This is a genomic window from Micromonospora sp. CCTCC AA 2012012 (assembly GCF_040499845.1).
In the GTDB taxonomy this organism is placed as follows: domain Bacteria; phylum Actinomycetota; class Actinomycetes; order Mycobacteriales; family Micromonosporaceae; genus Micromonospora; species Micromonospora mangrovi.
In genome coordinates, this window is sequence record NZ_CP159342.1 from 3,027,313 (window position 1) to 3,084,983 (window position 57,671).

Annotated in this window: 41 protein-coding genes (2 of these 41 only partly in view); 8 read left to right on the forward strand and 33 right to left on the reverse strand. The window is 71.5% G+C overall.

Features of this window, described 5'->3' with window-relative positions; all coding sequences use genetic code 11:
- Both ABUL08_RS13100 and ABUL08_RS13105 read right to left on the reverse strand, forming a co-directional pair.
- Positions 1-450: the 5' end (the start) of an MFS transporter gene (locus tag ABUL08_RS13100; RefSeq protein WP_350937859.1), read on the reverse strand. The gene continues 1,155 nt to the left of window position 1, outside the view; the window shows 450 of its 1,605 coding nt (coding positions 1-450); the start codon lies at positions 448-450; its stop codon lies beyond the left edge, outside the window.
- 125 nt (positions 451-575) lie between these two features.
- Positions 576-1,625 (reverse strand): S1 family peptidase, encoded by a 1,050-nt coding sequence (locus ABUL08_RS13105; RefSeq protein ID WP_350937861.1) that lies wholly within the window; start codon positions 1,623-1,625, stop codon positions 576-578.
- A gap of 247 nt (positions 1,626-1,872) precedes the next feature.
- Between ABUL08_RS13105 and ABUL08_RS13110 the strand changes: the two genes are divergently transcribed.
- Positions 1,873-2,703 (forward strand): SGNH/GDSL hydrolase family protein, encoded by an 831-nt coding sequence (locus ABUL08_RS13110; RefSeq protein ID WP_350937863.1) that lies wholly within the window; start codon positions 1,873-1,875, stop codon positions 2,701-2,703.
- Positions 2,704-2,766: 63 nt separating this feature from the next.
- Here ABUL08_RS13110 and ABUL08_RS13115 read toward each other — a convergent pair whose 3' ends face one another.
- Positions 2,767-3,240: a winged helix-turn-helix transcriptional regulator gene (locus ABUL08_RS13115; protein WP_350937865.1), complete on the reverse strand. Its 474-nt coding sequence runs from the start codon at positions 3,238-3,240 to the stop codon at positions 2,767-2,769.
- Positions 3,241-3,295: 55 nt separating this feature from the next.
- On the opposite strand from ABUL08_RS13115, the gene ABUL08_RS13120 reads away from it, so the two are divergent.
- On the forward strand, positions 3,296-3,802 hold the full coding sequence (locus tag ABUL08_RS13120; protein WP_350937867.1) for a PaaI family thioesterase: 507 nt from the start codon (positions 3,296-3,298) through the stop codon (positions 3,800-3,802).
- A 119-nt stretch (positions 3,803-3,921) separates the two neighbouring features.
- Here ABUL08_RS13120 and ABUL08_RS13125 read toward each other — a convergent pair whose 3' ends face one another.
- The 3 genes from ABUL08_RS13125 to ABUL08_RS13135 form a co-directional block, all read right to left on the reverse strand.
- Complete coding sequence (locus tag ABUL08_RS13125; protein ID WP_350937869.1) at positions 3,922-4,860, reverse strand: acyl-ACP desaturase; 939 nt, start codon at positions 4,858-4,860, stop codon at positions 3,922-3,924.
- A gap of 69 nt (positions 4,861-4,929) precedes the next feature.
- A complete protein-coding gene (gene hisS, locus ABUL08_RS13130) occupies positions 4,930-6,252 on the reverse strand; it encodes a histidine--tRNA ligase (RefSeq protein ID WP_350937872.1) in 1,323 nt (440 codons plus the stop codon).
- 52 nt (positions 6,253-6,304) lie between these two features.
- Positions 6,305-7,021, reverse strand: coding sequence for an MBL fold metallo-hydrolase (locus ABUL08_RS13135; protein WP_350937874.1), 717 nt, complete (start codon positions 7,019-7,021; stop codon positions 6,305-6,307).
- Positions 7,022-7,273: 252 nt separating this feature from the next.
- Between ABUL08_RS13135 and ABUL08_RS13140 the strand changes: the two genes are divergently transcribed.
- The gene (locus ABUL08_RS13140) at positions 7,274-8,131 is read left to right on the forward strand and encodes a peptidylprolyl isomerase (protein WP_350937876.1); all 858 of its coding nucleotides are present in this window, start codon (positions 7,274-7,276) and stop codon (positions 8,129-8,131) included.
- A gap of 57 nt (positions 8,132-8,188) precedes the next feature.
- A complete protein-coding gene (locus tag ABUL08_RS13145) occupies positions 8,189-9,022 on the forward strand; it encodes a peptidylprolyl isomerase (RefSeq protein WP_350937879.1) in 834 nt (277 codons plus the stop codon).
- A gap of 60 nt (positions 9,023-9,082) precedes the next feature.
- On the opposite strand, the gene ABUL08_RS13150 is transcribed toward ABUL08_RS13145, so the two are convergent.
- From ABUL08_RS13150 to ruvC, 8 genes are all read right to left on the reverse strand, one after another.
- Positions 9,083-11,572, reverse strand: coding sequence for a RelA/SpoT family protein (locus tag ABUL08_RS13150; protein ID WP_377521983.1), 2,490 nt, complete (start codon positions 11,570-11,572; stop codon positions 9,083-9,085).
- 193 nt (positions 11,573-11,765) lie between these two features.
- The gene (locus ABUL08_RS13155; RefSeq protein ID WP_350937881.1) at positions 11,766-12,332 is read right to left on the reverse strand and encodes an adenine phosphoribosyltransferase; all 567 of its coding nucleotides are present in this window, start codon (positions 12,330-12,332) and stop codon (positions 11,766-11,768) included.
- A 103-nt stretch (positions 12,333-12,435) separates the two neighbouring features.
- Positions 12,436-13,623 (reverse strand): protein translocase subunit SecF, encoded by a 1,188-nt coding sequence (gene secF, locus ABUL08_RS13160; RefSeq protein ID WP_350937883.1) that lies wholly within the window; start codon positions 13,621-13,623, stop codon positions 12,436-12,438.
- Between the two features lies 1 nt (position 13,624).
- Positions 13,625-15,562 (reverse strand): protein translocase subunit SecD, encoded by a 1,938-nt coding sequence (secD, locus tag ABUL08_RS13165; RefSeq protein ID WP_350937884.1) that lies wholly within the window; start codon positions 15,560-15,562, stop codon positions 13,625-13,627.
- Between the two features lie 222 nt (positions 15,563-15,784).
- Positions 15,785-16,078, reverse strand: coding sequence for a preprotein translocase subunit YajC (gene yajC, locus ABUL08_RS13170; RefSeq protein WP_377521986.1), 294 nt, complete (start codon positions 16,076-16,078; stop codon positions 15,785-15,787).
- 194 nt (positions 16,079-16,272) lie between these two features.
- Positions 16,273-17,337 carry a Holliday junction branch migration DNA helicase RuvB gene (gene ruvB / locus ABUL08_RS13175; RefSeq protein WP_350937886.1) on the reverse strand — a complete coding sequence of 355 codons (1,065 nt, stop codon included), beginning with the start codon at positions 17,335-17,337 and terminating at the stop codon, positions 16,273-16,275.
- On the reverse strand, positions 17,334-17,936 hold the full coding sequence (gene ruvA / locus ABUL08_RS13180; RefSeq protein WP_350937889.1) for a Holliday junction branch migration protein RuvA: 603 nt from the start codon (positions 17,934-17,936) through the stop codon (positions 17,334-17,336). Before ruvA ends, ruvB begins: the two co-directional genes overlap by 4 nt.
- A complete protein-coding gene (ruvC, locus tag ABUL08_RS13185) occupies positions 17,933-18,460 on the reverse strand; it encodes a crossover junction endodeoxyribonuclease RuvC (RefSeq protein WP_350937891.1) in 528 nt (175 codons plus the stop codon). The genes ruvA and ruvC overlap by 4 nt, the downstream gene beginning before the upstream one ends.
- 182 nt (positions 18,461-18,642) lie before the next feature.
- Here ruvC and ABUL08_RS13190 point away from each other — a divergent pair, with 182 nt between their 5' ends.
- Together ABUL08_RS13190 and ABUL08_RS13195 are read left to right on the forward strand one after the other, a co-directional pair.
- A complete protein-coding gene (locus ABUL08_RS13190; RefSeq protein ID WP_350937893.1) occupies positions 18,643-19,425 on the forward strand; it encodes a 3-hydroxybutyrate dehydrogenase in 783 nt (260 codons plus the stop codon).
- Positions 19,426-19,439: 14 nt separating this feature from the next.
- Positions 19,440-21,359, forward strand: coding sequence for a helix-turn-helix domain-containing protein (locus ABUL08_RS13195; protein WP_350938613.1), 1,920 nt, complete (start codon positions 19,440-19,442; stop codon positions 21,357-21,359).
- A gap of 6 nt (positions 21,360-21,365) precedes the next feature.
- Here the strand turns inward: ABUL08_RS13195 and ABUL08_RS13200 are convergent, their stop codons facing one another.
- From ABUL08_RS13200 to ABUL08_RS13240, 9 genes are all read right to left on the reverse strand, one after another.
- Positions 21,366-21,932, reverse strand: a complete 567-nt coding sequence (locus ABUL08_RS13200) for a TetR/AcrR family transcriptional regulator (protein ID WP_458329393.1) — start codon at positions 21,930-21,932, stop codon at positions 21,366-21,368.
- Positions 21,933-21,943: 11 nt separating this feature from the next.
- Entirely contained in the window at positions 21,944-23,512 is a 1,569-nt protein-coding gene (locus ABUL08_RS13205; protein ID WP_350937897.1) for an MFS transporter, read from the reverse strand.
- A 120-nt stretch (positions 23,513-23,632) separates the two neighbouring features.
- Positions 23,633-24,259 (reverse strand): transcriptional regulator, encoded by a 627-nt coding sequence (locus tag ABUL08_RS13210; RefSeq protein ID WP_350937899.1) that lies wholly within the window; start codon positions 24,257-24,259, stop codon positions 23,633-23,635.
- A 78-nt stretch (positions 24,260-24,337) separates the two neighbouring features.
- Positions 24,338-25,348: a branched-chain amino acid ABC transporter permease gene (locus ABUL08_RS13215; RefSeq protein ID WP_350937901.1), complete on the reverse strand. Its 1,011-nt coding sequence runs from the start codon at positions 25,346-25,348 to the stop codon at positions 24,338-24,340.
- Positions 25,345-26,226, reverse strand: a complete 882-nt coding sequence (locus tag ABUL08_RS13220; protein WP_350937903.1) for a branched-chain amino acid ABC transporter permease — start codon at positions 26,224-26,226, stop codon at positions 25,345-25,347. Before ABUL08_RS13220 ends, ABUL08_RS13215 begins: the two co-directional genes overlap by 4 nt.
- 67 nt (positions 26,227-26,293) lie before the next feature.
- A complete protein-coding gene (locus tag ABUL08_RS13225; protein ID WP_350937905.1) occupies positions 26,294-27,550 on the reverse strand; it encodes an ABC transporter substrate-binding protein in 1,257 nt (418 codons plus the stop codon).
- Positions 27,551-27,597: 47 nt separating this feature from the next.
- Positions 27,598-28,290, reverse strand: a complete 693-nt coding sequence (locus ABUL08_RS13230; RefSeq protein WP_350937907.1) for an ABC transporter ATP-binding protein — start codon at positions 28,288-28,290, stop codon at positions 27,598-27,600.
- Positions 28,274-29,038 (reverse strand): ABC transporter ATP-binding protein, encoded by a 765-nt coding sequence (locus ABUL08_RS13235; protein WP_350937909.1) that lies wholly within the window; start codon positions 29,036-29,038, stop codon positions 28,274-28,276. Before ABUL08_RS13235 ends, ABUL08_RS13230 begins: the two co-directional genes overlap by 17 nt.
- A 241-nt stretch (positions 29,039-29,279) precedes the next feature.
- A complete protein-coding gene (locus ABUL08_RS13240; protein WP_350937910.1) occupies positions 29,280-30,479 on the reverse strand; it encodes an FAD-dependent monooxygenase in 1,200 nt (399 codons plus the stop codon).
- 190 nt (positions 30,480-30,669) lie between these two features.
- Between ABUL08_RS13240 and ABUL08_RS13245 the strand changes: the two genes are divergently transcribed.
- Positions 30,670-31,638 carry a TetR/AcrR family transcriptional regulator C-terminal domain-containing protein gene (locus ABUL08_RS13245; protein WP_350937912.1) on the forward strand — a complete coding sequence of 323 codons (969 nt, stop codon included), beginning with the start codon at positions 30,670-30,672 and terminating at the stop codon, positions 31,636-31,638.
- On the opposite strand, the gene ABUL08_RS13250 is transcribed toward ABUL08_RS13245, so the two are convergent.
- Genes ABUL08_RS13250 through ABUL08_RS13260 form a run of 3 tightly spaced genes read right to left on the reverse strand, consistent with a single transcriptional unit; the run spans position 31,622 to position 34,840 of the window.
- Positions 31,622-32,698, reverse strand: coding sequence for a zinc-binding dehydrogenase (locus ABUL08_RS13250; protein WP_350937914.1), 1,077 nt, complete (start codon positions 32,696-32,698; stop codon positions 31,622-31,624). The two genes, ABUL08_RS13245 and ABUL08_RS13250, sit on opposite strands and share 17 nt — an antisense overlap.
- Positions 32,695-34,137 carry an aldehyde dehydrogenase family protein gene (locus ABUL08_RS13255; protein WP_350937915.1) on the reverse strand — a complete coding sequence of 481 codons (1,443 nt, stop codon included), beginning with the start codon at positions 34,135-34,137 and terminating at the stop codon, positions 32,695-32,697. Before ABUL08_RS13255 ends, ABUL08_RS13250 begins: the two co-directional genes overlap by 4 nt.
- A gap of 46 nt (positions 34,138-34,183) precedes the next feature.
- Entirely contained in the window at positions 34,184-34,840 is a 657-nt protein-coding gene (locus ABUL08_RS13260; protein ID WP_350937918.1) for a TetR/AcrR family transcriptional regulator C-terminal domain-containing protein, read from the reverse strand.
- 86 nt (positions 34,841-34,926) lie between these two features.
- Here ABUL08_RS13260 and ABUL08_RS13265 point away from each other — a divergent pair, with 86 nt between their 5' ends.
- A complete protein-coding gene (locus ABUL08_RS13265; RefSeq protein WP_350937920.1) occupies positions 34,927-36,099 on the forward strand; it encodes an acyl-CoA dehydrogenase family protein in 1,173 nt (390 codons plus the stop codon).
- A 46-nt stretch (positions 36,100-36,145) separates the two neighbouring features.
- Here ABUL08_RS13265 and ABUL08_RS13270 read toward each other — a convergent pair whose 3' ends face one another.
- The 7 genes from ABUL08_RS13270 to ABUL08_RS13300 all read right to left on the reverse strand — a co-directional run.
- The gene (locus ABUL08_RS13270; RefSeq protein ID WP_350937922.1) at positions 36,146-37,183 is read right to left on the reverse strand and encodes an aminotransferase class V-fold PLP-dependent enzyme; all 1,038 of its coding nucleotides are present in this window, start codon (positions 37,181-37,183) and stop codon (positions 36,146-36,148) included.
- Positions 37,184-37,260: 77 nt separating this feature from the next.
- A complete protein-coding gene (gene dnaE / locus ABUL08_RS13275) occupies positions 37,261-40,791 on the reverse strand; it encodes a DNA polymerase III subunit alpha (RefSeq protein WP_350937924.1) in 3,531 nt (1,176 codons plus the stop codon).
- 204 nt (positions 40,792-40,995) lie between these two features.
- Positions 40,996-41,256 (reverse strand): DUF7660 family protein, encoded by a 261-nt coding sequence (locus tag ABUL08_RS13280; protein ID WP_350937926.1) that lies wholly within the window; start codon positions 41,254-41,256, stop codon positions 40,996-40,998.
- On the reverse strand, positions 41,240-48,316 hold the full coding sequence (locus ABUL08_RS13285; RefSeq protein WP_350937928.1) for an RHS repeat-associated core domain-containing protein: 7,077 nt from the start codon (positions 48,314-48,316) through the stop codon (positions 41,240-41,242). Before ABUL08_RS13285 ends, ABUL08_RS13280 begins: the two co-directional genes overlap by 17 nt.
- Before the next feature lie 114 nt (positions 48,317-48,430).
- Positions 48,431-51,931 (reverse strand): LamG domain-containing protein, encoded by a 3,501-nt coding sequence (locus ABUL08_RS13290; protein WP_350937930.1) that lies wholly within the window; start codon positions 51,929-51,931, stop codon positions 48,431-48,433.
- 166 nt (positions 51,932-52,097) lie between these two features.
- Positions 52,098-55,625, reverse strand: coding sequence for a LamG domain-containing protein (locus tag ABUL08_RS13295; RefSeq protein WP_350937932.1), 3,528 nt, complete (start codon positions 55,623-55,625; stop codon positions 52,098-52,100).
- An 87-nt stretch (positions 55,626-55,712) separates the two neighbouring features.
- On the reverse strand, positions 55,713-57,671 hold the 3' portion of the coding sequence (locus ABUL08_RS13300; protein WP_350937934.1) for a LamG domain-containing protein. Its footprint extends 1,542 nt past the window's final position; the window shows 1,959 of its 3,501 coding nt (coding positions 1,543-3,501); its start codon lies beyond the right edge, outside the window — the gene reads right to left on this strand; its stop codon occupies positions 55,713-55,715.

A 57,671-nucleotide genomic window follows, 5' to 3' on the forward strand; every position in this document is an offset into this window, starting at 1 on the left:
GACGAGCTGGGCGCGGGGCACCAGCTCCGGGATCACGGCCTGCCAGGCGGGCAGGGTGAGCGCCTGCCCGACGCCGAGGCCGAAGGTGAGGGTGAGCAGCAGGGCGGGCGGCATCCGGTCGGCCGCGGTGAGCGCGGTGAGCAGCACGCCGACCGCGGCCAGGAAGCCCTGCACCCCGATCAGCAGCCGACGCCGGTCGAGGGTGTCCGCGAGGGCCCCGGCCGGCAGCGCCAACAGCAGCACGGGCAGCATGCTGGCGGTCTGCACCAGGGAGACCAGGGTCGGGGCGTTGGGCCGGTCCACCAGCAGCCACTGGGCGCCGACGGTCTGCATCCAGGTGCCGATGTTGCTGGCCAGCACCGCGAGCCAGAGGCTGCGGAACGCGGCGACGCGCAGCGGGGCCCAGGCGGACGCGGGATGCTCGGCGGTCGGTGTCACGGGGGTGCTCACCGGGCGGAACGTACCCCGCCGGGGCCGGGTCAGTCCGGTGATCCACGATCCCGGCCGGCCGGGCGGCGACGCCGCACGCGGAGCGGGCCGCCGGTCACCCGGCGGCCCGCTCGCGAGGGGGTCGATCAGTAGACGCTGACGCCGTAGACGCTCAGCGGCTCGGTGACCGGCTGGAAGTAGGTGGTGCCGCCGGAGGAGCAGTTGCCGCTGCCGCCGGAGGTGAGGCCCAGGGCGGTGGTGCCGGCGAAGAGCGAGCCACCGCTGTCGCCACCCTCGGCGCAGACGTTGGTCCGGATCAGGCCGGAGACGGAGCCCTCGGCGTAGTTCACCGTGGCGCCGGTGGCCTGGACGGAACCGCTGTGCACGCCGGTGGTGCTGCCGCTGCGCTTGACGGCCTGGCCGACGTACGCGTTGCCGGCGCTGGTGATGTCCTGGTAGCTGCCGTTGTAGAGGTAGACGTTGCCGGGCGGCGTGCTGCCGTTGGTGTAGCGCACGATGCCGTAGTCGTTGCCCGGGAAGCTGGTGCCGGCCCGGCTGCCCAGCACGGTGGTCTGGCTGGAGTTGGAGTACCAGGTCGTGCCGAGGTTGGTGCAGTGCCCGGCGGTGAGGAAGTAGTACGTCGTGCCGCTGCGGACGTTGAAGCCGAGCGAGCAGCGGTAGCCACCGGTGTAGATGGCCTGGCCGCCGGAGAGGCGCTTGCTCAGCACGCCGGGCTCGGAGACGACCCGGACCGCGCCGTTGGTCCGCGCGGCGGCGGCCTTGACCTTGTCCAGCTTGGCGCCGGTCACGGTGCTGTCGACGGAGACCACGACCTGGTTGGTGGCCGCGTCGGTCCACCAGGCGGTGCCGGGGATCCTGGCGGACCGCTCCAGCTCGCTGGTGGCGGCCTTGAGGGCGGCGGCGCCCCGGGTGACCAGCTTCGGGGTGGCGCCGGCGGCGCGGACCGTGCGGGCGGCGGCGGCGTCGGTGACGGCGACGACCATCCTGCCGTTGGCGTCGGCGTACGTGCCGGCGGCGCGGTCGCCGAGCCGCTGGGCCAGGCTGGCCGCGGCGTCGGGGGAAGCGGGCGAGGAGGGGGCGGCCTGGGCGGGCGCGCCGAGCAGCGAGCCGGCAACCAGGGTTCCGGCGACGGCGACGGTGACGGCGCGACGGAGCGATGACCTCGTGGGTCGCATGTACAGCCTCCCGGATGGGGGATGGGGGCCCCGCAGGTGGCGGGCCCTGGACCGACCCGGCGGAGCTGGGGGAACCGGCCGGGCTGGACTGAAGTATTCACATATTTAAGATCGTTGACAAGAGTCGGCTACGTCCGAATTCACCCAACGGCCACATGTAACACCGTCGCCACATTGTGGACACCGACTGTCATCTATACGATCCGGTCACCGTCGCATTACCGGCACCCGAGACCCGGAGGCCACGATGACCACCCCCCGACGCCTGCTGGCCACGCTCGCCAGCCTCACCGCCCTCGTCCTGCTCGGCGCCGACCCGGCCGCCGCAGCCACCACCCCGCCGCCCAACTCGATGGCCAGCCTGGGTGACTCGATCACCCGCGGCTTCAACGCCTGCGGCTGGTACGTCGACTGCACCTCGCGGTCGTTCAGCACCGGCGACTACTCCACGGTGAACAGCCAGTACCTGCGCATCCGCGCGGTCAACTCCGCTATCGGTGGCCGCAACTACAACGACGCCCGCAGCGGCGCCAAGTCCGCCGACATGTACGGCCAGGCCGGCACCGCGGTCAGCCAGGGCGTCGACTACGTCACCCTGCTGATCGGCGCGAACGACGCCTGCACCGGCTCGGAGTCGACGATGACGCCGGTGTCGACGTACCGGGCGAACATCGACAGCGCGCTGAACCGGATCAAGGCCGGCCTGCCGGGCGCCCGGGTCGAGGTGATCAGCGTGCCGGACATCTACCGCCTCTGGTACATCGGCAAGGACAGCGGCAGCGCCCGCAGCACCTGGTCGGCCTTCGGCATCTGCCAGTCGATGCTGGCCAACCCGACCTCGACCGCCCAGGCCGACGTGGACCGGCGAGCCCGGGTCCGGCAGCGGGTGATCGACTTCAACACCCAGCTCGCCCAGGCCTGCGCCGCGTACGGCGCGAACTGCGACTTCGACGACAACGCGGTGTTCAACTACCCGTTCGTGCTCGGCCAGGTCTCCACCTGGGACTACTTCCACCCCAACACCAGCGGCCAGGCGGTGCTGGCCAGCATCTCGTACGCCAACGGTTTCGGCTGGTAGCCCTCCCCGGGCGCGGCGCGCGGGCGGCCGGACCGCCCGCGCGCCGGGTCGTGGCCGACCCGGTCAGACCCGGCGGTGTGCCCCCGGCCCGGGCCGGGGCAGCACGTCGCGCGGGTCGGCCACCGCGTGCCCCTCGGCGCAGCGCAGCTCCGCGTGGACCTCGGCGCCGCAGTCGCGGTGCGTCACGCGCAGCGGCGAGCCCTCGGGATCGGCGAGATAGCGGTCGCCCCAGCCGAGGACGGCCACCAGCACCGGCCACAGGTCGAGGCCCTTGTCGGTGAGCCGGTACTCGTGCCGCTCCCGACTGCCCGGCTCCCGGTACGGCTCGCGCCGCAGCACGCCCTGCTCGACCAGCATGGCGAGGCGGTTGGTGAGCACCTGGCGCGGGATGCCGGTGCGCACGCGCATGTCGTCGAAGCGGCGGATGCCGTTGAAGACCTCGCGGAGCACGACGAGCGTCCACCGCTCGCCGAGGATCTCCATCGCGCGGGCGATGGTGCAGTTCTGCACCGACCAGTCCAGTGCCGCGGGTCTCATGCCGACCAGGCTAGGTCTGATTGACAGACTCAGCAACGCGTTGCAGGCTGAGTCCATGACACAGACGCAGGACCGCAGCCGTACCTTCTCCTGGTCCGACCCGGCGGCCGGCGCGGCCCACGTCGGCCGGCGCGGCGGCCTGGACCTGCTCCGCGCCATGATCGCCGGCGAGCTGGCCGCGCCGCCGATCATGCACCTGATCGACATGGCCCGGATGGAGGCCGACGAGGGCCGCGTCGCCGTCGAGCTGGTCCCCCAGGAGTTCCACTACAACCCGCTCGGCACCGTGCACGGCGGTGTCATCTCCACCCTGCTGGACACCGCCGCCGCCTGCGCCGTGCACACCACCCTGCCGGCCGGCGTCGGCTACACCTCGCTCGACCTGAACGTGAAGTTCCTCCGCTCGGTCACCGTGGCCTCCGGCATGCTGCGCTGCGAGGGCACGGTGCTCCAGCGGGGCCGGCGCACCGCGCTGGCCGAGGCCCGGCTCACCGACGGCCGTGACCGGCTGATCGCGCACGCCACGTCCAGCTGCCTCCTCTTCGACCTCCCGCCCACCTGACCCCATCCACGGTCGAGCGCCCGCTTTCCGGGAAAGAGTGGCCTCGGGACGCGGAATGGCCACTCTTTCCGGGAAAGAGCGGCCATTCCTAGGGGCGGGCGCGGAGCGCGCGGCGCGGGTCAGGCGCGGGCGGTGGCGAGGCGGGCGGCGCGGGCGGCGCGCTTCTCCTCGAAGCGGGACGCCTGCTGCTCCAGGGTGTCCAGGTGGGCGGCGATCTCGTCGCGGGCGGTCTCGCCGTCGGCGTCCAGGCCGGTGACGTTGAAGACGTCCCACTGCCGCAGCACGGGCACGACCACCTCGTCGCGGTGCTGGCGCAGGTCGTAGATGCCGGCCAGGGCGATGCTCACCGACTTGCGGGCGAAGCCCTCGATGCCGACGCCGGGCATCTGGAAGTCGGCGAGCACGTCGGCGACCGCCCGCATGGCCTGGCTCGGGGCCAGCTCGAACGCCGCGCCCAGCAGGTTGCGGTAGAAGACCATGTGCAGGTTCTCGTCGGCGGCCACCCGGGCCAGCAGCGCCTCGCACGCCGGGTCGCCGGTCGCCCGACCGGTGTTGCGGTGCGAGATCCGGGTGGCCAGCTCCTGGAAGGAGACGTACGCCAGCGAGTGCAGCACCTCGTCCCCGTGCGCGTTCTGGTAGCCCTCCGACATGTGCACCATCCGGGCCCGTTCCAGGGCCACCGGGTCGACGGCCCGGGTCACGGTCAGATAGTCGCGGATCGCGGTGCCGTGCCGCCCCTCCTCGGCGGTCCACCGGTGCACCCAGGTCCCCCACGCCCCGTCCCGCCCGAAGAGCGTCGCGATCTCGTGGTGGTACGAGGGCAGGTTGTCCTCGGTGAGCAGGTTCACGATCAGCGCGGTACGGGCCACGTCGGGGATGGTCGAGTCGTCCTCCGCCCAGGGCGTACCGCCGAGCGGGCCGTCGAAGGTGCGACCCTCGCTCCACGGGACGTACTCGTGCGGGAACCACTCCTTGGCCATCGTCAGGTGCCGGTCGAGGTTCGTGGCGACGACGGGTTCGAGTTCCAGGAGCAGCGCGGTCTGGCTCAGTGCGGTCACAGGGGCCTCCCTACGGTGGCGTAACTTACGCCACCGTAGGGCCCCGCGGCCGTACGCGCGAGTAATAGCTCAGCTGACCAGCGGCTTCAGGTCCGCCCGGGGCGGCATCCACTCCCCCGCCGCCGCGGCGACCTGCTCCCCGGAGCGGATGTCCTTCACCTGGTCGCCGTCGGTGCCCGGGAACCAGACGTACGGGATGCCGCGCCGCTCGGCGTACCGGATCTGCTTGCCGAACTTCGCGGCGCTCGGCGACACCTCGGTCGGCACCCCCCGGGAGCGCAGCGCCTCCGCGACCCGGTTGCTGGCCGCCCGCTCCTCCTCGGTCGTGACGGCGACCAGCACGCAGGTCGGCACGCTCCGGGAGACCGTCAGCGCCTCGGCGCCGAAGAGCAGACCGAGCAGGCGGGTCACCCCGATCGAGATGCCCACCCCGGGGAACGAGACGGCGCCGGAGCTGGCCAGGTTGTCGTACCGGCCGCCGGAGCAGATCGAGCCGAACCGCTCGTAGCCCACCATCTGCGTCTCGTAGACGGTGCCGGTGTAGTAGTCCAGGCCGCGGGCGATCCGCAGGTCGGCGACGCAGAGCCCGGGCGAGTGCGCGACCGCCGTCTCCATCACCGCCACCAGCTCGGCGAGCCCCTCGTCGAGGAGCGGATCGCTCACCCCGAGGGCGCGTACCGCGTCGGCGAAGGAGGCGTCCGGCGCGGAGATCTCGGCCAACGCCAGGGCCGCCTTGGCCTGCGCCTCGGTCGCCCCGGCGGTCTCGCCGAGCAGCTCGGCCACCTTCGCCGGGCCGATCTTGTCGAGCTTGTCCACCGCGCGCAGCGCCGCCGCCGGGTCGTCGATCCCGACGCCCCGGTAGAAGCCCTCGCAGATCTTGCGGTTGTTCACCTGGATCCGCACCGGCGGGATCGGCAGCGCACGCAGCGCGTCCCCGATCACCAGCGGCATCTCCGCCTCGTAGTGGGCCGGCAGGGTGTCCCGGTCGACGATGTCGATGTCGGCCTGGAGGAACTCCCGGTACCGCCCCTCCTGCGGGCGCTCACCCCGCCAGACCTTCTGGATCTGGTAGCGCCGGAACGGGAACTGGAGCTTGCCGGCGTTCTCCAGCACGTACCGGGCGAACGGCACGGTCAGGTCGAAGTGCAACCCGAGCGCGTCGTCGCCGGCCGGGCCCTCCGCGTCGGCCTGCAACCGGCGCAGCAGGTAGACCTCCTTCGAGGTCTCCCCCTTGCGCAGCAACTGGTCCAGCGGCTCGACCGAGCGGGTCTCCAGGGGGGCGAAACCGTACAGCTCGAAGGTGCCGCGGATCCGGTCGAGGACGAACTGCTCGATCATCCGCTGGGCGGGCGTCCACTCCGGGAAGCCGGAGATGGGCGTGGGCTTGCTCATGGCGTACTCCTTGATCCCGCGCGGTCCGCGCGGGCCGTCGTGGTCGCGGCGGTCAGAGGCCGCGGGTGGGCGCCGGGCGCGCGCCGCCGGTCCCCGCCACCTCACGGAGGTACGGGTTGGTCGCGCGCTCGCGGCCGATGGTGGTCGCGGGGCCGTGGCCGGGCAGGACGACGGTGTCGTCGGCCAGCGGGAGGACCTTCTCCCGCAGGCTGGACAGCATCCGGGGCATGCTGCCGCCCGGCAGGTCGGTGCGGCCGATCGAGCCGGCGAAGAGCACGTCACCGGAGAGGCAGAGCTGCTCGGCCTCCCAGGGCGAGCCGGCGCCGGGCAACCGGAACAGCACCGACCCGCCGGTATGGCCGGGGGCGTGGTCGACGGTGATCTCCAGGCCGGCCAGGGCCAAAGTGGCGCCGTCGGTCAGCTCGGCGACGTCGTCCGGCTCGGTGTAGGGCAGCCGGCCACCGAAGAGCGCGGTGAGGTCCATCGAGAGCGCCTTCGACGGGTCGGCCAGCAGCTCCCGGTCGTCCGGGTGGACGTACGCCGGGATGCCCCGCGCGCCGCAGACCGGCGCCACCGAGAAGGTGTGGTCGAGGTGCCCGTGGGTGAGCAGCACGGCGGCCGGATGCAGGCGGTGTTCGGCGAGCACGGCGTCGAGCCGGTCGAGGACCCCGATGCCGGGGTCGACCACCACGCACTGCTCCCCCGGCGCCGTCGCCACCACGTAACAGTTGGTGCCGAAGGCGTCCGCGGGAAAGCCGGCCACGAGCACGTCCGCCCCCTTCCGTCGAGCCGTCCCGGTCAGCCTAGCCGCCCGGCCGAACGGATTTCGCCGACCCAGCCGTCCCGCCGGCCCCGACAGGCACAGTGACACCGCCCGATAAACCCAGGCCGGACCTCGTACACCACTTTTCCAGCCGGTACCCGTACACTCTGGCGGGCGTGTGGCGTGGCGCACCTGCCGCCCGACGGGCGGAGGACGCCCGACGCCGGCGACGACCAGGGTAGAGGAAGGGGAGCACGGGTGGCTTCCAGCAGGGACCGGGCGCGCAAACTGGCGCGTGCCAAGCTCGACCGGCAGCTCGCCCGGCGGGCCGCGGCGACGAAGCGGCGGCGGCAGATCCAGGCCGGCGTCGGCGCCGCCCTCGTGCTGGCGCTGATCGCGCTCGGCTCCGCGTGGGCGCTCGGCGCGTTCGACGCCGACCCGGAGAAGAAGGCCGCCGAGGACGTCTGCGTGTGGACCCCGCAGGACAGCGGCGCCAACACCAACCTCAAGGACGTCGGCACCCCGGCCACCACCGGCCTGCCCACCTCCGGCACCCGGCCGATGACGATCACCACCGACCAGGGCGCCCCGATCACCGCCACGCTGAACCTCGCCACCGCCCCGTGCGCCGGGGCGAGCATCGCCCACCTGGCCAGCCGCTCGTTCTTCGACAACACCAAGTGCCACGAGATCACCGCCGAGGGCGCGCTGCACTGCGGCGACCCCAGCGGCACCGGCCTCGGCGGCCCCACCTACTCGTTCTACGACGAGAACGTCCCCGTGCCGGTGCCGAGCGGGTCCGGCAAGGTGGCGTACCCGAAGGGCACGGTGGCCATGGTCGCCAACCCGCCGGGCGCCAACGGCAGCCAGTTCCTGCTCTTCTTCAAGGACTTCAACCCGGCCAAGCCGGCCTACCCGGTGATCGGCAAGGTCACGGCCGGCCTGGACGTGCTGGAGAAGATCGGTGCCCTGCCGACCGTGGACAATGGGAGCGGGGCCAAGGTCAAGCCGAAGACCGACGTGGTGATCAAGAGCCTCACCGTCGGCGAGGTGGCCGGCACCCCGGCCGCCGGCAGCGCGTCCACCGCGCCGTCGGCCAGCCCCAGCGCCGGCTGATCCGGCCCACCCACCCACCGCAGCGCCCGCGCGGCGAGACAGTCCAGGAGGAGCGACGTGACGACCACGAGAGAGCGGCAGCGCGCGGCGGCGCGAGCCCGCCTCGAGCGGGAGATGGCCGAACGCGCGGCCAAGGCCCGCAAGCGCCGGCAGACCCAGGCGATCGTCGGGGCCGGCGCGGTCCTGCTGCTCGTGGTCGCCGGCACCGTCTGGCTCGCCACCGCGCTCGGCGGCGACGACAAGAAGCAGAACGCCGCCGGCCCGGACGGGGCCTTCGCGCAGTGCTCCTACACCGAGCTGTCCGCGCAGGGCAAGACCCCGCAGACCAAGGACGTCGGCCTGCCGCCCGGCCAGCAGTCCGACACCGGCACCCAGACGATGACGATCGACACCAACCTGGGCCCGATCACCGCGAAGATCGACCGCAGCAAGGTGCCCTGCACCGCCGGCAGCTTCACCCACCTGGCCAGCAAGGGCTTCTTCGACAACACCAAGTGCCATCGGCTCGTCACCGAGGGCATCAAGGTGCTGCAGTGCGGCGACCCGAGCGTCACCGGTAAGGGCTGGCGGAAGACCGACGGCACCGGCGGCCCGAGCTACCGGATGGCGGAGGAGAACCTGCCCACCGACCAGCGCCCCGCCTATCCGGAGGGCGTGATCGCGATGGCCAAGACGCAGGATCCGGGCACCACCGGCAGCCAGTTCTTCATCGTCTACGGCGACTCGCAGCTCGACCCGAACTACACCGTGCTCGGCAAGATCACCGGCGGCCTGGACCTGGTGAAGCAGGTTGCCGCGGCCGGTAGCGACGACGTGAACCAGAAGGGCGATGGGCACCCGAAGAAGGAGGTCGTCATCAAGAAGCTGACGATGAGCGACATCCAGGGCTGACCCACCCCGTACGACGAAGCGCCCGCCGGCTCAGCCGGCGGGCGCTTCCGTGTCCGTGCCTCAGGCGCCCGAGGTGACCCGGTACGCGTCGAAGACCCCGTCGACCTTGCGGACCGCCGCGAGCAGGTGCCCCAGGTGCTTCGGGTCGGCCATCTCGAAGCTGAACCGGCTCACCGCCACCCGGTCCCGGGTGGTGGTGACGGTGGCGGAGAGGATGTTCACCCGCTCCTCCGACAGCACCCGCGTCACGTCCGCCAGCAGCTTGTGCCGGTCCAGCGCCTCGACCTGGATGGCGACCAGGAACGTCGAGGCCGAGGTGAGCTTCCAGCTGACCTCCACCACCCGCTCGGCCTGGGCCCGCAGGTCCTCGGCGTTGGCGCAGTCGTCCCGGTGCACGCTCACCCCGCCGGAGCGGGTGACGAAGCCGAAGACGCTGTCCGGCGGGACCGGGGTGCAGCAGCGGGCCAGCTTGATCCAGACGTCGCTGACGCCGCGGACCACCACGCCGGGGTCGCTGCTGTTCTGCCGGCTGCGCGGCGGCCGGGTGGCGACGGCGGTCTCGGCGATGTCCTCCGCCGCGCCCTCCTCGCCCCCGTAGGTGGCCATCAGCTTCTGCACCACGGACTGGGCGGACACCTGGCTGTCGCCGACCGCCGCGTAGAGCGAGGCGACGTCGGCCAGGTGCAGGTCCCGGGCGATCGCCATCAGGTTGTCGGAGGTGAGCATCCGCTGCAGGGGCATGCCCTGCTTGCGCATCGCCTTGACGATCGCGTCCTTGCCGGCCTCGATCGCCTCCTCGCGCCGCTCCTTGTTGAAGTACTGACGGATCTTGGTGCGGGCGCGGGGGCTCTTGACGAAGCCCAGCCAGTCCTGCGTCGGGCCGGCCGTGTCGGACTTCGAGGTGAAGATCTCGATCACGTCGCCGTTGGAGAGCGTCGACTCCAGCGGTACCAGCTTGCCGTTGACCCGCGCGCCGATGCACTTGTGCCCGACCTCGGTGTGCACCGCGTACGCGAAGTCCACCGGCGTCGACCCGGTCGGCAGCGGGATGACGTCACCCTTCGGGGTGAAGACGTACACCTCCTGGCTGGACAGGTCGAAGCGCAGCGCGTCGAGGAACTCGCTCGGGTCGGCCGCCTCCCGCTGCCAGTCCAGCAGCTGCCGCAGCCAGGTCATCTCGTCGATGTGCGCGGGCGGCCCGACGATCTGGGTGCCCTTGTGCTCCTTGTACTTCCAGTGCGCGGCGATGCCGAACTCGGCGGTGCGGTGCATCGCGTACGTGCGGATCTGCATCTCCACCGGCTTGCCGGTGGGCCCGATGACCGTCGTGTGCAACGACTGGTACATGTTGAACTTGGGCATCGCGATGTAGTCCTTGAACCGGCCCGGCACCGGCTGCCAGTTGGCGTGGATCACGCCCAGCGCCGCGTAGCAGTCCCGCACCGTGTCGACCAGGATCCGCACCCCGACCAGGTCGTAGATGTCGTTGAAGTCGCGCCCCCGCACGATCATCTTCTGGTAGATCGAGTAGAGGTGCTTCGGCCGGCCGGTGGTCTCCGCCTTGATCTTGGCGGCCTTCAGGTCCGTCGAGACCTTCTGGGTGACCTGGCGCAGCAGCGCCTCCCGCTGCGGCTGGTGCTCCCCGATCAGCCGGTTGATCTCCTCGTACCGCTTGGGGAACAGGGTGCCGAAGGCGAGATCCTCCAGCTCCCACTTGATCGTGTTCATACCCAGGCGGTGCGCGAGGGGCGCGAGGATCTCCAGCGTCTCCTTCGCCTTCTGCTCCTGCTTGGGGCGGGGCAGGAAGGTGAGGGTACGCATGTTGTGCAGCCGGTCGGCCAGCTTGATCACCAGCACCCGGGGGTCCTTGGCCATCGCCACGACCATCTTGCGGATGGTCTCCGCCTTGGCCGCGTCACCGAGCTTGACCTTGTCCAGCTTCGTCACGCCGTCGACCAGGAGGGTCACCTCGGGGCCGAAGTCGGCCCGCATCTGGTCCAGGGTGTATTCGGTGTCCTCGATGGTGTCGTGCAGCAGCGCGGCGACCAGGGTGGTGGTGTCCATGCCCAGGTTGCCCAGGATCGTGGCCACCGCCAGCGGGTGGGTGATGTACGGGTCACCGGACTTGCGGTACTGACCGGAGTGCCAGCGCGCCGCGGTGTCGAACGCCCGCTGCAACAGCTTGGCGTCGGCCTTCGGGTGGTTCTCCCGGTGCGTCGCGATCAGCGGCTCCAGCACCTCGCTGACCTGCGACGTCTGCCACGGGGCGTTGAACCGCGCCAACCGGGCCCGGACGCGCCGGCCGGTGGGCGCGTTGGACAGGGCGAAGCCACCGCTGGGCGAGGGATCCACCGCCGGATCACCGGGGAACGGCACCACGACCTGGTCGTCCGAGGACGACCCGCCGTCCGCCGCCACCTCGGGGGCGACGCCGTCGCCGGCGCCCGTCACCCGGGCCGGCGGGTTGCCGCTCCGCTCGGTCACCGAGCCGTCCGCGTCGCCTGTCGGGTGCACCGTGCCCTCCACCGGAGGGACGACATCGTGGGACACCGGCCTCCTCACCGCTCGCCGGGAACGCGCCGACCGTCTGGCCGACGTTCCGTCCAACCGACCCGGGGGCCGGTGTTGTTCCGCGCCGCCGGGCGGTGGCCGCCCGGTCAGCAAAGGGCAATGCTACCCGTACGCAGGGTGCCCTGCCGCTCCGCCGGACGGTCCCCACCGGGTCCGCTCGACGGGTCCGGTATCAAACGGTCAGCAGGGCATGGACCGGGCGCGGGGCGAGCCGCTTCCGGCCGGAGAGGAAGCCCAGCTCCAGCAGGACGGTGAACCCGGACACCGTGCCGCCGGCCCGCTCCACCAGGTCGAGGGTCGCCTCGGCGGTGCCTCCGGTGGCCAGCACGTCGTCCACCACCAGCACCCGGTGCCCGGCCGTGAACGCGTCCTGGTGCACCTCCAGCGTCGCCTCGCCGTACTCCAGCGCGTAGGAGGCCGAGTACGCCGGGCGGGGCAGCTTGCCGGCCTTGCGCACCGGCACCACGCCGACACCCGTGGCGTACGCGATGGCGGCGGCGATCACGAAGCCCCGGGCCTCGATGCCGACCACCGCGTCGAATGAGTCCCGACCGTGGTGGGCGATGATCCCGTCGATCACCTGACGGAACACCTCGCCGTCGGCGAAGAGCGGCATCAGGTCCTTGAACATGACCCCGGGCTTCGGGAAGTCCGGCACGTCCAGCACCCGGCTCGCCACCAGTTGGGCGACCTCGATGCCACTGTCTCCGCGTACCCCGGTGCTGTGGGTCTCCGTCACGGCGCTTCCGTTCCCCTTCGTACGACGACGGCGTCCTCCATGCTGCTCGCACAGCATGAAGGACGCCGTCACATTGCTCGCGACCGGGTCTGCCCGGTCCTGGTCAGCGCCGCTTCGCGCCGCCCGGGCGGTTTCCGCCACCACTCGGGCGTCCGCCCCGGGTCGCCGTCGGGCGCTTGCCGACCGGCCGGGAACCGACCTTCGGCGCGGCGCCGGCCAGCGCCGCCGCCTCCGGGTCGATGGGCTCGTCGGTGACCGTGGCGGCCCGTGGCGCACCCTTCGGCGTCAGCTCACCGCGGGCGATCGCACCCCGGCGGGCCAGCACCCGCTTGTGGTGCGCGCTGATCCGCGGGTCCTGGTTCTTCAGCAGCACCAGCAGCGGCGTGGCCAGCAGGATGGAGGTCAGGAACGCCACCGCCATACCGACGAAGAGCACCAGGCCGAGGTCCTTCAGGGTGCCCGCGCCGAGCAGACCGGCACCGATGAAGAGCAGACCGCCGACCGGGAGCAGGGCGACCACCGAGGTGTTCAGCGACCGCATCAGGCTCTGGTTCAGCGCCAGGTTGGCCGCCTCGCCGTAGGTGAGGTTGTTGTTCGCGGTGATGCCGCGGGTGTTCTCCTGAACCTTGTCGAAGACCACCACCACGTCATAGAGGGCGAAGCCCAGGATGGTGAGGAAACCGATGATCGTCGACGGGGTGACCTCGAAGCCGACCAGCGAGTAGATGCCGGCGGTGAGGATCAGGTTCATGAAGAGCGAGGTGATCGCGGCGACGGCCATCCGCCACTCGAAGCGCAGGATCAGATAGACCGCCACCACCGCGATGAAGATCAGCAGACCGAGCAGCGCACGCTCGGTCACCTGGCTGCCGAACGACGCGCTGACCTGGTTCCCACCGACCTGGCTGAACGGGATGCCGAACTTGTCGGCGATCGCGGTCTTCACGTCGTTCGCCTGGGTGGGCGTCAGCTCCGGGGTGCGCATCTCGTACGAGTCGCCGTTGGTCCCGCCGACCTTCTGCGCGGTGGCCACCTGCACGCCGCCGCCCTTGGCCGCCAGGATGTCGTTCACCTGCCGCTCGGTGTCGTCGAGGGTGCCGACGCTGGCCGGCACGACGAGCGAGTTGCCACCGGCGAACTCGATGCCGAGGCTGAAGCCCCGGATCGCGAAGCTCAGCACCGCGATCAGGGCCAGCACCCCGGCGACGGCGAACCACAGCTTGCGCCGGCCGACGATGTTGAGATCGGCCTCGCCCCGGTAGAGCCGGGACGCCAGACCACTCTTAGCCATCTCAGGCCTCCTTGACGACGCGCGGGTTGCGAGCGGCGGCCTGCTCGGTCGACCGGGCCGGCAGGGCCCGGCCGAGACCGCTGACCCGTGGGGACAGGAACGCCCGGGTACTGGCGAACATCGTCATGATCGGGTGACGGAAGAGGAAGACGACCACCAGGTCCAGCACCGTCGCCAGGCCGAGCGCGAAGGCGAAGCCCTTCACCGTGCCGACCGAGACGATGTAGAGCACCACGGCGGACATCAGGGTGATCGCGTTCGCCGAGATGATCGTCCGGCGGGCGCGGACCCAGGCGCGCGGCACGGCACTGCGCGGGCTGCGACCCTCGCGGATCTCGTCCTTGAGCCGCTCGAAGTAGATGACGAAGGAGTCCGCCGCGACACCGAGTGAGACGATCATGCCGGCGATGCCGGCGAGGGTGAGGGTGAAGCCGATCGACCGGCCGAGCACCACCAGGGCGCCGAAGACCAGCAGCCCGGAGAGCACCAGGCTCAGGAAGATCACCGAGCCCAGCAGCCGGTAGTAGAAGAACGAGTAGATGATGACCAGCAGCATGCCGATGCCGGCGGCGAGCAGACCGGCCCGCAGCTGGCTGTCGCCCAGCGTCGCCGTCACGTTCTGCTGCTCCTGCTGCACGAAGGTCACCGGCAGGGCGCCGTAGCGCAGCTGGCTGGCCAGCGCGTTGGCGGTCTTGTTGTCGAAGTTGCCGGTGATCTGGGAGTCGCCGGTCAGCACGCCCTGGATCTCCGGCGACGAGACGATCTTGTTGTCCAGCACCACGGCGACCCGGCACTTGCCGTCCTGCCCGAGGGCGCTCTGGTCACAGGCCTGGCCGGTGTTGTTGAACGCCTCCTTGGTCAGGTTGGTCCACTTCTCCTGGCCGTCGCTCTTGAACTGGAGGCTGACCACCCAGGAGCTGGTCTGGTCGAGCTGCGCGGAGGCGTTCTTGACGTCGGTGCCGGCGACCTTGGCCACGTCGAGCAGGTACTTCGCGCCGCTCTCGCAGGCGACCGCCTTCTGCTTCGGGTCCTTGATCGACGCCGCCGGCCGCTTGTCGAGCTGGGCGCAGCTGATCGTCGGGACGTTGAACTGCATCTCCGGCGACAGCACCGCGACCTCCTGCGGGGAGAGGGTGCTGAAGGCCTTGAGCTGCGCGGCCTGCGACGGGTCGGCCGGGGCCTGCAGGGCGCTCGCGGCGGCCCAGGCGGCCGGGCCGACCTTCTGCTGCACGGCCTTGCGCTGCTCCTCGATGCCCTGCGGCACCGGCGCGGCGCTGGTGCTCGGCGACGGCGCGGCGGCGCTCGGCGAGGCCGACGGGGTCGGGGCGGCGGCGCTGGCGCTCGGCGTCGGGGCCATGCCGCCCTGACCACCGGCGCTCGGCGAGGCGGTGACCTTGGCGCCCGTGCTGGCCGACGGCTTCGGGGCCGCGCTGCCCGAGGGCTTCGGGGCCGCACTGCCGGAGGGCTTCGGGGCCGCACTGCCGGACGGGGCCGGGGTGGCGCTGGGGGCGGGGGCCGGCGGGGCGGTCGCGCCGCTGCCGTCGGTCGCCTTCAGCACCTTGCGGAAGCGCAGCTCGGCGGCGCTGCCCACGTCGGTCAGGTCCCGGTTCTCACCGGGCAGGGAGATGACGATGTTCCGGTTGCCCTCGGTGACCACCTCGGCCTCGGCCACGCCGTAGCCGTTGACCCGGCTCTCGATGATCTGACGCGCCTCCTCGAGGTTGGCGGCCGTCGGCGGCTTGCCGTCCAGGCTGTTGGTGGCCTCGAGCGCTACCCGGGTGCCGCCGATCAGGTCCAGGCCGAGCCGCGGCTCCAGCCGGTCCTTCCAGCCACCACTGGCGCCGCCCGAGAAGAACACCAAAAGATAGAGGACGACGAAGATGAACCCGAGCACGGCGAGCTGCCGTCCGGGGCGCATCTGTCCCTGAGGTGGTGCCACGGCTGTCCTGTCTCCCTGTACGGTCGCGCCGCTGCTGCCAGCGGCGACGAATGTCGGGCCGGGGATCTCCGGCCGACTGCTCTGGCGGGTCGACGCCCCGGCCGACACGCCCTCCGGGTCACGACGCGGCGGCGTCGGGGGGAGGTGGCACGTGTCGGCGTCCGGCGCCGACCCAACTATCCACTTGTACGCATCAATCCGCTGCCCCGTCCGGGCCGGCGGTCACTCCTTGACGACCTCGGCGTCCTCGGTGAGCGACTCGGTGGTCTCGGGGCGCTCGGCCTGGTTGACCACCCGGGCGATGGCCGGACGGGCGTACCGGGTCTGCACGCCGGGGGCGACCTCGAGCAGGACGGTGTCGTCGTCCACGCCGGTGACCGTGCCGTACAGGCCGCCGATGGTGACGACCTCGTCACCCGGGGAGAGGGTGGACTGCATCTGCTCGGCCTCGCGGCGGCGCTTCTGCTGAGGGCGGATCATCATGAAGTACATGACGCCGAAGAGCAGAGCGATCATCAGGATCGGCGTCAGGCCGCCGGCTCCTCCGCCACCCGCTGCAAGGTTATGCACGGTTGTCGACCTTCCCATTGGCCTCCGCACCTGACCCGAGGGCACCGGAGCGGAGGCGGATTCTCACGTCCTGTACAGACCGCGGCGAAGTCTAATCCCTGCACCTGAGAAGACCGAATGCGACCCAGATCACGTTCGGATCACGGCTGATCGGGTGGTGCGGAGAACAGATCGGGCACGGAAGGGGCGTCAGTGCCAAATGTACCATTCGGTGGGGTACGCCCCAGATGGCGCCAGGCAGCCTCCGTCGCCACCCGGCCACGCGGCGTCCGGGCGAGCAGCCCCGCCCGGACCAGGAACGGCTCACAGACCTCCTCCACCGTGTCCGGCTGCTCCCCCACCGCCACGGCCAGGGTGGAGAGCCCCACCGGTCCACCCCGGAACGAGTCGACCAGGGCGGTCAGCACCGCCCGGTCCAGCCGGTCCAGGCCGAGGGCGTCGACGTCGTACACGGTGAGGGCGGCGCGGGCGGTCTCCAGGGTGACCACCCCGTCGGCCCGGACCTCGGCGTAGTCGCGGACCCGGCGCAGCAGCCGGTTGGCGATCCGGGGCGTCCCCCGGGAGCGACCGGCGATCTCCACCGCGCCCTCGTCGGTGATCGGCACCCCGAGGATCCGGGCCGAGCGGCGCAGCAGCGCCTCCAGGTCGGCCGGGGCGTAGAAGTCGAGGTGGGCGACGAAGCCGAAGCGGTCGCGCATCGGCCCGGTCAGCAGGCCGGACCGGGTGGTCGCGCCGACCAGGGTGAACGGCTCCACGTCCAACGGGATCGCGGTGGCACCCGGCCCCTTGCCGACGATCACGTCGACCCGGAAGTCCTCCATCGCGCTGTAGAGCAGCTCCTCCGCCGGCTTGGCGATCCGGTGGATCTCGTCAATGAACAGGACGTCGCCCTCGGCGAGACTGGTCAGGATGGCCGCCAGGTCACCGGACCGCTCGATCGCCGGGCCACTGGTCACCCGGATCCCGGACCCCAGCTCGGCCGCCACGATATTGGCCAACGTCGTCTTGCCGAGGCCAGGCGGCCCTGAGAGAAGAATGTGGTCGGGCGGGGAGCCGCGCCGCATCGCGCCCTTGAGCAGCAGGTCGAGCTGGTCGCGGACCCGGTGCTGGGCGATGAACTCCTCGAGCCGCTTGGGGCGGACGCTGGCCTCCGCGTCCAGTTCCGCGTCGTTGACGTACGCCGAGACCAGGTTCTCCCCCGTCATCGGGTGCGGCCCAGGAGGCGGATGGCCTGCTTGAGCAGGACCGGCACGGGCGGGGTCTCGCCGTCGACGGTCTCGGCGACGGCGGCCACCGCCTGCTCCGCCTGGGCGCTCGTCCAGCCGAGCCCGACCAGTGCCTGACGGACCTGTTCCGGCCAGGCGCCGCCGGTCACCCCGGCCGCCCCGTCCGGACCGATCGGCACCGGGCCGATCCGGTCGCGCAGCTCCAGCACCAGGCGTTCCGCGCCCTTCTTGCCGATCCCCGGCACCCGGGTCAGCGCGGCGGTGTCGGCGTTGGCGATGGCCTTGCGGACCGCGTCCGGGGTGTGCACGGCGAGCACCGCCTGGGCCAGCCGGGGGCCGACCCCGCTGGCGGTCTGGAGCAGCTCGAACAGCTGCTTGGCGTCGTCGTCGGCGAAGCCGTAGAGGGTGAGCGAGTCCTCCCGGACGACCAGGCTGGTGGCGAGCCGGGCCGGCTGGCCGACCCGCAGCTCGGCGAGGGTGCCGGGGGCGCACTGCACCGCCAGGCCGATCCCGCCGACCTCCACCACCGCGTGGTCCGGACCGGTCGCGGTCACCGTGCCGCGCACGCTGGCGATCATCGTGCTCCTCCTCGTCGGGCCCGCTCCGCGGCGACGGCCAGCTTGGACCGGGTGCCGCCCCGCCACACGTGGCAGATGGCCAGCGCCAGCGCGTCGGCGGCGTCGGCCGGCTTGGGCGGCTCCGGCAGCCGCAGCAGCCGGGTCACCATGGTCGTCATCTGCTTCTTGTCGGCCTGACCGGAACCGGTCACCGCCGCCTTCACCTCGCTCGGCGTGTACGTCTGCACGGGCAGCCCGGCGCGTGCCCCGGCGAGCACCGCGATGCCGCTGGCCTGGGCGGTGCCCATCACCGTGCGGACGTTGTGCTGGCTGAACACCCGCTCCACGGCGACCGCGTCGGGCCGGTGCTCGGCGACCAGCTCGGTCAGCGAGCGGTCCAGGTGCAGCAGGCGCAGCGGCAGCTCGTCGCCCGGGTCGGTGTAGACGACGTAGTAGGCGATCAGCGTGCAGGGCCGGCCCGGCACGCCCTCGACCACGCCGACCCCGCACCGGGTCAGTCCCGGGTCGACGCCGAGCACGCGCACGCCGCCTCCTCCCCGAGCCGCCAGCAGTACGTGTGTTCGACACCCTACTGGTCCACTCCGACGGAGGCCCCGGCGGACACGCCGACCCTCGCCGGCCGCGACCCGCGCCACACACTCCGGGTGCCGAGTATGTGTCGCCGCCCCATGTGCCGCCGGCCACACAGCTCGTAACTTCTTGCGCCATGACGGCAGAACCCGTGGCGGTCCCCCACGTCGTACGCCTCGACCTCTCCGGTCGTAGCGCCCTGGTGACCGGTGGTGGCAGCGGCATCGGCCGGGCCTGTGCCCTGCGGCTGGCGGCGGCCGGCGCGGCGGTGCTGGTGGTGGACCGGAACACCGAGGCGGCGAAGGCGGTCGCCGCCGAGGCGGGGGGCCGGGCCGAGGGGGTCGACCTGGCCGACCCGGCCGCGGTGGACCGGCTCGACGCCGAGGTGGACATCGTGGTCAACAACGCCGGGCTCCAGCACGTCGCCCCGGTGCAGGACTTTCCGGTGGAGCGCTTCGAGTACATCCAGCGGGTGATGGTGGAGGCGCCGTTCCTGCTCGTGCGGCGGGCGCTGCCGTACATGTACGCGCAGGGCTGGGGCCGCATCGTCAACATCTCCTCGGTGCACGGGCTGCGCGCCTCGCCGTACAAGGCGGCGTACGTGTCGGCCAAGCACGCCTTGGAGGGGCTGTCGAAGGTGGTCGCCCTGGAGGGCGCCGCGCACGGCGTGACCGCCAACTGCATCAATCCGGCGTACGTGCGCACGGCGCTGGTGGAGAGCCAGATCGCCGACCAGGCGGCCAGCCACGGCATCGGCGAGGACGAGGTGGTCGAGAAGATCATGCTGGCTCGGGCGGCGATCAAACGGCTGATCGAGCCGGCGGAGGTGGCGGAACTGGTGGCGTACCTGTGCTCCCCACCGGCGGCCTTCATCACCGGCGCCTCGATCGCCCTCGACGGGGGCTGGACGGCCAACTAGTGGCCGCGCGCACAATGTCGCTCATGTCGTCGCCGGTGGAGTTCCTGGAACTGCTGGCCCGGGAGGCCGCCGCGGTCGAGTTCGAGGGTCCGCTGGTCGCCGCCCGGGCCGCCGGCCTGCCGGCCGAACGCCTGGCCGAGCTGGAGCAGGCGAAGGTGGTGGCGCTACGGGTCCGCGCGCTGCTGGAGCGCCGCCGCCGCCGGGAGACCGAACTGTCCGGCCTCTACGACACGGCCAGCGACCTGGCCGGGCTGCGGGACCTGGACGACGTGCTGCGGGCGATCGTGCACCGGGCCCGCAACCTGCTCGGCACCGACGTGGCGTACATGACGCTCAACGACGAGGAGCGCGGCGACACCTACATGCGGGTCACCGACGGCTCGATCTCGGCCCGGTTCCAGCGGCTGCGGCTGGAGATGGGCGACGGCCTCGGTGGCCTGGTGGCCCAGACCGGCACCCCGTACGTCACCTCGAACTATCAGGAGGACGAGCGGTTCCGGCACACCGGGGAGATCGACGGCGGGGTCGGCGAGGAGGGCCTGGTGGCCATCCTGGGGGTGCCGCTGCGGCTCGGCTCCAGCGTGATCGGCGTGCTCTACGCGGCGAACCGGTCGGCCCGGCCGTTCGCCCGCGAGGAGGTGTCGCTGCTGGTGTCCCTCGCCGCGCACGCGGCGGTGGCGATCGACACCGCGCGGCTGCTGGCCGAGACCCGCTCGGCGCTGGCCGAGCTCTCCGCGGCGAACACCACCATCCGGGCGCATAGCAGCTCGGTGGAGCGGGCCGCCGCGGCGCACGACCGGATGACGGCGCTGGTGCTGCGCGGCGGCGGGGTGGAGGACGTCGCGTCGGCGGTCACCGACGTGCTGGGCGGGGCGCTGCTGGCGTTGGACGCCGAGGGACGCCAGCTGGCCCGGGTCGGGCAGATCGAGGAGCCGGACCGGGCGGACATGGTGGAAGCGGTGGCCGCGTCGCGTACCGAGGGGCGCAGCGTGGCGCGGGGTCCGCTCTGGTACGCGGCGGTGGTCGCCGGGGCGGAGAACCTGGGCGCCCTGGTGCTGCGCCCGGACGGCGAGCTGGTCGACGCCGACCAGCGGATCCTGGAGCGGGCGGCGCTGGTCACCGCGCTGCTGCTGTTGTTCCGCCGGACCGTCGCCGAGGCGGAGGGGCGGGTCCGGGGCGAGCTGCTGGACGACCTGATCGCCCGGCCGCTGCGGGACACCGACGCGCTGCGCAGCCGGGCCCGTCGGCTCGGCGTGGACCTGGACGCCCCGTGCGTGCTGGTGGCGGTCGGCGACGACGCGATCGCGGCGACCGGCTCGGCCCGGCAGCGGGTGCTCTCCTGGGCCACCACGTACGCCTCGACCCGAGGTGGCCTGGCGGCGGCCCGGGACGGCCGGGTGGTGCTGATGCTGCCCGGTCGGGACGCGGGCGGCAGCGCGCGGGCGGTGGCCCGCGACCTGTCCCGGGTGACCGGCCGCCCGGTGACCGCCGGGGCGAGCGGACCGGCGAGCGGTCCGGCGTCGCTGGCGACGACCTTCGTCGAGGCGGAGCGCTGCCTGACCGCGCTGGGTGCGCTGGGCCGTTCCGGGCAGGGGGCGAGCACCGCCGAGCTGGGCTTCGTGGGGCTGCTGCTGGGGGCGGTCGGCGACTCGGGCGACCGGGACGTGGAGCGTTTCCTCACCGCCACGGTGGGGCCGGTGGTCGACTACGACGCCCGGCGGGGCACCGCCCTGGTGAAGACGCTGGAGGCGTACTTCGGGGTGGGTGGCAGCCTGGCGCGGGCGGCGGAGCTGCTGCACGTGCACGTCAACACGGTGACCCAGCGACTGGAGCGGGTCGGCCAGCTGCTCGGCGGGGACTGGCAGAGACCGGAGCGGGCGCTGGAGGTCCAGCTCGCGCTGCGGCTGCACCGGCTGCGGACGCCCCCGGCCTGACCGGCGTCAGGGGGCGCGGACGCCGTCCAGGATGGTGTCCACGATCCGCTCGGGCAGCACCCGGTCGTCCAGCTCGGGGTGCCAGCGCAGCATCCGCTGGATCAGCATCGGGCTGGTCAGCATCGCCATGACCAGCTCGATGTCGAGGTCGGCGCGCAGCTCGCCGGTGGTGACGCCGCGCTGGAGCACCTCGCGCATCAGCTTCCGCCGGGGCGCGATGATGTTCTGATAGAGCTGGAAGTGGTCCGGGCTGCGGTTCACCTCGGGCACCAGGCACGGCATGATCTTGGCGGCGCGCGGGTCGATGTTGTGCCCCACCGCACCGACCAGCAGGACCAGGTCGTCGCGGACGGAGTGACCGGCCGGCTGCGGCATGACGCCCTTGAGCCGGCGCAGCGCGTCCAGCAGCAGCGCGTCCTTGCCCGACCAGCGTCGGTAAATGGTGGCCTTGCCCACGCCGGCCCGGGCGGCGATCGCCTCGATGGAGAGCGCCTCGATGGTGCTGCCCTCGGCGAGCAGGTCCAGGGTGGCCTGCACGATCGCCTCGTCCGCGGTGGAAGTCATGTCAGACATTGTCACCGAACCTAGGCGGTCCCGGCCAACTCCGGCTCGACCTCCGGTCGCGCCGGTGCCGGCGCGGCCGTCGGACGGCCCGGCATCCAGCGCAGCACGATGAGGATGCCGAGCGTGGCCACCACCGCGCTGAGCGCCGCCGCCCAGTGCATCGCCGAGACGAACGAGTCGTTGGCCGCCGCGATCAGCTTCGGGCCGGCCGGTCCCAGCCGGGCCGCCGCCGCGTACGCGCCGGAGAGGGACTCGTCGGCCGCCTCGCGGGCCGGGGCGGGCAGGCCGGCGAGCGCCGAGGCGACGTCGTTGCGGTAGACCGCGGAGAGCACCGAGCCGAGCACCGCGACGCCGAGCGCACCGGCGACCTGGCGGACGGTGTTGCTGACCGCCGAGCCGACGCCGGCCTTCTCCCGGGGCAGCGCCGACATGATCGATTCGGTGGCCGGCGGCATGATGTTGGCCATCCCGGCGCCCTGGAGGAAGAAGAACACCAGCACCACCCAGATCGGGGTGGACGCGTCGATGAAGGCGAACGCGCCCAGCGCCGCCACGGTCAGCGCCAGCCCGACCGCCGCGACCGCCCGGCCGCCGTACCGGCGGACCATCGCCGCGCTGCGCGGCGCGAAGATCAGCTGGGCGGCGGCGAAGGGGAGGAAGAGCAGGCCGGTCTCCAGCGGACGGTAGCCCCGGACCAGTTGCAGGTAGAACGAGCTGAAGAACATCACGCCCATCGCGGCGAAGAAGACCAGGCCGACCAGCGCCACCGGCGCGGCGAACCGGGGCATCCGGAACAGCCGGACGTCCAGCGAGGGGTGGTCGCTGCGCAGTTCGTGGCGGACGAACCAGCCGAGGACCGCGAGGCCGCCGAGGATCGCCAGCCAGACGACCGGCCGGTCGAAGCCGTGCTCGCCGCCGTCGATGATGCCGTAGGTGAGCGCCACCAGGCCGACCACCGAGAGCAGCACGCCGAGCAGGTCGACCCGTCCCGGCTGCGGGTCGCGGGACTCCGGCACCAGCAGGGCGACCAGCACCACGCCGACCACCACCACCGGCACGTTGATCAGGAAGACCGAGCCCCACCAGTAGTGCTCCAGCAGGGCGCCGCCGAGGATCGGGCCGATCGCCACGGCGAGGCCGACGGCCCCGGCCCAGACGCCGATCGCCCGGCCGCGCTCGCGCGGGTCGAAGACGTTGGAGATGATCGAGAGGGTGACCGGCATGATGGCCGCGCCGCCGATGCCCATCAGGGCGCGCGCGCCGACCAGCTGCGCCGGGCTCTGGGCGTACGCGGACAGCAGTGACGCCAGCCCGAAGAGGACCAGGCCGATCACCAGGAAGCGCTTGCGGCCGGCCCGGTCACCGAGCACGCCGAAGGTGAACAGCAGCCCGGCGAAGACCAGCGTGTAGGAGTTGATCGCCCACTCCAGCTCGCCCTGGCTGGCCCCGAGGCCGTGCACCGGGTCGGCGAGGGTCCGCAGGGCGACGTTGAGGATGGTGTTGTCGAGGACGACCACGAGGAGGCTGATCACCAGCACCCCGAGGATCGCCCACCTCCTCGGATGTCCGGTGTTCTCGTGTGGCTCCATGTCCGGTGCTCCCCCCGGCTCACCCGCCTCGAAATACGAAACGGGGCAGACTCGTAACGGGGCTGAGCCTAGGTGAAAGGTTTTCGATACGGAACCGATCCGTATCGTTTGTGTGCCAGCTCACTCCCCCCGGTCCAGCAGGGCGGTGAGGGCGGCGGACATCGAGGTCAGCCGGACCGACGGCGGCGGCAGCGGTTCGATCCAGCCGGGGCCGGCGCCGTGCACGCGTACCCCCGGGAAGTCCCGGCGGAAGCGGGCCAGCCGGTGCGCGCGGCCGGTGACCGGGGTCTGCGACCAGACCACCACGCTGTGCGGGCCGGTCCGCGTCACCGCGCTGGCCAGCGCGGCCCAGGGCAGCGCCGGACCGAGGTGCAGGCAGCCCCGGCCCCGCTCCCGCAGCGCGGCGGCCAGGGCGTGCAGGCCCAGACAGTGCTGCTCGTGCTCGGCGCCGGCGATCAGGACGCCCCCGGTGGGCAGCTGCCGACCGGGCTCCCGGTGCAGCACGTCCAGCCCCACCCGGACCCCCTCGGCCAGGGCGTGCTCGACGGCGATCTCACCGGGGGTACGCCCCGGCAGGGCGGCCAGCAGCGGGACGCAGACCCGCTCCCAGACCGGCACCACGCCCAGCTCATGGGCGGACTGCACGACCTGCGCGGCGACTCGGCTGCCGTCCAGGTCCTCGGCGGCGGTGACGAGCCGCTTACGGGCCGTCTCCACGGCCCCGGCCCGCATCGGTTCGGTCAACACCAGACGTACCCCCGGGTAGACGATCACTACCAGGGGGTTCGTCGGGACGGCGGCGTCCGGATGCGCCGCCGACGCAGTTCATCTGCGGCGGGCGGCTCCCCAGCGCAGCGCGAGGGCGGCCACCGTGCCCCAGACGCCCCGGCGGAACAACAGGACGACCAGGACGAAGATACCGCCGGTGACCAGGCCGACGGCCTCGAATCCGGAGAACGACAGCCAGTCCTCCAGCCGCACCACCAGCGCCGCCCCGAGCACCCCGCCCCAGAGGGTGCCGATGCCGCCGAGCACCACGACGACGACCGCCTTGCCGGAGGTGGTCCAGTGCAGCACGTCGAGCGAGACGAAGCGGTGACCGACGGCGAAGAGGCCGCCGCCGAGCCCGGCGATGAAGCCGGAGAGCACGAACGCGGTCAGCTTGTAGCGGTGCACCGGATAGCCGAGCGCCCGGGCCCGGGCCGGGTTGTCGCGGATGCCGACCAGCACCCGACCGAACGGCGAGTGCACGATCCGCCAGGCGGCGGCCAGGCCGAGCAGCACGACCGGCAGGATCGCGTAGTAGAAGTAGTAGTCGTCGGTGAGGTCCAGCCCGAAGAACTCCCGGGGCACACCCTGCAGGCCGTTCTCGCCCCGGGTGACCGAACGCCACTCGTTGGCCACGTAGTAGACCAGCTGGGCGAAGGCCAGCGTGACCATCGCGAAGTAGATGCCGGTCCGCTTCACCGCCAGGTAGCCGATCGGCAGCGCCAACAGCGCCGCGGCGAGCGCGCCGGCCAGCACGGCCGCCGGGAAGGGCAGGCCCGCGTGGATCGCGACCAGGCCCGTCACGTACGCCGAGGTGCCCCAGAAGGCGGCGTGCCCGAAGGACATCAGCCCGGTGAAGCCGAGCAGCAGGTCCACCGAGACGGCGAAGAGCGCCCAGCAGAGGATGTCCACCGCGACCGCCGGATAGAGGCCGTTCGGCAGCCAGAGCGCCACCAGCAGGCCGACCGCCAGCAGGGCGTACCGGACCCAGCCGGGTGCCCGCGCGACGGTGAGCAGCCCCGACCCGCCGGCCTTCACCTCGACGGGACTGTCGACGGCGCTGGTCATGCCGGTGCCTCCTCACGTCCGAACAGGCCCGCCGGGCGCCAGAGCAGCACGACGGCCATCACCACGAAGACGATCGTCTGGGAGACGATCGGGAAGTCCGACAGGTACGCCTCGCCCCACGCCTGGACCAGGCCGATGCCGAAGCCGGCGGCGACCGAGCCGAAGATCGAGCCGAGGCCGCCGATCACCACCACCGCGAAGACCACGATGATCAGGTCGGCGCCCATCAGCGGGTTCACCGCCCGCATCGGCGCGGCGAGCACCCCGGCCAGCCCGGCCAGGCCGATGCCGAACCCGAAGACCGGGGTCACCCACCGCCCCACGTCGATGCCGAAGGCGCGGGTCAGCTCGGGCCGCTCGGTGGCGGCCCGGACCACCATGCCGATCCGGGTCCGGACCAGCACCCACCACACCGCCACGCACAGCAGCACGGTGAAGCCGAGGATGAAGACCCGGTACGTCGGGAAGTCGAAGAGCCCGAAGTCGACCGAGCCGCGCAGCGCGGACGGCGTGGCGTACGGGCTGGACTGGCTGCCGTACCGGGACTTCACCAGGTCCTGGAGGATCAGGGTCAGCCCGAAGGTGAGCAGGAAGTTGTAGAGCGGGTCGAGCCGGGTGAGCCGGTGGATGACGGCCCGTTCCAGCGCCATGCCGAGCACCGCGAGGGCGACCGGCATGATCACCAGCGCCGCCCAGAACGGCACACCCGCCTCGCTGAGCAGCACGTACGCCCCGAACGCGCCGAGCATGTAGAACGCGCCGTGGGCGAAGTTCACCACCCGCAGCATGCCGAAGATGACCGCGAGCCCGAGGGCGAGCAGGGCGTAGAACGCCCCGCTCACCAACCCGTTGAAGGTGTTCTGGAGAAAGCTCGACATCAGCCGGTCACCTCGCTGATCTTCGTTCGCGACTGCGGGGCTCGCAGACCCGGCTCGCTCCTCGCGCTCACAACTTGCAGTCCGGCGAGGGGGCGCGGAACGCCTCCGCGGCCGGGATGGTCTTGAGCACCTTGACGTAGTCCCACGGCTCGGTCACCTCGGCCTGCGGCTTCACCTGGGCCAGGTACGCGTCGTGGATGACCCGGTGGTCCTCGGCGCGGATCTTGCCGTTCCGCAGGAAGACGTCGTTGACCTCCTTGCCCTCCAGCTGCTTGACCACGGCGTCCGCGTCGTCGGTGCCGGCGGACTGCACCGCCTCCAGGTACTGCATCGCCGCCGAGTAGTTGGCCGCGTGGGCGAAGGAGGGCCGGGTTCCCGTCTCCTTCTGGAACCGGTCCGCCCACTGGCGGTTCTGCTGGTCGAAGTTCCAGTACCAGGCGTCGGTGTAGGTGGTGCCGGCCAGCGCCGCCGGGGTGAGCGAGTGGATGTCGGAGATGAACATCAGGCCGACGGCCAGCCCGATGCCCTTCTCCCGGAGCTTGAACTCGTTGTACTGCTTCACCACGTTGACCAGCTCGGCGCCGGCCTGCATGGTGCCCAGCACCTGCGGCTTCGGGTTCATCGACGCGGCCTTGAGCAGGAACGACGAGTAGTCGCCGCTGGTGTTCGGGAACGGCGCGCCGTCCTTGCCGATCACCGTCCCGCCGGCCTGCGTGATCGCGGCGGAGAAGTTCTTCTCCATGTCCTGACCGAAGGCGTAGTTCGGGTAGAGGATGTACCAGCTCTTGCCGACCTGCTCGGTGGTGGTCTTCCCGGTGCCGTTGGCCAGCATGTACGTGTCGTACGCGTAGTGGAAGGTGTACTTGTTGCAGCTCTTGCCGGTCAGGTCGGTGGTCGCCGCGCCGATGTTGAAATAGAGCTTCTTCTTCTCCTTGGCCACGTCGGCGACCTTGAGCGCGGCCGAGGAGGTCGGCACGTCGAGGATGATGTCGACGCCCTTGCGGTCGTACATCTCGGCGGCCTTGCTGTTGGCGACGTCGGGCTTGTTCTGGTGGTCGGCGGTCTCCACGCTGATGTTCTTCGTGACGGCCTTGTCGCCGTACTTCGCCTTGAAGTCGGCGATGGCCATCTCCACGGCCTTCACCGAGTTCTTTCCGGACAGCTCCGAGTAGGCCCCGGACTGGTCGTTCAGCACGCCGAGCACGATCTTGTCGCCGGTCAGCTTCTGGTCGCCGCCGGAGGCCGGACCACCGCCGCCACAGCCGGCGACCAGCACCACCGCCGCCGAGGCGGCGGCCACACCCACGCTCCTACGCATGTCCATCCCTTTCGTACCGCGCGGTCCGCGCGGGTCAGCCGGCCAGAGAAAATTCAGATCCCGAGGTACGCCAGCAGCTCGCGCTCCCGCGAGCGCACCTCGGAGTTCGCCATCGCCTCCGCGATCCGTCCCTCGGCCAGCAGGTAGTGCCGGTCGGCGACGCCGGTGGCGAAGTGCAGGTTCTGCTCGACCAGCAGCACGGTCACCCCGTGCTGCTTGGCCTCCCGCAGCAGGTCACCGACCTGCTGCACGAGAAGCGGCGAGAGGCCCTCGGTGGGCTCGTCGCAGAGCAGCAGCCGGGCGCCCATCCGCAGCACCCGGGCCAGGGCGAGCATCTGCTGCTCGCCGCCGGAGAGCATGGTGGCCGCCGAGTCGCGCCGGGTCCACAGGGCGGGGAACGCCTCGTAGACCCGCTCCAGGGACCACGGGTCGGGGCCTACCCGTGGCGGCAGGGTCAGGTTCTCGGTGACGGTGAGGGTGGCGTACGCGCCCCGGTCGTCGGGCACCCAGCCGAGCCCGAGCCGCGCCCGCCTGTACGCCGGCAGCCGGGTCAGGTCCCGCCCGTCCAGGCTGACGGTGCCCCGCTGGCCGGGGTGCAGCCCCATCACGCAGCGCAGCAGGGTGGATTTGCCGGCGCCGTTGCGGCCGACCAGGGTGACCACCTCGCCGGCGGCCACCTCCAGGCTCACCTCCCGCAGCACCTGCGCCTCGCCGTAGAAGGCGGAGAGGTTATCGATGCGCAGCATCAGCGGCTCCCAGGTAGGCGGTGATGACCCGCTCGTCGGCGCGGACCTGCTCGTACGCCCCCTCGACCAGGACCTTGCCGGCCTGGAGCACGGTGACGGTGTCGGCGAGCCGGCCGACGACGCTCATGTTGTGCTCGACCATCACCACGGTGCGGCCCCGCCGGACCGTGGAGATCAGGTCGACGGTGCGGTCGACGTCCTCCAGCCCCATCCCGGCGGTGGGCTCGTCGAGCAGCAGCACCTTCGGGTCCAGGGCGAGGGCGATGGCCAGCTCCAGGGCTCGCTTCCGCCCGTACGCCAGCGCCTCGGCGGGGGCCTCGGCCAGCTCGGCGAGGCCGACCATGGCGAGCAGCTCCTCGGCCCGCCCCCGGTAGCGGTGCATCAGCTTCGCCGAGCGCCAGAACCGCCAGCCCAGCCCGCTGGACGACTGCAACGCCAACTCGACGTGCTCGCGGGCGCCCAGCTGCGGGAAGAGACTGGTGATCTGGAACGAGCGGGCCACCCCGAGCCGGGCGACCCGCTCCGGGGGCAGGCCGGTGACGTCCCGACCGGCCAGCTCGATCCGCCCGGCGGTGGGCGGCAGGAAGCCGGTGAGCAGGTTGAACAGGGTGGTCTTGCCGGCGCCGTTCGGCCCGACGAGCGCGTGCACCGTCTCCGGGGCCACGTCCAGGTCGACGCCGTCGACCGCCCGGAAGCCCCGGAAGTCCCGGGTCAGCCCCCGGGCCGACAGGAGCGCTTGCCCGGCCATCGCCACCTCCTCCGCAGGTCTCCATGCGACGACCGGGTCGGTGACCGTGGTCACAGGGCCGTCGCGTGGGGGAAACCTACGGGGCGTCGTCCGAGTCGAGCCATGTCGATGCCCCACACATTCGCCCCGGGTCGGGCGGGCCCGTGCCCCATAGGGACGGGCCCGCCGACCCCCGTTGACGGGCACCGGCACGAATCGGTGACCGCCGATCGGCGGGGACATGTGGGGACCCCACCGGCCCTCACCGGGCGGCGGCGTACTCCGGCAGGTCGAGGCCGTCGGCCTGGCTGAAGAAGAGCCGGGTGGTGAGCCGCCGCAGCGGGCGGGAGGTCATCGCCCGCATCGACGCGTCCCGCAGCCGGATGGCGGTGCGGCTGGCCGGCAGGAAGCCGGAGATCCCACCGCCGGGCAGCTCCTGACCCTTGCGGACGTGCGACCGCAGCACCGCCTCATAGCGCGCAAACGCCCGCGTGTGGTCGCCGCCCGCGGCGGCCAGCTCGCCCGCGAGGACGTACGCGCCCACCAGGGAGAGGCTGGTGCCCTGCCCGGTCAGCGGGGACGGGCACCACGCGGCGTCGCCGAGCAACGCCACCCGGCCGGCGCTCCACCGCTGCGCGTGCACCTGCCCGTACGCGTCGAAGTAGAAGTCCGGGGCGTCGGCCATGACGGCGAGCAGCTCCCCCGCCCGCCAACCGACGTCGGCGAAGCGCCCGGCGAGGAGACGGTGCTGGGCGGCCACGTCCCGCCGGTCGACGTCCAGCGGCGGCGAGACGAAGCTGAACAGGGCGCTGGTGCCGCCGGCGCGGGTGGGACGGGTGCCCACCACCCGACCGCCGGGCGCGTTGTGCAGCAGGAACCAGCCGTCGGTGTTCGGGTACGGCGTGGTGAAGTGCGCCAGGTACGCCCCGAGCGGCCGGACGTGGGCCGCCTCCGGTCCGAACGCCAGCGCCCGGGTCCGGGAGTGCATCCCGTCCGCCGCCACCACCAGGTCCACGGTGCGCGGGGCGGTGCGCGTGAAGGTGACCCGCACCCCGTCCCCGGTGTCGGTCAGCGTCTCGATCGAGTCGTCGAAGACGTACTCCACCTCGGCGCGGGTCTGTTCGTAGAGCAGCCGGGACAGGTCACCGCGCTCGATCTCGATCTCCGCGACGATCCCCTCGCCGGCGAAGGCGTGCACCGGCATCCGGCAGGTCACCCCGCCCCGGGCGTCCACGTAGGCCATCCCCCGCTCGGTGACGCCCTCGGCGCGGACCCGGGCGGTCAGCCCCATCCGGTCGAGCACCTGCCGGGCGGTGCCCCGGACGTCGACCGCCTGCCCGCCGGGGCGCGGGCCGGCGGCGCGCTCCACCACGGTCGGGTGGAAGCCGTACCGGCGCAGCCAGAAGGCGAGGGCGGGGCCGGCGATGCCGGCACCGGAGATGAGCACGGTCCTGTCGGTCACCGCGGCGCTCCCGTCGGTTGTGCGTACACCGTCAACCCGGCGGCTGCCGGGGACGGCGGAGGTGGTCCCCCCGTGCGCCGAACGGTAGGTGCGACACCGCCTCCGGTGACGCCGACGACCTAGTACGCTGCGCCGAACAGGGTCCCAGGCGACCGCTCGTACTAGTACGCTCCGCGCCGGAGGTGTCGCGATGTCCCAGCGTGGGCCGGGCGGGGAGCCGCCGTACCGCCGGATCGCCGCCCAGATCCGCCGCCGCATCGAACTGGGCGAGCTGCGGCCCGGCGACCGGGTGCCCTCGGCCCGTCAGCTCACCCGCGAGCACGGGATCGCCATCGCCACCGCCACCAGGGTCCTCGCCCTGCTGCGTACCGAGGGATGGGTGCTGACCCGGCCGGGCGCGGGCACCGTCGTCGCTCCCGGTCCGGCGGCACCGCCCCGGTCCCGACGCGGCGGCGACCGCGCCGAGCCGGAGCTGAGCCGGGAGCGGGTGGTGCGTACCGCGATCGCCCTCGCGGACGCGGGCGGCCTGGCGGCGGTGTCGATGCGGCAGATCGCCGCCGAGCTGGACGTGGCCACCATGTCCCTCTACCGGCACGTGCGCGGCCGGGACGAGCTGATCCTGGCGATGGCCGACGCGGCGCTGGGCGACGCGCCGCTGCCCGCCGGTCGGCCGGCCGGCTGGCGGGCCCGGCTGGAGCTGCTGGCCCGGGCGCAGTGGGCGACCTACCGGCGGCACCGGTGGCTGCCGCACGTCATCTCGATCGCCCGCCCGCAGCTGATCCGGCACGGCATGGCGCACACCGAGTGGGCGTTGCGGGCCACCGGCGGCCTGCGCCTGGACCGGCAGGTGCGCTGGCACATGGCGGTCACCCTGATCGCGTACGTCCGCGGGATCGCCACCAACCTGGAGATGCGGGCGCAGGCCGAGCAGGACACCGGCCTCACCGACGACCAGTGGGTGGATCGCCAGGTGGGCACGTTCCAGCAGCTGATGGCGGCGGGCGGCTTCGCCACCATGGCCACGCTGACCGCCGAGGGCGACGTGGAACTCGACCTGGACAGTGTCTTCGAGTTCGGCCTGCACCGGCTCCTCGACGGCTACGCCGCGCAGATCGCGGCAGCCGCCGGGCCGACCGGCGGGATCAGTCCGGGAAGGTGACCACCCAACGGGCGCCCTCGCCCCGGGCCAGCCGGTCGAACGCGGCGGGCGCCTCGTCGAGCCCGAGCGTGCCGCTGACCAGCGGGCGCAGGTCGAGCGTGCCGGCGTCGACCGACCGGGCCAGCTCGGGCACCTCCCGGTCCGGGTCGGCCGAGCCGTACACCGAGGAGCGCAGCGTGCGGGCGGAGTGGAAGATGTCCAGCGCGGCGAGGCTGACCAGGTCGTCCTTTCCCCCCATGCCGACCACGGTGACCGCTCCCCCACGTCGGGTGATCCGCCAGGCGGCCCGGATGGTCGCGGACCGGCCGACGCACTCGAAGGCGTGGTCGACACCCCGCCCCTCGGTGCGCGCCCGCACCTGCTTCGACAACTGGTCGTCGGAGCGGAGGAAGTCGGTCGCGCCGGCCGCCAGGGCCAGCTCCCGCTTCGCCTCGGCGACGTCGACCGCAAGGATCGGCGTGGCGCCGGCGGCCCGGGCGGCGGTGAGCACCGCGAGGCCGACCCCGCCGAGGCCGATCACCGCGACCGACTCGCCGGCGGCCACCCGGGCGGTGTTACGGACCGCGCCGGTGCCGGTGAGCACCGCGCAGCCGAGCAGGGCCGCCTGCTCGGGCGGCAGCCCGGCGGGGACGGGCACGGCGGCGTGCGCCGGGACCACCACCTCCTCGGCGAGCGCCCCCAGACCGAGGGTGACGTGCAACGGGGTGCCGTCGGCGGTCTCGCCCCGGGCAACGGCCGGCGCGGCGTTGGCGACGCAGAGCCACGGCTCGTCGTGCCGGCAGAACCAGCAGGACCGGCAGGCGGGCGCCCAGTTGAGCACCACCGGCGTGCCGACCTCCGGCGTGGCACCGGGGCCGGCCTCGACGACCACCCCGGTGGCCTCGTGCCCGAGCACCAGCGGGTACGCGGGCGCGAGCGTGCCGTCCACCATGGACAGGTCGGAGTGGCAGATGCCGGCGGCGCGGATCCGGATCCGCAGCTCGCCGGGCCCGGGCGCGGGCAGCCGGACCTGTTCGACCCGCAGCGGCGCGCCCGGGCCACGGGACACCAGCGCCCTCATCGCTGGATCGCCTTGACCTCGGTGAACTCCTCGACGCCGTGGTGGCCCAGTTCGCGGCCGAGGCCGGACTGCCGGTAGCCGCCGAACGGCGCGAGCGGGTTGAACGCCCCGCCGTTGACGTCCACCTGACCGGTCCGCAGCCGGCGGGCGACGGCCAGGGCCTGCTCCTCGTCGGCGGACCAGACCGCGCCGGCGAGTCCGTAGCGGGAGTTGTTGGCGATGGCGACCGCCTCGTCGGTGTCGGTGAACGGGATGACGGCGAGCACCGGGCCGAAGACCTCCTCCTGGGCGAGCGCGCTGTCCGGGTGCACGTCGGCCAGGACGGTGGGCGCGACGTAGTGCCCGCGTGGCGGCAGCGGCGCGGCGGGGCCGCCCGTGACGAGCCGCGCCCCGTCGGCCAGGGCCCGGTCGACGTGCCCGCGCACCCGCTCGGCCTGGGCGGCGGAGACCAGCGGGCCGAGCCGGGTCGCCGGGTCGAACGGGTCCCCCACGGTGTACGCCCCGGCGGCCGCGGCCGCCAGGTCGAGCGCCTCGGCGTACCGGTCCCGGTGCACCAGCATCCGGGTCCAGGCCGTGCAGGTCTGCCCGGAGTTGAGGAAGGCGTTGCCCACCCCCACCTTGACGGCGGTGGCGAGGTCGGCGTCGGCGAGGATCAGGTTGGCCGACTTGCCGCCGAGTTCGAGGGCGACCCGGGCGATCCGGTCGGCGGCGAGGTGGGCGATCCGGCGGCCGGTGGCGGTGGAGCCGGTGAACGAGACGAGGTCGACGTCCGGGTGGGCGGCGAGCGCCTCGCCCACCACCGGCCCGGTCCCGGGCACCAGGTTGACCACGCCGGCCGGCAGCCCCGCCTCGGTGATCGCGTCGAAGAGCAGGTACGCCGTCAGCGGGGTCAGCTCGCTGGGCTTGAGCACCACCGTGCAGCCCGCTGCGAGGGCGGGGGCGACCTTGGCCACCACCTGGTGCAGCGGATAGTTCCACGGGGTGATCGCCCCGACCACACCGACCGGTTCGCGGACCACCAGCGAGTTGCCGACCGTCTCCTCGGCGGGTGGCCGGGCGGCCAGCTCCACCATCGTGCGGAGCACGGTCAGCGGCAGGCCGGCCTGTACCCGGGTGGCGAGCTTGAGCGGGGTGCCCAGCTCCAGCGCGACGGTCCGGGCGATCTGGTCGGTCCGGGCGGCGAGGGCGGTGTGCAGCCGGTCGAGGTGGGCGGCGCGCTCGGCCGGGTCGGTGGCGGCCCAGCCGGCGAAGGCGTCCCGGGCGGCGGCGACGGCTCGGTCGACGTCGGCCGGGGCGCCGGCCGGGACCTGCCCGACGATGTCGCCGGTCGCCGGGTTCTCGACCGGGATCGTCTCCCCCTCGGCGGGGTCGGCCCAGGCACCGGCGATGTGCAGGTGGCGGCGGACCAGGAGGGCGGGGGGCGCGGCGGCGAGGTCCATGTCGTCCTTCGGGGGAGGCCGGAAACCAGCACGGGAAGTTTCGACGCTACTCCGCACGGTCCGCCGGCTCCAGCGGGCCGACGCTGCGGTCGTACTCGGCGGCCAGGCCGTGCAGTAGCGCGTCCAGGCCGAGGGCGAAGGCACCCTCGTCGACCGAGCGCTGGTGCCCGGCGAGCCGGTGCGCCTGGGTCAGGTGCGGATAGTGGGCGGCGTAGAGCTCCGGGTCCTCGACGAAGCCGCGGGCGAACGAGCCGAGCGCCGACCCGGCGACGAAGTAGCGCAGCGCCGCGCCGATGTGGGTGGCCCGGGCCGGCGGCCAGCCGGCCCGGACCAGACCGCCGTAGACGGCGTCGGCCATGGCCAGGGCGGCCGGCCGCCGGCCCGGCCCCTGCGCCAGGTGGGGCACGATGTTCGGGTGCGCGCGCAGCGCCCGCCGGTAGGACAGCGCCCACCGGCGCAGCGCCTCCCGCCAGTCCCGGGTGGCGAAGGCCGAGGTGTCGACGGTCGCGGTGACGCTGTCGGCGACGGCGTCGAGGAGGTCCTGCTTGGTGGCGAAGTAGTGGTACAGCGACGGCCCCTGCACGCCCAGTTCGGCGGCGAGCCGGCGGGTGGAGAGCGCGGTCAGCCCCTCGGCGTCGATGACCGCCCGGGCGGTGTCGACGATCCGCTGCCGGTCCAGCAGCGGCTGACGGGGTCGGGGCACGTGGTCTCCTCGGAGGTCTTTACGCGACAAAACTTGCGCCGCTAGTTTAGGGCGCGACGGCGACGCAGCCCCGGGAGGGAACCACCATGGATTTCGCACCCACCGACGAGCAGCGTGCGGTCCGGGACACCGTCCGCGCCTTCATCGCCCGCGAGGTGATGCCGCTGGAGCAGGAGGCGCTGCGCCGCGAGCGCGCCCACCGGCCCGGGCTGGAGCGTTCCGAGCTGCGCGAACTCCAGCTCAAGGCGCGGAAGTTCGGCTTCTGGGGCCTCGCCACCCCCGAGGAGTACGGCGGGATGGACCTGCCCGCCGTCACCCAGTCGCTGGTCTGGACCGAACTGGGCCGGACCTTCCTGCCGTTCCGCTTCGGCGGCGAGGCCGACAACATCCTCTTCCGCGCCACCCCGGAGCAGCAGCGGGAGTTCCTGCTCCCCACCATCGAGGGCGAGCGGATCTCCTGCTTCGCGATCACCGAACCGGGCGCCGGTTCGGACGCGGCGAACATCCGGCTGCGCGCCCGCCGCGACGGCGACGACTGGGTGCTCGACGGCGAGAAGACCTTCATCACGAACGGCAACGACGCCGACTTCGCCATCGTGGTGGCGGTGACCGACCCGGAGAAGGGCGCCCGCCACGGCGGCGCGACGGCGTTCCTGGTGGACCGGGCGATGGGCTGGCGGTCCGAGTTCATCCAGACCATGGGCGAGGGCGGGCCGGCGTCGCTGATCTTCGACGGCGTACGGGTGCCGCACCGCAACATCCTCGGCGAGGTCGGCCAGGGCTTCGCGCTCGGCATGGAGTGGATCGGCAAGGGCCGCTACACCATCCCGTCGCACGCCCTGGGCATCGCCGAACGGGCCCTGCAGATGGCGATCGACCAGGCCAACACCCGGGAGACGTTCGGCGCCAAGATCGGCACCAACCAGGCGATCCAGTGGATGATCGCCGACTCCGAGGTCGAGCTGGAGGCCGCGCGCTGGCTGGTGCTGCGCTCCGCGTGGACGGTCGACCAGGGCCTGGACGCGCGGCACGCCTCGTCGATCGGCAAGCTCTACGGCGCCGGCATGGTCAACCGGGTGGTGGACCGGGTGCTCCAGATCCACGGCGGCATGGGCTACACCCGGGAGCTGCCGATCGAGCGCTGGTACCGGCAGGTCCGCCTCTATCGGATCTTCGAGGGCACCGACGAGATGCAGCGGCTGATCATCTCCCGTGACCTGCTGCGCGGCTACACGAAGATCGGCGGCCACCTGGCCTGAGCCGGGTGGTTCCCGCCCCCGACCCCGGGGGCGGGCACCGGTCCGCTCAGCCGGCCAGGGCGTCCAGCGCCAGGTCGACGTCCTGCTCGGTGGTGTAGAGGTGGAAGGCGGCCCGGACCCGGCCGGCGCGGACCGCCGCCCGGACCCCGGCCCGGGCCAGCTTCTCCTGCGCGGCGGGCACCTCGACCGACACGATCGCGCTGTCGCCGGGCGGCCGGCCGAGCCCGGCGAGGAACCGGTTGGCCAGCGCCACGTCGTGGTCCCGGACCGCCGGCAGCCCGATCTCCGCCAGCAGTTCCAGGGCCGGCGCCGCCCCGACGTAGGAGAACCAGGCCGGGGAGGTGTCGAAGCGGCGGGCGTCGTCGGCCAGCCGCAGCGGCGGGCCGTAGTAGGAGGCGTACGGGTCGGCGCCGGCGTACCAGCACGCGGCGTCGGGGCGCAGCCGGTCGCGCAGCGCCGGGGCCAGGTAGGCGAAGGCGGTGCCGCGCGGCCCCATCAGCCACTTGTAGCCCGACACCACCACCGCGTCGGCCAGCCCGGCGTCGAAGGGCAGCCAGCCAGCCGCCTGGGTGGCGTCCACCGCGACGAGGGCGTCGTGCGCGCGGGCCGCCGCGACGATCTTCTCGTACGGGGCGACGGCGCCGTCGGCGGACTGCACCAGACTGAACGCGACCAGGTCGGTGCCGGCGTCGATCGCGTCGACCAGCCCCGCCAGCGGCACCGTACGCACCCGCACCCCCCGCTCCTGCTGCACCAGCCACGGGAACAGGTTGGAGGTGAACTCCACCTCCGGCACCACCACCGTGGCGCCCGGCGGCAGCGCGGCGGCCACCGGGGCGAGCAGCTGGGACGACGTGCTGCCGACCGCCACGTCCGCCGGGGCCACCCCGACCAGACCGGCGAAGGCCACCCGGGCCCGGCCGGCCGCCTCCGACCAGCCCTCCCAGGACATCCGTCCCACCCGCCAGCCCGCGAGCGCCTCCTGCAGGGCCGCCCACGCCGGTTCGGGCGGCAGACCGTAGGTGGCGGTGTTGAGCCAGCCCGGCTCGGGCTGCCACAGCTTCTGCGCCTGCTCCAGTTCCATGCCCTGACGCTAGCGACGCCCGGACCGCCGGGGTCAGCGCCAATCAGCCGGTGGTGGCCTTCGCGCCGCGGCGGCCGTCAGCTGACGTTGGCGGGGCCGAGGACGCTCTTCAGGTCGCCCATCAGGGCGGTGGTCGCGGCGACCCGGAACGGACCGAGGCGCAGGGTGGTGGTCTTGCCACCGTTGAGGAGCTTGACGTGCACCTCGGTGTCGCCGGGGTGCAGGACCAGGGTCTCCTTGAGCCGTTCCACCAGCGGCGGGGTGCAGCGGTGCACCGGGATGGTGAGGGTGACCGGCTTGTTCGCCGGGTTGCTGGCGACGTCCGGCATGGACATGTCCATCGCCATGATGCGCGGGGTGTCGTCCCGCCGGTCGACGCGTCCCTTGACCACCACGATGGCGTCCTCGGCGATGTACTGCCCGATCACCTCGTAGGTGTTCGGGAAGAAGAGCGTCTCCACCCCACCGGCCAGGTCCTCCAGGGTGGCCGACGCCCAGGCCCGGCCCTGCTTGGTGACCCGGCGCTGCACGCCGGAGAGGATGCCGGCCAGGGTGACCACCGCGCCGTCGGGCACGGTGCCCTCCTCCGACAGCGAGGCGATGGTGCAGTCCGCCGCCGCGCCGAGGACGTGCTCCAGACCGAAGAGCGGGTGGTCGGAGACGTAGAGGCCGAGCATCTCGCGCTCGAAGGCGAGCTTGTCGCGCTTGTCCCACTCGCTCTCGCCGATGACCGGCATGACGGTGGTGCTGCCGGTGTCCGCGTCGCCGAAGCCGGCGCCGAAGAGGTCGTACTGGCCGACGGCCTCCTTGCGCTTGACGTCCGCGTACGCGTCGATGGCGTCGGCGTGCACGGCGAGCAGCCCCTTGCGGGGGTGTCCCATCGAGTCGAACGCGCCGGCCTTGATCAGCGATTCGATGGTCTTCTTGTTGCAGACCACCGCGTCCACCTTGGACAGGAAGTCGTAGAAGTCGGTGTAGTCGCCCTTCTCCTCGCGGCAGCGCATGATCGAGGCGACCACGTTGGCGCCGACGTTGCGCACCGCGGCCAGGCCGAAGCGGATGTCCTTGCCGACCGGGGTGAACGGCCCGGCGGAGGTGTTCACATCCGGTGGCAGCACCTGGATCCGCATCCGGCGACACTCGGACAGATAGAGCGCCATCTTGTCCTTGTCGTCACCGACGGAGGTGAGCAGCCCGGCCATGTACTCGGCCGGGTAGTGCGCCTTGAGGTAGGCCGTCCAGTACGACACCAGCCCGTACGCGGCGGAGTGCGCCTTGTTGAAGGCGTAGCCGGCGAACGGGACCAGGACGTCCCACACCGCCTGGATCGCCTCGTCGGAGTAGCCGCGCTCCCGGCAGCCGTCCCGGAACGGGATGAACTCCTTGTCGAGGATCTCCTTCTTCTTCTTGCCCATCGCCCGGCGCAGCAGGTCCGCCTGACCCAGGGTGTAGCCGGCGAGGATCTGCGCGGCGCGCTGCACCTGCTCCTGGTAGACGATCAGGCCGTGGGTGGGGGCGAGGATCTCCCGCAGCGGCTCCTCCAGCTCCGGGTGGATCGGGGTGATCTCCTGGAGGCCGTTCTTGCGCAGCGCGTAGTTGGTGTGCGAGTCGACGCCCATCGGGCCGGGCCGGTAGAGCGCCAGCACGGCGGAGATGTCCTCGAAGTTGTCCGGCTTCATCAGCCGCAGCAGCGACCGCATCGGCCCGCCGTCGAGCTGGAACACGCCCAGGGTGTCGCCCCGGGCGAGCAGCTCGTAGGCGGCCGGGTCGTCCAGCGGCAGCGCCAGCAGGTCGAGCTGCTTGCCGTGGTTGAGCTGGATGTTCTTGACCGCGTCGTCGATGATCGTCAGGTTGCGCAGGCCGAGGAAGTCCATCTTCAACAGCCCGAGCGACTCGCACGTCGGGTAGTCGAACTGGGTGATGATCGCCCCGTCGGCGTCCCGGCGCATCAGCGGGATGTGCTCGATGATCGGCTCGGCGGACATGATGACGCCGGCGGCGTGCACACCGGTCTGCCGGATCAGGCCCTCGATGCCCTTCGCGGTGTCGATCACCTTCCGCACGTCCGGGTCGGACTCGTAGAGGCCACGGATCTCACCGGCCTCGGCGTAGCGCGGGTGCTTCGGGTCGAAGATGCCGGTGAGCGGGATGTCCTTGCCCATCACCGCCGGCGGCATCGCCTTGGTGATCCGGTCCCCCACCGCGTACGGGTAACCCAGCACCCGGGCCGAGTCCTTGATGGCGGCCTTCGCCTTGATCGTGCCGAACGTCGCGATCTGCGCGACCTTGTCCTCGCCCCACTTCTCGGTGACGTACTTGATCACCTCACCGCGCCGACGCTCGTCGAAGTCGATGTCGACATCCGGCATCGAGACGCGCTCCGGGTTCAGGAACCGCTCGAAGATCAGCCCGTGCGGGATCGGATCCAGGTCCGTGATGCCCAGGGCGTACGCGACGAGCGAGCCGGCGGCCGAACCACGGCCCGGACCCACCGCGATGCCCTGGCTCTTCGCCCACTGGATGAAGTCCGCCACCACGAGGAAGTACGACGGGAAACCCATCTGGTTGATGACGCCCAGCTCGTACTCCGCCTGGACCAGGTGCCCCTCCGGGATGCCACCCGGGTAGCGGCGGGCCAGCCCGGCGAAGGTCTCCTTGCGGAACCAGGACTCCTCGGTCTCCCCCTCCGGCACCGGGAAGCGCGGCATCAGGTTGTGGAACTCGAACATCCCGGTCGGGTCGACCTTCTCGGCGACCAGCAGGGTGTTGCGGCAGCCTTGCTGCCACAGCTCCGACGAGTCGACCGCCCGCATCTGCTCGGCGGACTTGATGAAGTAGCCGCCGCCCTCGAAGCGGAACCGGTTCGGGTCGTCGATGTTGCTGCCGGTCTGCACGCAGAGCAGCACGTCGTGCGCGGTCGACTGCGCCTCGTGCGTGTAGTGCGAGTCGTTGGTGACCACCGGCGGGATGTCCAGCTTGCGGGCGATCTCGGTGAGCCCGTCGCGGACCCGGCGCTCGATGTCGAGCCCGTGGTCCATGATCTCCAGGAAGTAGTTCTCCTTGCCGAAGATGTCCTGGTAGCTCGCGGCGACCTTGAGCGCCTCGTCGAACTGACCGAGCCGCAGCCGGGTCTGCACCGCGCCGGACGGGCAGCCGGTGGTGGCCATGATGCCCTCGGCGTGCTCCGCGATCAGCTCCATGTCCATCCGGGGCCACTTGACGTAGTGGCCCTCCATGGAGGCGCGCGAGTTGAGCGTGAAGAGGTTCTTCAGGCCCTGCGCGTTCCGCGCCCACATGGTCTTGTGGGTGATCGCTCCGTTACCGGAGACGTCGTCGCTCTTCTGCTCCGGCCGCCCCCACTTGACCCGCGCCTTGTGATAGCGCGACTCCGGCGCCACGTACGCCTCGACCCCCAGGATCGGGGTGACGCCGGCGGCCATGGCCTGCTTGTAGAAGTCGTTCGCGCCGTGCATGTTGCCGTGGTCGGTGATCGCCACGGCGGGCATGCCGAGGCGGTTGGCCTCGGCGAAGAGGTCCTTGAGCCGGGCCGCCCCGTCGAGCATCGAGTACTCGGTGTGTACGTGCAGATGCGCGAACGAATCAGCCATGCGTGGCGCCCCCCGGCGACGTGGATCTTGGGCGGTCGGAGCCGACCGGCACCTACCCTACCGAGGTGATCTCGGCGGCTCCACCGTCCGCGCCGGACGTGGCCCGGGTCTCTCGTCTCGTCACTCCGCGCAACGCGCCTACGCCAGAGATGCGACGCGGGGCCCGCCACCGACGTGGCGGGCCCCGCGCCTACTGCCGAACGGTCACTCGTATTCCCGAGCAATGAGGAGCATTTCGGCGAGGAACCGCCAGGTCAGCTTCAACGGAAACTCCTCACCATTGTTCCGAGCCCAGGATTCGGCGCTGCGGGAAAATTCCCCCCACGCCCCGAGGAACGTCTCCAGACTACGGTTTTCCCAATTCTCGGGGTGGTCCGCCGAGTCAGCTGCGAGGGTGTCCACGAAGTCTGCGAAATCCAGGTGGTCCACCACCCTCGCGGCTAGCGCGTCAAGATCTTGTTCCACGCCACCACACAACTTTACGCTCCGGCTTCTTCTGCAAAATGATGTCGATCCCGATGCCGTTTGTTTTTGTCGAGTAATGCTTTCGCCACAGTTCGGGGTAATCCGCCTTCTTCACCATCACGTACGGAATGTCGACGTTCCCCGCCAACTGGAACGCCGCAAGCCGGCGGTTGTCGAGCGTGAAGAGGTTACCTTCGTGCTCCAGCACGCGGATGGGCGGGATCGTGCCGGGGTCCACGGCTCCGCTCTTGAGGTCGCGCGCCAACTCGAACACCGAACCGGGCTTGTCGGAGAACCTGTTGCTGATGTTGTCCTGCGAGAAGCGCACCGCGAACGGGTCGATCGTGTCGCAGTTGTGCACGAGGACACTGGCATTGCCGGTGACCACGAAGTAGGTGTGGACGAACGAGACCGTCAAGTCCCGCATCACCTTCAGGCCGCTGAAATTGCGGACCTTCGCCACCGACACCAGGTCACCCGACGCCGTCCGCAACAACTCGGTCGGCTCAAGATCACCCGCCGGCACCCACCTGAGGCGACTCTCGCTCCAGAACGGGTGATGCTGCGTGGTCTTGAGGACGGAGAACGCGCCCTTCTCACCACGAACAGTGAGGTCGGTCAGCGCCTCGTCCCGGTTGACGTGCAGCCTCTCGACCGCCTGCACGCTGGTCAGCCCGGTGGCCGGATCCTGCGTGAGGACCTCGTCGCCCACGGCGACCCGGGCGATCGGACGCGTGGTGCCGTCCCCCATGACCACCGGGGTGGTCGGATCGAAACTGTGCGTCGGGCACCCGTCCTTGGCGCGTGGAGTGCCACCACCGCCATTGCCGCCGGGCTTGCCCTTCGTCGCCGGCTTGGGTTCCTTGGTCACCGGCTTCGGGGTCTTCGGCGGAGGAGCGTTCCTCGCCGCGTCGCGGATCTCGTCCTTGAGCGCCTGCATCTCGCGGGCCTCGGCGGCCGGGTTGATCTTCGGCGCTATCCCGATCGGCGCCTTGCTGATCAGCGCCTTCGCCTTGTCACCGACCCACTGGACGCCCTTCTTGCACCAGGATTTGATCTTGCAAGCCCAGTCGAGGACGGGTACGGCCGAGATTCCGGAGACGGCAGCGTTGGTCCACTGCCCCTCCTTGATGTAGAGGCCGGCATTGATCCCGTCACACACCGCGCCCAGACCGGCGATGAACAGACCGCAGGCGTCCAGACTCTCGTGCGCACGCTGAGAGCCGCTCTTCTTCGGGAAGCCACTGCCGGTGGCGGTACGGGTGTCCTCGCCCTCGCCCTTGCCGTGCGTGCCTTCAATGAGGTTCTGGCAGGCGTAGCCCGCCACGCTGACGCTGGGGTGGACACAGACGTCCAGCCCGTTGGCGGCCGGATTCGTGTACTCCGGAATGATCTCGCCGCTGGGATCGCTGTACGTCACCGGATTGTTGGCGGCATAGACGTACGCCGCCAACTGCTGTGGATTACCGGGTGAGTTGATCGGGTCCACCGAGATGAAGCGGCCGACCGTCGGGTCGTACTCCCGGGCGCCCAGGTGGGTCAGCCCGGTCGGGTCCTGGTAACCACCCAGGAAGCCCTGCTTGTTGGGCCAGGTCACGGCCCCGCCGCGCGGCGCGCCGTACGGAGTCTGACGACGCTGGGTGACCGTCTGGTTCGTGTCGGTTCCGACGCTGACCTGCGCGGTTCCCTGGTGGTCGCCGGCCAGCCAGGTGATACCGGTGACCGTCCGCTGGGCGATCGTCTCGCCGTTGAACGAGTAGTACCGGGTGGCGTCCACCTGCCCGGTGCTTCCGTTCTTGCGCACCTCCTGATCGCCCAGGAACAGAGTGCTGCCGGTGGGGTCGGTGGCGATGAGCCGGTTCCCGTCGGCGTCATAGATGTAGGAATTCGCGCCGTTGCTGTCGGTCAGGGTGGCGAGGTGTCCGTCGACGTCCCAGGTCAGGTTCTGCTGGCCGTTGGGGCCGGGACGGGTCTTCGTGTTGCCCGCCTCGTCGTACGTGTACGCGCCGGTGGTCGTGCCGATGCTGTCGGTCCTGCTCCAGCCGTCGAGCCGGTGCGGCTGGGCCGCCCCCGCCGCCGGGTAGGAGTAGGAGGTGGTGACCGTTCCGGTCGGGGTGCCCCGCTCGGTCTGGGTCAGCCGGTTGCCGATGCGGCCCTTCGGATCGTCCGGCGCGCCGAACGACCATTGCTGCCAGTAGGGCGCGGGGCCACCGAGGTCGGTGTCGGCTTGCGGCTTGGCGGCACAGTCGAAGGACTTCGGGGTCCATGCCTCGGTGAGCCGGCGCTGGTGGTCGTACGTGAAGCACTGGGTGTCCCGCGGCCGGGCACCCGAGTTGTCGTCGATCTTGAGGATGTTGCCGCTGGCGTCGTAGTCGTAGAAGGTGTTCGTGATGTACGACGGAGCCGTCGAGCGCAGGATCGCGCTGCTCTTCACCCGGCCCGTGCCGTCGTCGTACCGGTCCGTGGACTGGACGAACTTCGCCCCGGTCAGCGCCGTCGCCCGGGTGAGGGTGCTCAGTTCGTACAGGTTGGTGTAGCCGGACTGGATGGCGTAGTGGGTGGCGTCGCCGTAGTCGGTGGCGAGCTTGTCCGCCATCCCGTACGTCGAGTCGTACTCGTAGGTCAGGATCTCCTGCGCCAGGCCGCCGGCTGCCGGTAGCGTGACCGTGTTCGGTGATCCGTCTGCCCGGAAGCTGGCCTTCGATGCGAAGCTGCACGTCGTCGCCCCGACGCCACAGAACCCGGCCTGGGAGGCCGGTAGCGTCAGCTTCGTCTGCGTCGGCCGGTACTGCGCATCGACCGTGACGGTTTCCTTGCGGTATTCGTCGTTGCCGATCCAGCGGGATGCCGACCTGGTCAGGCCCTTCAACGGCAGGTCGTAGGTGTACTCGATGCGCTTCTGACCGGCGAGGCTGCCCTCCCGGACGGTGAGCAGCCGCCCGGCCCGGTCGTAGTTGTAGTAGAGATCCGGGGTGTCCGGCCGCGAGTCGGTCGACTTCTCCAGGTCCCCCAATGCGTTGTACTGGAGGGTCGCCGTGCCCTTGTCAGGGTCGGTCGAGGAGATCATCCGGCCCTGGATGTCGTAGTCGTAGGACCACGAGTTGCCCGAGGCGTCCTTGACGGTCGCCAGTTGTCCCACCGCGGAGTAGGTGTAACTGGTCTCGTCATAGGTGCCGGTGGCCGTGCGGCCGTGATACTGCCACAGCTTCTCGGTCCGGCCCTCGGCGTCGGTCCAGACGGTGGTGGCCGCCTCCCCCTGCGGTGGCTCCACGGTGACGTGGTCACCGTGATAGGTCATGGAGGTGCGTGCCTTCTCCACCTGGACACTGGCTTCGGAGACGAGCAGCAGGGAATGAAGCTCGCGGCCGGCGGTGTCGTACAGGGTGCGGGTCTGGCTCGGCACGTCCGCGTCGAGACCGGAGTACAACGTGGTGCCGGCCGTGCCGGTGGTGTAGTAGGCCGAGTTGGTCTTGTAGGTCCGACCCGCCGCGTCGTAGAACGTGTCCGTCAGGATCCGGCCGCCGCCGTACGCGGGTTCCTGGGTCTGCCGGGGCCGACCCAGCGCATCCAGCACGGCGTACGACGTGTCGTAGGTGCCGTTCGCGTTGAGCGACTGCGTCGTGATGGAGGACGGTACGGTCTTCGACAACGTGTAGGTGTAGCTCATTGACGGAGCCGACGGGAAGGTCGCCTTTGCGCGGCCCGGCAACCAGACCGCCGAGTTCCGGCCCATTGCGTCGTAGGTGTACTCCGTGACCCGCCCGTTCGTGTCGGTGCTCTTGAGCGGCACTCCGAGGACCGGATCCAGGTCCAGGGTGTCCGTCCAGAGCAACGGGTTGGTCGTCACCACCTGGGTGACCGGGCCCCCGGTGGCCGGGGTGTACGCCTTGGTGGTCTTCTCCCCCGCGATGTCCGTGGACTCACGGACCCGACCCAGGACGTCGTAGGTCATCGTGGACACCTGCTGGTACGAGCGGGTGCCGCCGGTGAACCCGTTGATCGTCTCGGTGGCGGTGAGCAACCCCTTGGTCGGCGCGGTGCCGTACGCCAGGGAGTCGTAGCTGAACCGGGTGTCCCCGGTGATCTGCTTCTCCGTCGTGGGCGACGTGGCGCAGGTGCCGGTCCAGCCGTTGATCCGCTTGACCGGAGTCAGCAGCCAGGCACCCGTGTTACGGATGTACTCGGTCTGCACGCACCGCTCATCGCCGGCCTTGGTGTCGTCGCCGCTCTCCTCGACCGTGGTGGGCATGCCGTAGCTGTCGAACGTGGTCGTCGACGCCGTGCGGCGCAGGCCGGTGTCCGTGGTCAGCCGGGTGCGGGTCACCCGGACGCGGGAGTACCGCGCCTCGGCGACGGGAGTACCGGCCCGGGTGGCCGTCGCCGGGTCGGAGCGCCACATCTCGTTCAGGGTGGCGGAGAGGATCGTCGATCCCAACCAGTTGACCGTCTCCCGGGGGGTGCCGGCGTAGTGGTCGTAGTCGTTCGTCGCCCCGCCCTCACGGCCCTGGACCTGGGTGGTGCGGGTGCCGCCCGCGGCCAGCTTGTCGCCGTACATGCCGCGGAAGTAGAGCGTCTCGCTCTTGGTCCGCTCGGCGCCCTCACCGTTGTAGGTGATGACCGTCGGATAGCCCCGCCACTGCGACCAGCTCTTCCGCTTGTCGGGGGCGAGCCCGGTGTCCTCGTCGTAGTGCCACAGCGGCTGGTTGCCGGTGTTCACGTACTCGTAGGCGGTACGCAGCGGACGGGCTCCGCCGAGGTGGTCGATCTGCTGGACCTCGGTCACCACGTACTTGTGGAAGTAGTCGGTGACCGGGTCGGTGTAGCCCTGTGGCGTCCACTTGACCGGATAGCACCGGAGGGTGTTGCTGTCCAACGCGGTGGCGCTCGGCATGACACTGCCCACGACGCACTGGCGCGGGCTGTAGGTCACGAAGATCTCGCCACCGGTCTCGAGCCTGACGGAGTTGACCCGCCACCAGTTCATCGCCAGGGCCCAGTCACTGCCGGCGGCGTCGACCCGGTTCTGCATCTGGATGCCGGAGAAGGTCACCTCGGGCGCCGTGACCGTGGTGCCGTTGAGGCCACGGTGGGTGATGCCCTCCAGCCAGAGGCCGGCCCGGGTGCCGTCACCGGGGTCGGGGAAGCTGTGCCGGAAGGTCCACGAGTCCGCCGGCTGGTAGGACGAGGTCATCGCCTTCCACACGTTGGTGGTGATCACCGTGGTCCGCTTCGCCGACCAGAAGGTCGGGGAGACGTTCAGACACGGGTTGGTGGTGGCCAGGCACTCCTGGTCCCACGGGGTGTCCGGCCAGGTGGTGGCGTTCTTGGTGGTGCAGTTGGCCAGGCAGCGGTCGGAGTTGGTGAACTCGACCCGGGCCGGGACGTTCTCGATGTACGGGCTGGTGGCCGCGTACTCGTTGTTGTCCCGGTTGTCGCTGCCGTAGTCGATCCGGGTGAGATACGCGGCCCGGTCGTACACGACCGGCGTCGCGTACGACATGTTCTTGGCGTAGTAGCTGGTTTCCTTGGTCCACCACAGCGACATGGTGTTGCCGTGGACGTCCTGGACGTAGTCCAGGTTCCACCGCCACGCCTGCTTCTTGCCGCCACAGTCGGAGGCCGCGAAGGTGGCGGCGTTGCACGGCTCGCCCGGGTTGTTGCCGTAGACCGGGACGGTGAGCACTGAATTGGTGACCGGACGACCCGTGGTCCAACCCGGCAGTTGGTGCCGGCCGAACCAGTACTGGGTGCCGTCGGTCGTGGTGACCTTCCAGTACTCGTTGTCGTTGTCGCCGTTGCTGTAGGCCGGGGTGGTCAGCAGCTCGACCTTCGAGCCGTCCTCGCGGCGCGGGTGCCACTTGCCGTCGCTGCCCTTGAGCAGTTCGGTGGACGACCCGTTCAGGGAGAGGATGGCGTTCTCCGGGCCCCAGCAGAGGTCACCGGTCTTGGTGCTGTTGTTCGCCCCCGTACTGGTCATGTCGTCGGCGCAGCCCTTGTACTGCCGCTCGATGAAGCCCGGCGAGTAGTCGAAGCCCTCCCCGAACGCGCCCGGCTGGTTGTTGGTGGCGGCCTGCCGACCGTCGACGGCCTGCGAGGAGTAGCCCAAACCCAGACTGGGCGAGGGACCACCGGGCCCGCCCGGCGTCCGCATCGGGTACGACCACTGGAAACCGCCGGTGGAGCCACCGTGGCTCCAGGAGGACGACGGCGCCAGGCTGGAGGCGGTGAAGTCGCCCGCCCCGCCCGACGGGCCACTGGTCGCCGCGACCAGCGTGCCGGTCAGCGCCGCCGTCGAGGCCAGCCCCAGCCGCTTGGCGTCCGTCGTCGACACCGCCGCCCGGATCGGGGCCGCCGCGACCGGCGCCGACACCGTCCGGTTGCGCACCTCGTTGCGGGACGCCAACGGGACCGGCTCGCAGCCCTTGGCGCCCGGCGTGGTCAGCGCGCACTCCGGCACCCGCACCAGCCGCAGCCGGGACGACCAGTCCGCGCCGTACGCCGAGGCGAACGCCGCGTAGTCCACGGCAACGTCGACCTGCCCCGGCGAGTTCACCCCGTCGGTGCGCCCCACCCGCAGCAGCACGCCGTTGATCCCCGCCGCCGCGGCCTTCGCCTTCGGCAGCACCTCCACCCGCACCGTGCCGGGTGCGGCCGTCGCGGTCCGCGCCGACGCCGAGGCCACCGGGCGTACCGTCACCGGCAGCGTGCCGGCGCGTACCCCCGTGGTGGCCGCCGACCGCGCGCCCGCGGCGGTGGTCAGGTCGACCTCGGCGGACCCGGCCGCCGGCCAGACCGGCGCCGGCCGCTTGACCTTTGCCGCTGCCTCTTCCGGTTGCGGTCCCGGCCTGGTGGCCTTGACCGGCTTGACGGGTACGGACTCGTAGCGTTGCGCCTCGAGCCGCTTGACCTGTGCGGCCTGCTGCGCCTGGGCGGGCACCTGACCACCCATCGTGCCCGCGAGCACCGCGAGCAGACCGGCGGCGAGAAGCCTGCGGCCCCCGCCGGACGCCGGTACGCGCCGCCCACGGCGTTGCGCCCGGCTGGTTCTGACTGTTCTCACTCAGCTTCCTTCGCACAAGAGGGGTGAGCGCCGCGCACGAGGTGTGGCGACGCGGGCCGGCCGGACGGGTACCACCTGGTGGCACCCGTCCGGCCGGGTCGTGCTCCCGGGGTGTCAGGCCCCGGCGTAGACCGCCGCGATCTCGGCGTCGGTCATCGCGCCCTGCCAGACCCGCACCCGGTCGATGTCACCGTCGAACCAGTCCGCCGGGGTGCGCCACTTGCCCCGGCCCACCGTGAGGCCGCCGTTCGCCCGCCACGGGGTCGCGGCGGTGGTCCGCGCGGAGAGCGCCCCGTTGATGTAGAGGCTGAGCGTCTGCGCGCCCACGTCCTGCACGGCGGTGAGGTGCACCCAGGTGTTCGCCTGGCAGGTGCCGCCGTTGGCGTACCGCGCCCCGCTCGTCGCGGAGTCGACCGTCCGGTTCATCGCCGACCACTTGCTACCGGTGGCGTCGGTGCGGCAGCCCAGATAGAAGCCGGAGATCTCGGTGCCGTCCTGGGCGATGACCGTCCGGGCGCCGCCGCCACCCGTCCAGCGCACCCAGGCGGAGACCGTGTACGACTGGTCGGTGCGCAGCACCGGGGTGCTGGTCTCGGTGGAGCCGGCGACCCCGTCGAAGTGCAGTCCGGACGAGTCGAAGCCCGCCTGGTCGGACCAGTCGACGGTCGGGTAGGCGGTCAGGTTCAGCGGACGCTGGTAGCCGGAGATGTCACCCTCCTGGCGCGGGTCCTCGTAGTCGTAGTCCTCCATGTCCCAGCCCCCGACGAGGACCGGCTCGACCAGGGGTTCCAGGTCCACGTCCGGGTCGATGACGCGGTCCCAGACCCGGACCTCGCTGATCGCGCCGTTGAAGTGGCCGGTGAAGGAGCCGTTCTTGGCGCCACCGATCATCATGGGGCCGGTCGAGGACCACGCCGGCGCGGAGAGCGCCCCGGTGCCCGCGAGGACCCCGTTCACATAGAGGCTGAGCTGGCGGCTCGCGCCGGCGTCGTACACCCCGGCGAGGTGGGTCCAGACGCCGATCTGGACTGCCGAGGTCGCGCAGGCGGGCGACGTCGTGACGGCGCCGTTGACGGTGTCGGAGGCGTAGCTGTTGAAGCACCAGCGCCCCGACGTCGACACGTACTGCAGCTCGAAGGGGCTCTTGTTGACGCCCGGCTGGGACACCACGACGCCGCGGGGGGTGTCGTCGGCCCGTACCCAGGCGGCGAAGGAGAAGCTACGGGAGGTGTCGATGACCGGACCGGAGGTGCTGGCCCGGTCATCGGTGCCGTCGAACTTGACCGCCCAGTCCTTGCCCCGGGACTTGTGGGTCCCGATCACCCGGGAGTCCACCCAGACCCCGCCGTTGGCGAGGGTGGCCGACGCGCCACCGCTGACCTTGTTCGTGAAGGTGGTGCCGGTGCCCTCGTCGAGGGCCCAGTGCGACTTCGGGCCCGAGTAGTTGTCGACGAGGAAGACGTAGTCGTAGGGGGCGGAGGTGTTACCCGCCTGGTCGCGGCTCTTCACCGTCAGGACGTTCTCGCCGATCGAGTTCGGGGTGACCCAGACCGTCGCCGAACCACCCAGACCGGCCGCGTTGACGGTCATCTCCGGTCCGCCGGCCATCTGGTAGACGTAGGAGTAGACGTCGGTGGCTCCGTTGGCGGAGAGGGTGAACTTCCCGGAGTAGCCGACCGAACCGTGCACGTCCTGGTTGGTGCCCAGCGGCGGCGACTCCAGGTAGAGCCCGTCGGCCGGGGTCACCTTGGGGCTGAACGCGGGGGCCGAGTAGTCCACATAGAACTCGCACCACGGGGACAGCCCGGACGCGCCGCCCAGGGTGTCCTTCGTCTGCACCTGCCACCGGTAGGTGTCGCCGTTGAGCGTCTTCGTGGTCAGCTGCACCTCGGCCTTGGCGCCCGGCGCCACGCCGGAGTCGACCTTCGGCCAGCCGGACACCGTCGTCCACACCGAGTTCACCAACTTCTGCAGGGTGAACGTGCCGGAGAGCGAGCCGCCGTTGCTGCCGTCCACGTCGGTCAGCGTCGCCTTCAGCCACGGGTAGTCCGCCCGTACCATCGGCCGGGACGCACCCGTGACACACGCCTGCGCGGGCGCGGTGTAGCCGGCGTGCGTGGAGAGCTGGGCGGCCGTCGGCGTGGTCGGGTTGGTGTTGTACTCGATCGACAACTTCGTCTGCGCCGCGTCGAACTTCTTCCACCACGAGTCCGTCGACTCGGACGTGCCGTCGGACTGCCGGGTCATCAGGGCGAGGGTGTAGATGGTCTGGCCGCGGTTGGCGATGATGTCGTTCTTCAGGTTGGTGCCGGAGAACTCCATCGGCAGGTCCGGCTGCGGGTCGTCGCTGCAACCCGCGCCACCCGACGGCTTGTGGGCGTGCCCGGAGCGCTCCTCCAGCCACTGCTGGATGCTCGGCCCGCCCCAGCTCTGCTTGCCGGTGGTGGTGAGGTCCGCCGTACGCCACAGGTTCACCGGCGACGAGGTGCACGACCACGAGTGGGTCATCTCGGTGAGGAACTTCGCGGTCCGGATCGTCTTGCCGGAGAGGCTCGTCAGGCCGAAGGAGAAGTACGACCGGTAGGCCCCCGAGCCGTCCGGGTTGTTGCCCACCCGGACGATGCCGTCGTCCCGGGTGGCGTTGGTGGAGTTGGCGTAGCCCCACCGGATCTTGTTGATGGTGGTCCACGGGTCGATCACCACCGGGTACGTGGTGTCCTTGCCGCGCAGCAGCGCCGGGTCCGGGCGTACCACGAGATCCGTGCCCTGCACCGCGGTCGCCAGCTCCGCCTTGCGCGCACGGTCCGGCGCGGACCGCACCGCCTCCCGCTTCTCCTGCGCCGCGAACGCCGACACGCCCCGGCTCTTCGCCGCCTGGGCCGCCGAGGTCAGTCCGGACGAGTCCCACATCAGCGCACTGCCGGCGGAGACCACCGGCGTACCGGAGCCGTCCACCACCTCGAACCCGCCACCGGTGCGCGGCCGCTTCGTCAGGGAGCCGGTGGTCGCCAGGCCGAAGCGCAGCTCGTCGAGCGCCGGGTTCGCCGCCGCCTCGGCGGACTTCACCACCAGCGCCCAGGTGAAGCCGTCGGCCAGCGCCCGCAACCGCAGGTCCACCTCCGGCAGCACCGAGTCGTAGACCGCGGTGTCACCGTCGATCCGCGGCGCCGGCAGGGACCCCGGCCAGGACATCGACACCTGGCCGCCGTCGACCGGCAGGCGGACCGCGGACGCCGGCCCACCGGCGGAGAAGGACACGTCGGCCAGGGTGGCGATCGGCGCGACGCTGCCGTCCGCGCGCTTCTCCAGCCGGGTGTCGATCTTCCGCCAGCCACTGCCGTCGCGGCTCTTCGTCCACCTCGGCACCGGGTAGGACTCCAGGACCAGCCCGCCGTGCGGCTCAGCGATGACCCGCGAGCTCTCGGCCCGCAGGCTCGTCACCTCGACCGGCGAGCCGAGCCGCTTCGCCGCGGCGACCGCCTGGGCCTCGGTGAGGCTGTCTGCCTGCGCCGGAGCCGGTGCGGCCGCCGCGGCCGGCGCTGTCTCGACCGGAGCGGTCGCCGCGCCGGCGGCGACCACCATCACGGCGGCCAGACCGCCGACCCACCATCTCAAAGAACCTGTCCTGGTACGTGGACGCACGCGTGACCTCCTGTTGGGGCGGAAGGGGGATGCCCCAGAGGACCTGGGGACGTTAGGGGGTTGCGGGGCTACCGGGCCTGCGGTGCGGGGACCCGCGTCGTTCCCGGCCGGGCGTGTCGGCCCGGCCGGGAACGACGGGTCACACCTCGCCGGCGATGCCGACGATCTCCGCGTCGGTGAGGACGCCCTGCCAGACCCGCACCATGTCGATGGAGCCCGTGACGTAGTTGCCCAGGTCGGCCGAGCCGATCCTCAGCGGTCCGGTCGACTCCCAGGTGGGCGGAAGACCGGTCTTCGTGCCGGCGAGCACGCCGTTGACGTAGAGCTTCAACTCCCGCTTGGCCGAGTCGTACGTCGCGGCGAGGTGCACCCACTCGTTCAGCACCGGGGTACCGCTCCACTTGACGAAGTTGTAGTTCGTGTAGGGATCAGGCATGTCGTTGTCCGGCAGGACGATCGCCCAGCTCGCCGGCGCGTTGTTCTGCCGTTGCAGATAGAAGGCGCAGCGCCAGACACCGCACTGCGACAGCACGGTCTGGTAGCCGTTGAACGCCGTCGGCTTCACCCAGGCCGCGACGGTCCACGACCCCTCGGTACGCAGCACCTGCCCGTCCGTCATCGCGGTGCCGCTCACCCCGTCCAGGCAGAGGCCGGTGGAGAGTCCGGCACCCTCGTTCCGGCAGAAGGTCGCCGAGGGCGCGTCGGTGAGGGTGACCGGCCGTTGGAAGGGGGACAAGTCGCCCTGCTGGCGCGGCGCGTCCTCGTCGACGTCCTCCATGTCCCACTGACCGACCAGCACCGGCTGCACGATCGGTGCCAGGTCCATGTCGGGATCGACCACCCGGTCCCAGAGCCGTACGTCGTCGATCTCACCGTCGAAGTAGTTGCTCAGGACGCCGTTGTACTTGACCCGGCCGATCTGCATGATGCCCGTCGACGACCAGAGCGAGTTCAGTGGCTGCCTGCCGGCCAGGACGCCGTTGACGTAGAGCCGGATCTCCTTCAGCCCCGCGTCGTACACGCCGGTGATGTGCTGCCAGCTGTCGGCCGCCGCCAACTGGCTGGAGCCGACGGAGGTGCGGACGTGGGTGGGGCTGTCGGCGGAGAAGGTGTGGAAGTACCAGTTCCCGCCCTTGTCCCGCTGCAACTGCCAGGCTCCGTTGTTGGCGCCGTCGACCGCGACCACGGAGCCGAAGGTGTCCTTGACCCGGACCCGGGCCCACGCCGCCACGCTGAAGCTGCGGGAGGAGTCGATCGGCGGGGCGGTGGACGTCGCGCCCCAGCTCTTGTTCAGGGCGTTGAACGTGACGGCGCGGTCCGGCGCCTGGTTCTTGGGGGTGCCGTGGACCCAGCCCTCGGACCAGGTGGCGTTGTTGAGCGTGATGCTCGGTCCGCCGGCCGGGGTGGTGGCGAGGGTGCTGCCGGTGCCCTCGTCCATCTTCCACACCGCCTTCGGTGCCGAGTACTCCTTGACGGCGAAGATGTAGTCGTACGGGGCGGAGGAGTTGCCGGCCTGGTCGCGGCTGCGCACGGTCAGGACGTTGTCGCCGATGCCGGGGGTGACCCAGACGGTCACGGACCCGCCGAGCGCGGGTGCCTTCGCCACCATCTCGGGACCGTTGGCGAGCTTGTAGACGTAGTCGTACACGTCCGTCGCCCCGTTGGCGGAGAAGGTGAACTTGCCGGAGTAACCCGCTCCGCCACGCGTGTCGGTGTTCGTGCCCAGTGGCGGGGACTCCAGGTAGAGCCCGTCCGCCGCCGCCACCTTCGGGGTGAACGCCGGCGGGGTCGAGTCGGAATAGAACTCGCACCACGGGGAGAGCAGGGAGGCGCCTCCGAGGCCGTCCTTGGTCTGCACCTGCCAGCGGTAGACGTCGCCGCTGGCCACCCTGGTGGTCAACTGCACCTCGGCCTTGGCACCGGGAGCGATGCCCGACTTGGTCTTCGGCCAGCCGGTCATCGGAGTCCACGCCCCGCTGACCAGCTTCTGCAGGCTGAAGACGGCGGAGAGGCTGCCGCCGTTGGTGCCGTCGGGGTCGGTCAGGACGGCTTTGAACCACGGGTAGTCGTACCGCACCAACGGCCGAGACGTGCCCGTGACACAGGCCTGTGCCGGCGCGTCGTAGCCGGCGTGGGTGGCCAACTGCGCGGCGGTGGGGGTGTTCGGATTGGTGTTGAACTCGATCGACAGCTTCGTGGCCGCCGGGTCGAACTTCTTCCACCAGTTCGACGTCGTCTCGGACGTGCCGTCGGACTGCCGGGTCGACAGCGCGAGGGTGAAGTTGCCGTCGCCCCGGTGCGCGGTGACGTCGTCCTTCAGGTTGGTGCTGGAGAACTCCATCGGCATGTCCGGCTGCGGGTCGTTGGTGCAGCCCGCCCCACCCGAGGGCTTGTGCGCGTGCCCCGAGCGTTCCTCCAGCCACAGTTCCAGGTTCGGGCCGTCCCACGTCTGCTTGCCGTTGGTGACCAGGTCGGCGGTCCGGTAGAGGTTGACCGGGGTGTTGTTGCAGTCCCACGAGTGGGTCATCTCGGTGAGGAACTTCGCCGACCGGATCGTCTTGCCCGCCAGGGTCGTCAGGTTGAACGCGAAGAACGACCGGAAGGTGCCGCCACCGCTCGGGTCCGCCCCGACGCGGGCGACCCCGTCGTCGCGGGTGGCGTTCAGCGATCCCGCGTAACCCCACCGGAGCTTGTTGATCGTCGTCCACGGGTCGATCAACACCGGGTACGTGGTCCTCGCCCCACGCAGCAGTGACAGGTCAGGGCGCAGCACCAGGTCGCTGCCCTGGACCCCCGTCGACAGCTCCGCCTTCCGCGCCAGATCCGGAGCCGAGCGCAGCACCTCGCGCTTCTCGCTCCCGGCGAGAGCCGCCTCCGCTCGGCTCCCGGTCGTCGCCGCCGGCGAGGTCACACCCGACGAGTCCCACATCAGGGCGCTGCCCGCGGAGAGCACCGCCCGACCCGAACCGTCCACCACCTCGAACCCGCCACCGGCACGGGCCCGCTTCGACAACCCGGACGTCTCCAGCTTGAACCGCAACTCACCCAACGCCGGGTTCGCCGCCGCCCGAGCGGACCTCACCACCAACACCCAGGTGAACCCGTCAGTCAACGCCCGCAACCGCAGATCCACCTCCGGCAGCACCGACTCATAGACCGCCGTGTCACCCTCCACCCGCGGCACCGGCAACACACCCGGCCACGACAGCGACACCTGACCACCACCGACCGGCAACCGCACCGCCGCACCCGACCCACCCGCCGAGAACGACACATCCGCCAACGTCGCCACCGGCGTCACGGAGCCGTCCGCGTTCTTCACCAGCGAGGTGTCGATGTCCCGCCAGCCGCTGTCGTCCCGCGTCCTCGTCCAGCGCGGCGTCGCGTACGACTCCAGCACCAGGGAGCCCTGCGGGGTGGCGACCACCCGCGACGCCTCCGACCGCAGCCGGGACACCTCCACCGGACGGCCCGACCGCCGCGCCGCGGTGATCGCCTCGGTCTCGGAGAGTCCCGGAGCAACCGCACCGGTCGTGGGGGCGACGGGCGTCCGTGCGCCTGCCGCCTCCGGCACCGAGGTCACACTCGTCACGGCCATCGCCGTCACCGCCAACGCGGTGGTGAGTCCACGCCATCGGGCGGTGGACGTGGTCCAGGGTCTTGTCACTCGGGGCTCCTTGTCGGCTGGGGAACGGATGCCGGGGCGCGGGACGCCGCCGGTCGGGCGGCGTCCCGCGGGGTGGTGCCGGTGAACTCAGCCCTCCGCCATCAGGCCGAGGATCCGGTCGTCGGAGAGCCGCCCCTGCCAGACCTGGATCTGGTCGACGGTCCCGCCGTTGAGGAAGAAGGAGTTCTTGGCCCGACCGACGTGCAGCACGGACGAGCCCTGCCAGCCGACGGTGTTCGCGCGTACGCCCTGGAGCGCACCGTTGACGTAGAGGCGCAGTTCCCGGCTGGCCGCGTCGTACGTGGCGGCCACGTGGGTCCAGGTGTCCAGCTGGGCCAGGTTCTGGGAGAGGACGAACTGCCACTCCGCCGTGCCGACGTCGACCGATGGCATCGTGATGCACCACTTACTGGTGTCGACGTCGTACATCAGATAGAACGCGGAGCGACTGGCTCCGTCCTGGGCCAGGATCGTCTGGTGTTCGACCTTGGTGGCCTTCACCCAGGCCGCGACGGTGAAGGACTGGTCGGTACGGAGGACCGGTCCCGCCGTGTCGGCGGAGCCCGGGTAGCCGTTCACGGTCAGTCCGGTGCTGAAGTTGTAGCCCGTCCCGTACGCCCAGTCCGCCGTGGGTGACGCGGTGAGGGCGAGCGAGCGCTGGTAGCCGGAGAGGTCCGGCTCCAGCCGGGTCGTGGAGTCACCGTCCTCCATGTCCCACCGGCCCGCCAGCACCGGCTCGACCAGCGGCTGTAGGTCGAGGTCCGGGTCGACGACCCGGTCCCAGAGCCGGACCTCACCGATCGCCCCGTTCCAGTACGCGACATCGGTGCTCTTCCACCGCTCGCGGCCGAGGGTGATCCGGCCACCCGGGTTGAAGGTCTGCGGGACGTTGGCGGAGGCGACCTCCTTGCCGTTGACGTAGAGCCGCATCCTCCCGCCGGCCGGGTCGTACGTCCCGGCGACGTGCGTCCACTGTCCCTTGACCGCCGCGGGCCCGTAGACGTTGGTGAAGGCGGAGGTGCCGAGGTCCTGCTCGACGACGGTGAAGACCCATCTGTTGTCCCCCCACTTGCGCAGCATGAAGGAGTCCGTCGCGGTGCCGGTGGCACCGGCGATCTCCATGAGTCCGTCGGCATCCGGGCGGACCCAGGCGGCGATGGAGTAGCTGCGGGTGGTGTCGACGGCGACACCGGTGGCGGTGGCGTGGTCGTCGGTGCCGTCGAACTTCACCGCCCAGTCCTTGCCCCGGCTCTTGTGGGTGCCGAGCAGCTGCCCGTCGGTCCAGGTGGGACCGTTGACGAGGGTCGCCGACGGGCCGCCGGCGACGGTGTTCACGAGGCTGCCACCGGTGCCGTCATCGATGGCCCAGTGCGCCCTGGGGCCGGCGGGACTGTCGACCAGGAACGGGTATTCGGCCTCCTCGGTGGAGTTGCCGGCCTGGTCGCGGCTGCGTACCAGGAGGACGTTCTCGCCGATCGAGGGCGGAGTCGCCCAGACCGTCACCGAGCCACCGAGCGACGGTGCCCGGACGGTGATCTCCGGTCCACCGACGAACCGGTAGACGTAGTCGTACACGTCCTTCGCGTCGTTGGCGGAGAAGGTGAACCTGCCGGAGTAGCCGGGCGAGCCCTGCACGTTCAGGTTGGTGCCCAGCGGCGGCGACGCCAGGTAGAGCCCGTCGGCCGAGGTGACCTGCGGTTTCGCCGTGGGCGGTGAGAAGTCGGAGGAGAACTCGCACCAGGTCGACGCTCCGGACACCCCACCCAGGGTGTCCTTGGTCTGCACCTGCCACCGGTAGATGTCCCCGTTGGCGGTCTTGGTGGTCAGCTGCACCTCGGCCTTCGCGCCGGGGGCCACTCCGGAGTCGGTCTTGGGCCAACCGGTCACCGTGGTCCAGACCGAGTTCACCTGCTTCTGCAGGGTGAACACGCCGGAGAGGGTGCCGCCGTTGCTGCCGTCCGGGTCGGACAGGGTCGCCTTGAGCCACGGGTAGTCCGCGCGGACCAGCGGTCGGTCCGTACCGGTGATGCACGCCTGCGCCGGCGC

What these genes read in the sequence shown, in the direction of transcription:
- ABUL08_RS13200 (WP_458329393.1), bottom strand. Translation starts at nt 21,932, where the DNA reads ATGTCTGACATGACTTCCACCGCGGACGAGGCGATCGTGCAGGCCACC.
- ABUL08_RS13120 (WP_350937867.1), top strand. Translation starts at nt 3,296, where the DNA reads ATGACACAGACGCAGGACCGCAGCCGTACCTTCTCCTGGTCCGACCCG.
- ABUL08_RS13195 (WP_350938613.1), top strand. Translation starts at nt 19,440, where the DNA reads ATGTCGCTCATGTCGTCGCCGGTGGAGTTCCTGGAACTGCTGGCCCGG.
- ABUL08_RS13230 (WP_350937907.1), bottom strand. Translation starts at nt 28,290, where the DNA reads ATGCTGCGCATCGATAACCTCTCCGCCTTCTACGGCGAGGCGCAGGTG.
- ABUL08_RS13225 (WP_350937905.1), bottom strand. Translation starts at nt 27,550, where the DNA reads ATGGACATGCGTAGGAGCGTGGGTGTGGCCGCCGCCTCGGCGGCGGTG.
- ABUL08_RS13190 (WP_350937893.1), top strand. Translation starts at nt 18,643, where the DNA reads ATGACGGCAGAACCCGTGGCGGTCCCCCACGTCGTACGCCTCGACCTC.
- ruvB (WP_350937886.1), bottom strand. Translation starts at nt 17,337, where the DNA reads ATGACGGGGGAGAACCTGGTCTCGGCGTACGTCAACGACGCGGAACTG.
- ABUL08_RS13115 (WP_350937865.1), bottom strand. Translation starts at nt 3,240, where the DNA reads ATGAGACCCGCGGCACTGGACTGGTCGGTGCAGAACTGCACCATCGCC.
- secF (WP_350937883.1), bottom strand. Translation starts at nt 13,623, where the DNA reads ATGGCTAAGAGTGGTCTGGCGTCCCGGCTCTACCGGGGCGAGGCCGAT.
- ABUL08_RS13105 (WP_350937861.1), bottom strand. Translation starts at nt 1,625, where the DNA reads ATGCGACCCACGAGGTCATCGCTCCGTCGCGCCGTCACCGTCGCCGTC.
- ABUL08_RS13205 (WP_350937897.1), bottom strand. Translation starts at nt 23,512, where the DNA reads ATGGAGCCACACGAGAACACCGGACATCCGAGGAGGTGGGCGATCCTC.
- ABUL08_RS13255 (WP_350937915.1), bottom strand. Translation starts at nt 34,137, where the DNA reads ATGGACCTCGCCGCCGCGCCCCCCGCCCTCCTGGTCCGCCGCCACCTG.
- ruvA (WP_350937889.1), bottom strand. Translation starts at nt 17,936, where the DNA reads ATGATCGCCAGCGTGCGCGGCACGGTGACCGCGACCGGTCCGGACCAC.
- ABUL08_RS13245 (WP_350937912.1), top strand. Translation starts at nt 30,670, where the DNA reads ATGTCCCAGCGTGGGCCGGGCGGGGAGCCGCCGTACCGCCGGATCGCC.
- ABUL08_RS13250 (WP_350937914.1), bottom strand. Translation starts at nt 32,698, where the DNA reads ATGAGGGCGCTGGTGTCCCGTGGCCCGGGCGCGCCGCTGCGGGTCGAA.
- ABUL08_RS13235 (WP_350937909.1), bottom strand. Translation starts at nt 29,038, where the DNA reads ATGGCCGGGCAAGCGCTCCTGTCGGCCCGGGGGCTGACCCGGGACTTC.
- ABUL08_RS13265 (WP_350937920.1), top strand. Translation starts at nt 34,927, where the DNA reads ATGGATTTCGCACCCACCGACGAGCAGCGTGCGGTCCGGGACACCGTC.
- ABUL08_RS13215 (WP_350937901.1), bottom strand. Translation starts at nt 25,348, where the DNA reads ATGACCAGCGCCGTCGACAGTCCCGTCGAGGTGAAGGCCGGCGGGTCG.
- dnaE (WP_350937924.1), bottom strand. Translation starts at nt 40,791, where the DNA reads ATGGCTGATTCGTTCGCGCATCTGCACGTACACACCGAGTACTCGATG.
- hisS (WP_350937872.1), bottom strand. Translation starts at nt 6,252, where the DNA reads ATGAGCAAGCCCACGCCCATCTCCGGCTTCCCGGAGTGGACGCCCGCC.
- ABUL08_RS13110 (WP_350937863.1), top strand. Translation starts at nt 1,873, where the DNA reads ATGACCACCCCCCGACGCCTGCTGGCCACGCTCGCCAGCCTCACCGCC.
- yajC (WP_377521986.1), bottom strand. Translation starts at nt 16,078, where the DNA reads ATGATCGCTCTGCTCTTCGGCGTCATGTACTTCATGATGATCCGCCCT.
- ABUL08_RS13220 (WP_350937903.1), bottom strand. Translation starts at nt 26,226, where the DNA reads ATGTCGAGCTTTCTCCAGAACACCTTCAACGGGTTGGTGAGCGGGGCG.
- ABUL08_RS13270 (WP_350937922.1), bottom strand. Translation starts at nt 37,183, where the DNA reads ATGGAACTGGAGCAGGCGCAGAAGCTGTGGCAGCCCGAGCCGGGCTGG.